The 57,004-nt window shown below is 74.5% G+C and carries 50 protein-coding genes and 1 riboswitch (1 of these 51 cut by a window edge); of the genes, 34 read left to right on the forward strand and 16 right to left on the reverse strand.

Annotated elements, in window-relative coordinates; genetic code table 11:
• Positions 1-154 precede the first annotated feature (154 nt).
• Positions 155-1,147, reverse strand: coding sequence for an adenosine deaminase (gene add / locus GPA02_RS10885; RefSeq protein ID WP_204986580.1), 993 nt, complete (start codon positions 1,145-1,147; stop codon positions 155-157).
• 86 nt (positions 1,148-1,233) lie between these two features.
• On the opposite strand from add, the gene GPA02_RS10890 reads away from it, so the two are divergent.
• The 13 genes from GPA02_RS10890 to GPA02_RS10950 all read left to right on the forward strand — a co-directional run bounded on the left by GPA02_RS10890 (position 1,234) and on the right by GPA02_RS10950 (position 19,556).
• Complete coding sequence (locus GPA02_RS10890) at positions 1,234-1,881, forward strand: GntR family transcriptional regulator (RefSeq protein WP_156199965.1); 648 nt, start codon at positions 1,234-1,236, stop codon at positions 1,879-1,881.
• A complete protein-coding gene (locus GPA02_RS10895) occupies positions 1,878-2,360 on the forward strand; it encodes an OsmC family protein (protein WP_204986581.1) in 483 nt (160 codons plus the stop codon). The genes GPA02_RS10890 and GPA02_RS10895 overlap by 4 nt, the downstream gene beginning before the upstream one ends.
• Before the next feature lie 97 nt (positions 2,361-2,457).
• Entirely contained in the window at positions 2,458-3,336 is an 879-nt protein-coding gene (locus GPA02_RS10900; RefSeq protein WP_156199966.1) for a hypothetical protein, read from the forward strand.
• A 1-nt stretch (position 3,337) separates the two neighbouring features.
• Positions 3,338-4,012 (forward strand): aspartate/glutamate racemase family protein, encoded by a 675-nt coding sequence (locus GPA02_RS10905; protein ID WP_156199967.1) that lies wholly within the window; start codon positions 3,338-3,340, stop codon positions 4,010-4,012.
• Between the two features lie 214 nt (positions 4,013-4,226).
• The gene (locus tag GPA02_RS10910; RefSeq protein ID WP_156199968.1) at positions 4,227-6,017 is read left to right on the forward strand and encodes a hypothetical protein; all 1,791 of its coding nucleotides are present in this window, start codon (positions 4,227-4,229) and stop codon (positions 6,015-6,017) included.
• The gene (locus GPA02_RS10915; protein ID WP_156199969.1) at positions 6,014-7,864 is read left to right on the forward strand and encodes an MBL fold metallo-hydrolase; all 1,851 of its coding nucleotides are present in this window, start codon (positions 6,014-6,016) and stop codon (positions 7,862-7,864) included. The genes GPA02_RS10910 and GPA02_RS10915 overlap by 4 nt, the downstream gene beginning before the upstream one ends.
• Positions 7,861-8,892: a LacI family DNA-binding transcriptional regulator gene (locus tag GPA02_RS10920; RefSeq protein ID WP_156199970.1), complete on the forward strand. Its 1,032-nt coding sequence runs from the start codon at positions 7,861-7,863 to the stop codon at positions 8,890-8,892. The genes GPA02_RS10915 and GPA02_RS10920 overlap by 4 nt, the downstream gene beginning before the upstream one ends.
• Before the next feature lie 219 nt (positions 8,893-9,111).
• Entirely contained in the window at positions 9,112-10,077 is a 966-nt protein-coding gene (locus GPA02_RS10925; protein WP_156199971.1) for an ROK family protein, read from the forward strand.
• Entirely contained in the window at positions 10,064-10,675 is a 612-nt protein-coding gene (locus tag GPA02_RS10930; RefSeq protein WP_240133996.1) for a D-sedoheptulose-7-phosphate isomerase, read from the forward strand. Before GPA02_RS10925 ends, GPA02_RS10930 begins: the two co-directional genes overlap by 14 nt.
• Before the next feature lie 32 nt (positions 10,676-10,707).
• Entirely contained in the window at positions 10,708-13,269 is a 2,562-nt protein-coding gene (locus GPA02_RS10935) for an alpha-mannosidase (RefSeq protein WP_240133997.1), read from the forward strand.
• Positions 13,266-15,104 carry a glycoside hydrolase family protein gene (locus GPA02_RS10940; protein ID WP_156199972.1) on the forward strand — a complete coding sequence of 613 codons (1,839 nt, stop codon included), beginning with the start codon at positions 13,266-13,268 and terminating at the stop codon, positions 15,102-15,104. Before GPA02_RS10935 ends, GPA02_RS10940 begins: the two co-directional genes overlap by 4 nt.
• A 110-nt stretch (positions 15,105-15,214) precedes the next feature.
• On the forward strand, positions 15,215-16,141 hold the full coding sequence (locus GPA02_RS10945; RefSeq protein WP_240133998.1) for an HNH endonuclease family protein: 927 nt from the start codon (positions 15,215-15,217) through the stop codon (positions 16,139-16,141).
• On the forward strand, positions 16,023-19,556 hold the full coding sequence (locus GPA02_RS10950; protein WP_240134007.1) for a TM0106 family RecB-like putative nuclease: 3,534 nt from the start codon (positions 16,023-16,025) through the stop codon (positions 19,554-19,556). The genes GPA02_RS10945 and GPA02_RS10950 overlap by 119 nt, the downstream gene beginning before the upstream one ends.
• 134 nt (positions 19,557-19,690) lie before the next feature.
• Here the strand turns inward: GPA02_RS10950 and GPA02_RS10955 are convergent, their stop codons facing one another.
• Positions 19,691-21,055, reverse strand: coding sequence for an APC family permease (locus tag GPA02_RS10955; RefSeq protein ID WP_156199974.1), 1,365 nt, complete (start codon positions 21,053-21,055; stop codon positions 19,691-19,693).
• Between the two features lie 3 nt (positions 21,056-21,058).
• The gene (locus tag GPA02_RS10960) at positions 21,059-22,381 is read right to left on the reverse strand and encodes an FAD-binding protein (protein WP_156199975.1); all 1,323 of its coding nucleotides are present in this window, start codon (positions 22,379-22,381) and stop codon (positions 21,059-21,061) included.
• Between the two features lie 91 nt (positions 22,382-22,472).
• Between GPA02_RS10960 and GPA02_RS10965 the strand changes: the two genes are divergently transcribed.
• A complete protein-coding gene (locus GPA02_RS10965; RefSeq protein WP_240133999.1) occupies positions 22,473-24,731 on the forward strand; it encodes a beta-galactosidase in 2,259 nt (752 codons plus the stop codon).
• Positions 24,732-24,737: 6 nt separating this feature from the next.
• Here GPA02_RS10965 and GPA02_RS10970 read toward each other — a convergent pair whose 3' ends face one another.
• Positions 24,738-25,049, reverse strand: coding sequence for a YtxH domain-containing protein (locus GPA02_RS10970; protein ID WP_156199976.1), 312 nt, complete (start codon positions 25,047-25,049; stop codon positions 24,738-24,740).
• 57 nt (positions 25,050-25,106) lie between these two features.
• Positions 25,107-26,024, reverse strand: a complete 918-nt coding sequence (locus GPA02_RS10975; protein WP_162457755.1) for a methylenetetrahydrofolate reductase — start codon at positions 26,022-26,024, stop codon at positions 25,107-25,109.
• A gap of 54 nt (positions 26,025-26,078) precedes the next feature.
• Positions 26,079-26,182, reverse strand: a riboswitch (SAM riboswitch).
• A 141-nt stretch (positions 26,183-26,323) separates the two neighbouring features.
• Between GPA02_RS10975 and GPA02_RS10980 the strand changes: the two genes are divergently transcribed.
• Positions 26,324-26,884 carry a protein-L-isoaspartate O-methyltransferase family protein gene (locus GPA02_RS10980; protein ID WP_156199978.1) on the forward strand — a complete coding sequence of 187 codons (561 nt, stop codon included), beginning with the start codon at positions 26,324-26,326 and terminating at the stop codon, positions 26,882-26,884.
• A gap of 4 nt (positions 26,885-26,888) precedes the next feature.
• On the opposite strand, the gene GPA02_RS10985 is transcribed toward GPA02_RS10980, so the two are convergent.
• Together GPA02_RS10985 and GPA02_RS10990 are read right to left on the reverse strand one after the other, a co-directional pair.
• Positions 26,889-28,124 (reverse strand): alpha/beta fold hydrolase, encoded by a 1,236-nt coding sequence (locus tag GPA02_RS10985; protein WP_156199979.1) that lies wholly within the window; start codon positions 28,122-28,124, stop codon positions 26,889-26,891.
• Positions 28,125-28,171: 47 nt separating this feature from the next.
• Complete coding sequence (locus tag GPA02_RS10990) at positions 28,172-28,570, reverse strand: PIN domain-containing protein (protein ID WP_156199980.1); 399 nt, start codon at positions 28,568-28,570, stop codon at positions 28,172-28,174.
• A 139-nt stretch (positions 28,571-28,709) separates the two neighbouring features.
• On the opposite strand from GPA02_RS10990, the gene GPA02_RS10995 reads away from it, so the two are divergent.
• From GPA02_RS10995 to GPA02_RS11005, 3 genes are all read left to right on the forward strand, one after another.
• Complete coding sequence (locus GPA02_RS10995; protein ID WP_156199981.1) at positions 28,710-30,134, forward strand: ricin-type beta-trefoil lectin domain protein; 1,425 nt, start codon at positions 28,710-28,712, stop codon at positions 30,132-30,134.
• Positions 30,135-30,348: 214 nt separating this feature from the next.
• Entirely contained in the window at positions 30,349-31,437 is a 1,089-nt protein-coding gene (locus tag GPA02_RS11000; RefSeq protein WP_156199982.1) for an S-(hydroxymethyl)mycothiol dehydrogenase, read from the forward strand.
• On the forward strand, positions 31,434-32,060 hold the full coding sequence (locus GPA02_RS11005) for an MBL fold metallo-hydrolase (protein ID WP_156199983.1): 627 nt from the start codon (positions 31,434-31,436) through the stop codon (positions 32,058-32,060). Before GPA02_RS11000 ends, GPA02_RS11005 begins: the two co-directional genes overlap by 4 nt.
• 21 nt (positions 32,061-32,081) lie before the next feature.
• Here the strand turns inward: GPA02_RS11005 and sigJ are convergent, their stop codons facing one another.
• Positions 32,082-33,041: an RNA polymerase sigma factor SigJ gene (sigJ, locus tag GPA02_RS11010; RefSeq protein WP_156199984.1), complete on the reverse strand. Its 960-nt coding sequence runs from the start codon at positions 33,039-33,041 to the stop codon at positions 32,082-32,084.
• A 148-nt stretch (positions 33,042-33,189) separates the two neighbouring features.
• Between sigJ and GPA02_RS11015 the strand changes: the two genes are divergently transcribed.
• From GPA02_RS11015 to GPA02_RS11030, 4 genes are all read left to right on the forward strand, one after another.
• A complete protein-coding gene (locus tag GPA02_RS11015; protein WP_156199985.1) occupies positions 33,190-33,573 on the forward strand; it encodes a DoxX family protein in 384 nt (127 codons plus the stop codon).
• Between the two features lie 21 nt (positions 33,574-33,594).
• Positions 33,595-33,753, forward strand: coding sequence for a hypothetical protein (locus GPA02_RS11020; protein ID WP_156199986.1), 159 nt, complete (start codon positions 33,595-33,597; stop codon positions 33,751-33,753).
• Entirely contained in the window at positions 33,753-34,190 is a 438-nt protein-coding gene (locus tag GPA02_RS11025; protein WP_338027521.1) for an MFS transporter, read from the forward strand. The genes GPA02_RS11020 and GPA02_RS11025 overlap by 1 nt, the downstream gene beginning before the upstream one ends.
• A gap of 178 nt (positions 34,191-34,368) precedes the next feature.
• A complete protein-coding gene (locus GPA02_RS11030; protein ID WP_156199988.1) occupies positions 34,369-35,838 on the forward strand; it encodes a lipase maturation factor family protein in 1,470 nt (489 codons plus the stop codon).
• Between the two features lie 28 nt (positions 35,839-35,866).
• On the opposite strand, the gene GPA02_RS11035 is transcribed toward GPA02_RS11030, so the two are convergent.
• From GPA02_RS11035 to GPA02_RS11050, 4 genes are all read right to left on the reverse strand, one after another.
• The gene (locus GPA02_RS11035) at positions 35,867-36,160 is read right to left on the reverse strand and encodes a hypothetical protein (protein ID WP_156199989.1); all 294 of its coding nucleotides are present in this window, start codon (positions 36,158-36,160) and stop codon (positions 35,867-35,869) included.
• 79 nt (positions 36,161-36,239) lie between these two features.
• Positions 36,240-36,983: a DUF429 domain-containing protein gene (locus GPA02_RS11040; protein WP_156199990.1), complete on the reverse strand. Its 744-nt coding sequence runs from the start codon at positions 36,981-36,983 to the stop codon at positions 36,240-36,242.
• A gap of 142 nt (positions 36,984-37,125) precedes the next feature.
• Positions 37,126-38,343 (reverse strand): Gfo/Idh/MocA family protein, encoded by a 1,218-nt coding sequence (locus GPA02_RS11045; RefSeq protein WP_156199991.1) that lies wholly within the window; start codon positions 38,341-38,343, stop codon positions 37,126-37,128.
• Positions 38,344-38,790: 447 nt separating this feature from the next.
• Positions 38,791-39,987: an ATP-binding protein gene (locus tag GPA02_RS11050; protein ID WP_156199992.1), complete on the reverse strand. Its 1,197-nt coding sequence runs from the start codon at positions 39,985-39,987 to the stop codon at positions 38,791-38,793.
• A 215-nt stretch (positions 39,988-40,202) separates the two neighbouring features.
• On the opposite strand from GPA02_RS11050, the gene GPA02_RS11055 reads away from it, so the two are divergent.
• The gene (locus tag GPA02_RS11055) at positions 40,203-40,982 is read left to right on the forward strand and encodes a MerR family transcriptional regulator (protein WP_240134000.1); all 780 of its coding nucleotides are present in this window, start codon (positions 40,203-40,205) and stop codon (positions 40,980-40,982) included.
• A gap of 52 nt (positions 40,983-41,034) precedes the next feature.
• Here the strand turns inward: GPA02_RS11055 and GPA02_RS11060 are convergent, their stop codons facing one another.
• The gene (locus GPA02_RS11060) at positions 41,035-41,334 is read right to left on the reverse strand and encodes a ribosomal protein L7/L12 (protein ID WP_156199994.1); all 300 of its coding nucleotides are present in this window, start codon (positions 41,332-41,334) and stop codon (positions 41,035-41,037) included.
• A 150-nt stretch (positions 41,335-41,484) separates the two neighbouring features.
• On the opposite strand from GPA02_RS11060, the gene hrpA reads away from it, so the two are divergent.
• From hrpA to GPA02_RS11095, 7 genes are all read left to right on the forward strand, one after another.
• Entirely contained in the window at positions 41,485-45,561 is a 4,077-nt protein-coding gene (gene hrpA, locus GPA02_RS11065) for an ATP-dependent RNA helicase HrpA (protein ID WP_156199997.1), read from the forward strand.
• A gap of 126 nt (positions 45,562-45,687) precedes the next feature.
• A complete protein-coding gene (locus GPA02_RS11070; protein WP_162457757.1) occupies positions 45,688-46,530 on the forward strand; it encodes a DeoR/GlpR family DNA-binding transcription regulator in 843 nt (280 codons plus the stop codon).
• On the forward strand, positions 46,527-47,576 hold the full coding sequence (locus GPA02_RS11075; protein ID WP_156199999.1) for an autoinducer 2 ABC transporter substrate-binding protein: 1,050 nt from the start codon (positions 46,527-46,529) through the stop codon (positions 47,574-47,576). The genes GPA02_RS11070 and GPA02_RS11075 overlap by 4 nt, the downstream gene beginning before the upstream one ends.
• 126 nt (positions 47,577-47,702) lie before the next feature.
• On the forward strand, positions 47,703-49,262 hold the full coding sequence (locus GPA02_RS11080) for a sugar ABC transporter ATP-binding protein (protein ID WP_156200001.1): 1,560 nt from the start codon (positions 47,703-47,705) through the stop codon (positions 49,260-49,262).
• Entirely contained in the window at positions 49,259-50,266 is a 1,008-nt protein-coding gene (locus GPA02_RS11085; protein WP_156200003.1) for an ABC transporter permease, read from the forward strand. The genes GPA02_RS11080 and GPA02_RS11085 overlap by 4 nt, the downstream gene beginning before the upstream one ends.
• Positions 50,263-51,393: an ABC transporter permease gene (locus GPA02_RS11090; RefSeq protein ID WP_156200005.1), complete on the forward strand. Its 1,131-nt coding sequence runs from the start codon at positions 50,263-50,265 to the stop codon at positions 51,391-51,393. The genes GPA02_RS11085 and GPA02_RS11090 overlap by 4 nt, the downstream gene beginning before the upstream one ends.
• A gap of 58 nt (positions 51,394-51,451) precedes the next feature.
• Positions 51,452-52,321, forward strand: a complete 870-nt coding sequence (locus tag GPA02_RS11095) for a sugar phosphate isomerase/epimerase family protein (protein WP_156200007.1) — start codon at positions 51,452-51,454, stop codon at positions 52,319-52,321.
• Positions 52,322-52,357: 36 nt separating this feature from the next.
• Here GPA02_RS11095 and GPA02_RS11100 read toward each other — a convergent pair whose 3' ends face one another.
• Positions 52,358-53,860 carry an aminotransferase class III-fold pyridoxal phosphate-dependent enzyme gene (locus GPA02_RS11100; protein WP_156200009.1) on the reverse strand — a complete coding sequence of 501 codons (1,503 nt, stop codon included), beginning with the start codon at positions 53,858-53,860 and terminating at the stop codon, positions 52,358-52,360.
• 158 nt (positions 53,861-54,018) lie between these two features.
• Here GPA02_RS11100 and GPA02_RS11105 point away from each other — a divergent pair, with 158 nt between their 5' ends.
• Complete coding sequence (locus tag GPA02_RS11105; RefSeq protein ID WP_156200011.1) at positions 54,019-54,450, forward strand: Lrp/AsnC family transcriptional regulator; 432 nt, start codon at positions 54,019-54,021, stop codon at positions 54,448-54,450.
• A 248-nt stretch (positions 54,451-54,698) separates the two neighbouring features.
• Here the strand turns inward: GPA02_RS11105 and GPA02_RS11110 are convergent, their stop codons facing one another.
• Positions 54,699-55,061 carry a hypothetical protein gene (locus GPA02_RS11110; protein ID WP_156200014.1) on the reverse strand — a complete coding sequence of 121 codons (363 nt, stop codon included), beginning with the start codon at positions 55,059-55,061 and terminating at the stop codon, positions 54,699-54,701.
• A gap of 88 nt (positions 55,062-55,149) precedes the next feature.
• On the opposite strand from GPA02_RS11110, the gene GPA02_RS11115 reads away from it, so the two are divergent.
• Together GPA02_RS11115 and GPA02_RS11120 are read left to right on the forward strand one after the other, a co-directional pair.
• Positions 55,150-55,605: an OsmC family protein gene (locus tag GPA02_RS11115; protein ID WP_156200015.1), complete on the forward strand. Its 456-nt coding sequence runs from the start codon at positions 55,150-55,152 to the stop codon at positions 55,603-55,605.
• Positions 55,605-56,087, forward strand: coding sequence for a hypothetical protein (locus tag GPA02_RS11120; protein ID WP_156200017.1), 483 nt, complete (start codon positions 55,605-55,607; stop codon positions 56,085-56,087). The genes GPA02_RS11115 and GPA02_RS11120 overlap by 1 nt, the downstream gene beginning before the upstream one ends.
• On the opposite strand, the gene GPA02_RS11125 is transcribed toward GPA02_RS11120, so the two are convergent.
• On the reverse strand, positions 56,023-56,706 hold the full coding sequence (locus GPA02_RS11125) for an ArsR/SmtB family transcription factor (protein ID WP_156200018.1): 684 nt from the start codon (positions 56,704-56,706) through the stop codon (positions 56,023-56,025). The genes GPA02_RS11120 and GPA02_RS11125 overlap by 65 nt on opposite strands.
• 142 nt (positions 56,707-56,848) lie before the next feature.
• Between GPA02_RS11125 and GPA02_RS19280 the strand changes: the two genes are divergently transcribed.
• A protein-coding gene (locus GPA02_RS19280) for a DUF2238 domain-containing protein (RefSeq protein WP_240134002.1) crosses the window boundary here: on the forward strand, positions 56,849-57,004 show its 5' portion. It continues 459 nt past the right edge of the window; only the first 156 of its 615 coding nucleotides appear in the window; its start codon is at positions 56,849-56,851; its stop codon lies beyond the right edge, outside the window.

The raw sequence follows: 57,004 nt of genomic DNA on the forward strand, positions 1-57,004 counted from the left end.
CAGCGCCGGCGCTCGGCCAGCCGGGCGGCCGGCGGGCGGTCGGGGGGCGGCGCCGGCGGCGCTCCGGGCGCGATCGCCGCGAGGCCCGCGGCCTGGAGCGACAGCCCCAGGTCCGCGGCCTCGATCGGGTCGCCGCCCGGCGCGACGCGGTCGATCATGCCGGTGCCGCCGGGTCCTGCGCAGAGGAGGCGTCGGCCGGGGCGAGGGACCGTCCGGCCGGGGTGAACGCCGCGCGAGCAGCCTGCGCCGCGACCCGCTGCAGCACCTCCGGCGCGAGGCCCGCCTCGCGCTCCGCGCGACGGTACTCCTCGCTCAGCCGCGTGCGGCTCGGTGTGGGGTTGTCGGTGCTCAGCGCGACCGGGACCCCGGCCGCGAGCAGGTCGTGGACCTGGTGCGTGCGGAACCCGGTGGCGGCGCGGGTCTGGACGTTGCTGGTGAGCGCCACCTCGAGCGTGACGTCGCGCTCGCGCAGCCGGTCCAGCAGTCGCGGGTCCTCGGCGGCGCGCACGCCGTGCCCGACGCGCTCGGCGCCCAGGAGGTCGACGGCGTCGGCGACGCTGCGCGGGCCTGCGGCCTCGCCCGCGTGCACGGTCACGTGCAGGCCTGCGTCGCGCGCCCGGGCGAAGGTGGGGGCGAACTCGACGCAGGGCACGCCCGCCTCGTCCCCGGCGAGGTCGACGGCGCACCAGACGTCCCTCGTCTCGAGGACGGTGCCGAGCTGCTGCTCGGCGGACGCGGGGCCGAGGTCGCGCACGACGATCGCGATCAGCCCGACCGGCAGCCCGGTCCGCGCGGACGCCGCTGCGACGCCCTCGGCGACGGCGTCGACGACGGCACGCGGGTGCAGCCCGGCCTGCCGGGCGACGAACCACGGGGACAGGCGCAGCTCGACGTAGTCGAGGCCGTCGTCGTAGGCGTCCTCGACCGCGTGCGCACCGGCGCGCTCCCAGTCCTCCGCACGGGTGAGAAGGGCAGTCGCGTGGTCGATGCGGCGCAGGTAGGAGACCAGGCTGTCGACGGTCTCGTCGGCAGCCACGTCGTCACGCAGACGGCGGATCGCCTCGGGGTCGTGCCGGTCGCGCGCGAGCGCCTCGACCAGCTGGCTGGGGCGCAGCGCACCCTCGAGATGGCGATGAAGATCGATCATCGGCGTCATGTGCGGCCCTCCCGACCGGGGCTCGGACGCCCGGTCATTGCATGCAATAGGTGACATTGTATGCAATAGTTCCCCGCGTGACGGTGTACGAGTCGCTGCGGGCGATGGTGATGGGGGGTGACATCCCCGAGCACGAGCGGGTGGCGGAGTCACAGCTCGCCGCCCGGCTCGGCGTCAGCCGCACGCCGGTGCGCGAGGCGTTGCAGCGCCTCGAGGGAGACGGGCTGGTGCGGGCGCAGGGCCGCGGCGTCCGGCTGCGCACCCTCGGCACCGACGAGCTCGCACACCTCCACGCCGCGCGCGCGGGCCTCGAAGGCTGGGCCGCGGCCGAGGCCGCGCGGCGCGTGGCGAGCGGCGAGGTCGCCCCCGCCCGGCTCGCGGGGCTCGAGCAGCTGGCCGAGGAGACGCATCGCCTCACGCTCTCCGGCGACCTCGGCCGCGCCGTCGAGGCCAACCGTGCGTTCCACGAGGCCGTGGCGGCGCTCGCCGACAACCCGGTCATCAGCAGCACGCTGGCCCAGTGGTGGGACCAGATCGTCATCAGCACCCGGCGCAGCCTGCACGCACCCGAGCGGCCGCAGGCCGTGCACGACGAGCACGGCGCGATCCTGCGCGCCGTGGGCAGCGGCGACGCCGACGCGGCACGCGCCGCCGTGGAGACCCATGCGCTCGCGACGCGTGACGCGCTCGACGAGCACCGCACCGAGACGAGGAGGACGCCGTGACCGTGCACACCTACGAGATCGGGCTGAGCTGGACCGGCAACACCGGTGCCGGGACCAGCTCCTACCGGGCCTACACGCGCGACCACGAGGTGACCGCGCCCGGCCGGCCACCGCTGCTCGGGTCGTCGGACCCCACCTTCCGCGGCGAGGCCACCCGGTGGAACCCCGAGCAGCTCTACGTCGCCTCGATCGCGCAGTGCCACATGCTCTGGTACCTCCACCTGGCCGCTCAGGCGGGCGTGACCGTGACCGCGTACGAGGACCGGCCCACCGCCGTCATGGTCGAGGAGGCCGGCGGTGCCGGCCGCTTCGAGAGCGTCACTCTCCGCCCGTCGGTGACGATCGCCCCCGGCAGCGACCCGAAGACGGCGGCAGCGCTGCACGACCAGGTGGGTGACTACTGCTTCATCGCCCGCTCGATCCGGACGCCGATCCACCACGAGGTCGAGATCCGCGTCGAGGATCCCGTCGCGGGCTGACACCTGCGACACCTCGCGCCCCGGTGCCACCCTCTCGCGGCGCCCGCGGTTGAGACCGCGAGGCCGTTGTGGGAACGTTGTCAGCCGGAGGTGCACGATGGCGACACTCGAGGCGATCGCCCGCCCGTCGGGCGGTCTCGCGATGGTGGCGATGGACCAGCGCGAGAGCCTGCGGCACATGTTCGACCAGGTCGGTGCCGGCCGGCCCGCGGACGAGGTGCTGGTCCGCTTCAAGCGCGACGTCGCGGTCGCGCTCGGCGGGCTGGCCTCGGCGTTCCTCGTCGACGCCGACCTCGGCGGGCTCGACATCCTGGCCGACGCCCTGCTGCCGAAGGACTGCGGGTTCATCCTCGCCGTCGACGCGCTCGACCAGCAGCCGGGCGGGCCGGTCGAGGAGACCGGCCTGGACCCTGCTGCGGTCGCGGCGATCCGCGAGGGCGTGGATGCGATCAAGCTGCTGCTGATCTGGCGCCGCGACGCGCGCCGCGAGCAGCGGGTCGCGCTGGCGCAGCGCTTCGTCGAGACCGCCGCCGAGCACGGCGTGCTGTCGGTGCTCGAGCCGGTGGTACGACCGACGCCCGAGGAGGTGACGGCGGGCACGTGGGACCTCGACGCGGCGATCCGGGAGGCTGCCGCCGAGCTGAGCCCGCTCCGACCCTCGCTCACCAAGGTCCAGGTCCCGATGGCCGGGGCCGGCTCCCCGGCGGAGCAGCTGGCCGCGAGCGAGCGGCTCGCCGCCGTCGTCCGCGGGCCCTGGGTGGTGCTGTCGCAGGGCGTGCCGCTGGACCGCTTCGCCGACGCCGTCGAGGCCGCCTGCCGCGCCGGCGCCAGCGGGTTCCTCGCCGGTCGGGCGCTGTGGAGCGATGTCGTGGGCGCGGACGACGTGCCCGCCGCCCTGGCGCAGCGCTCCCGACCCCGGCTGGAGCGGCTCGCCGCGATCGTCGACGCCCACGCCCGCCCCTGGCAGGAGGCCTGACGTGCGGATCGGGTTCGTGCACACGGTGCCGGCGCTCGCCGCGACGTTCGAGGCCGACCTCCAGCAGCGGGTGCCCGGCGCCGCCGCGGTGCACGTGGTCGACGCCGACCTGCTCGCCCGCGCTCGCGCAGGCGGGGTCGACGAGGTGGTGCAGCAGCGCCTCGACGCCCACGTGGCGGCGCTGCGCGCGCGGGGCGTGGACGCCGTCCTCGTCACCTGCTCGACGCTGGGCGACGCGACCGAGCGGGCCGGCATGGGGCCGGGCGCGCCGGTCGTGCGGGTCGACGCGGCGATGGCGGAGGAGGCCGTCGCGCTCGCGCAGCAGCGTGGCAGCGGGGCCCCGCGCGTGACCGTGCTGGCGACCGAGCGGGCCACGGTGGACCCGACCACGGGCGTGCTGCACCGCGCGGCGGCCGCGCGCGAGGTCGCGATGACGGTCGAGGCGATCGTCCTCGACGAGGCGCTGACCGCGCGAGCGGCCGGCGAGCAGGACCGCCACGACGCCCTCGTCGCCGAGGCGGTCGTGACGGCCGCGCGTCATGCCGACGTCGTCGTGCTCGCGCAGGCGTCGATGGCCGCCGCGGCGGCGACCGTCCAGGTCGACGTCCCGGTGCTGTCCTCACCCACGTCGGCGCTGGCACGGGTCGTCGAGGCCGCCCGCGGCACCGGGGGCTGAGGCCGGGACGTCCCGACCGCGACGCGGTCCGGCGTGAGGGGCCGTGGTCGAGGTGCCGGTGTGCGGCACCGCGGCAGCCGTCGAGCGAGGTACCGGGCGGGCACGGCGCGGACGACCTCGTCGGGCTCCACGCGCCGCCCGACACACGCTGCCGCGAGGTGGCGCGCACCCATGAGCGCATGGGATCGTTGTCACAGCAGAGGAGGGTGTCAAGATGGCGGCATCCACCGAGGGGCTCGCTCTGACCTGCCAGGTGGAGCCGGACCTGCAGGTGAACGCGGCCGGCTACCGAGCAGAGGTGGCCGGCGGCGTCGACGCGCTGCGCGCACGGCCCTACGTCGACATCCACGACACCGCGGGGCGTCGCTGGCTGCGCCTGTGCCTGCTCGCGGGCGCCGACAGCGCCGACGTGCGCGACGAGACGTGGCTGGTCGAGACCGCCACCCTCGCGCACGAGGCCGGCGCCGTCCTGCTCCGCGTCGAGCTCGCCAGCACCGCGTGGGAGCACAAGGAGGTCGAGCTGCGTCTGACGCCGACCGGTGTCGAGCTGCAGCTGCACCTCACGGGGACCGGCAGGCTCGGCCGCGTGACCTTGGGCGGAGGCACCGGCGCGCTGCCCACCGGTGCGTCCGGGCTGTTCCGCTCCGGCTACGACGCGGGTGTGCTCGCGGTCCCGGTGCCGACCGAGCCCGTCGCCTTCCTCCGCTCGCCGCACCTGCCCGCGCAGCTCGGCGTCGTCGGCGACGCCGACCCCGGGCGGCTGCACGGCATCTTCTCGCCTCCGCCGCTCGTGCTGACGCTCGGTCGCGGGGAGGTCGCCTCGCCCGTCCAGAGCCCACCCGGGGACTGGCTCGCGCTGCAGCTGCGCGCCGCGCCGACCGACTGCGGCTTCACGCAGGTGCGCTGGTCGCCGATGGACGGCGGGACGCTGCTCGAGCTCGACCACGAGGAGCAGACCGTCGTCGACGGCGCGTGGTCGTCGCCCGTGCTGGTCGTCCGGCCGGTGGCCGGCCCCGCCGCCGCCGTGCGCGACCACGCCGCGGACCTGGTCGCGCACGGCATGGCACCGGCGGGACCGCCGCGACCCGCTCGCGCCTGGTGGCACGAGCCGCTGTTCTGCGGCTGGGGCGCCCAGGTCGAGCAGGGCGACGCCGCGCGACGGTCCGCGCGTTCGACCTACGACACCTGGCTCGCCGCGCTCGCCGACGCCGGGCTGCACCCCGGCACGGTCGTCGTCGACGACCGCTGGGAGGAGACCTACGGGTCGGGTGTGCCCGACCCGGACCGGTGGCCCGACATGCGCGCCTGGGTGGCCGCCCAGCACGACGCCGGCCGGCGCGTGCTGCTGTGGTGGAAGTGCTGGGACCCCTCCGCCGCCCCCGTCGAGGAGTGCATCACGACGCCCGACGGCGCCCCGCTCGCCGTCGACCCCGCGAGCCCCGCCTACCGCGCCCGGCTGCGCACGCTCGTCGCGGCGATGCTCGGCCCGGAGGGCCTCGACGCCGACGGGCTCAAGGTCGACTTCAGCCAGCGTGCCCCCAGCGGTGCGACGCTGCGCCGAGCGCCCGACGCCGACTCGGACGCCTGGGGCGTCGCGGCCCTGCACCTGCTGCTGCGCGAGCTGTACGACGCGGCCGTGGCCGCCAAGCCGGACGCGCTCGTCGTCACGCACGCCGTCCACCCCGGGTTCGGCGACTGCGCCGACATGATCCGCACCAACGATGTCCTCGAGCGGGACCTCCGTGGCCGGCCGGTCCCGGTGGCCGACCAGCTGCGCAGCCGCACCGCGATCGTGCGGGCCGCGCTCCCCCGCCACCTCGTCGACACCGACCAGTGGCCGATGCCGAGCCGTGACGAGTGGCTCGCCTACGCCGACGCGCAGGTCGATCTCGGTGTGCCCGCGCTGTACTACGTCGACACCGTCCAGGGCGAGCCGGTCACGACCGACGACCTGCACGCCGTCGCCGCCGGCTGGCGCCGCTACCGGGAGCGGGTGGCGCGATGATCGAGGTCGCCGAGGGCGTCTACCGGGTGGCCGACACCTGCCACGTGTACCTGATCCGCAGCGACACCGACCCGACGAGCGGCATCTGCATCGACTTCGGCTCCGGCGAGGTGCTCGACCACCTGCCCGAGGTCGGCATCGAGCGCATCACCGACGTGCTCATGACCCACCACCACCGGGACCAGGGTCAGGGGCTGCCGCGCGCCGTCGCCCACGGCGCCCGCGTCCACGTGCCGCCCGTCGAGGTGGAGCTGTTCGCGGCCGTCGAGGAGATGTGGCAGACCCGGCAGCTCGACAACGACTACAACCTGCGGCAGGACTGGTTCTCGCTCACCGCCTCGGTGCCGGTCGCGGGCACGGTGCCCGAGTACCGCACCGCCGACTACGGCGGCGTCGCGGTGACCACGATCCCGACGCCGGGGCACACGGTGGGATCGGTGACCTACCTCGTCGAGCGGGCCGGCCGCCGTCTGGCGTTCTCGGGCGACCTGATCTACGCGCCCGGCAAGGTCTGGTCCCTCGCCGCGACGCAGTGGACCTACACCGGGCGCGAGGGCCCCAGCTATCTCGCGGTCAGCGCGGTGCTGCTCGCCCGCCGCGAGCCCGACCTGCTGCTGCCGTCGCACGGCGAGCCCATCGACGACCCCCAGCCCGCGCTCGCGCTGCTCGCCGTCCGGATGGCGCACTACGCCGACACGCGCAGCGAGCACGCCTTCGACGGTCTCGACCGGCTCGACGACCCGTTCGTCCCCATCACCGAGCACCTGCTGCTCAACCGCTCGTCGTGGATGTCCTCGAGCTATGTGCTGCTCTCGGAGAGCGGTGAGGCGCTGCTGGTCGACTACGGCTACGACATGTTCTTCGGCAGCGCGTGGGGCAACGACCGCGCCTCCCGCCGCCCCTGGCTCGAGTCGCTGCCCGCGCTGCGCGAGAGGTACGGCGTCACGCGGGTCACCGTCGCGGTCCCGACCCACTACCACGACGACCACGTCGCCGGCATGCCGCTGCTGCGCGACGTCGAGGGCACCGAGCTGTGGATCCCCGCCTCGGTCGCCGAGGTGCTCGCCGACCCGTGGGCGCACGACCTCCCGTGCCAGTGGTACGACCCGATCCTCGCCGACCGGGTGCTGCCCGACGACGGCACCTTCACGTGGAACGAGTACACGATCGGCGTCCACCCGCAGCCCGGCCACACGCTCTACGCGGTCGCCTACAGCGTGCAGGTCGACGGCCTGCACGTCGTCTTCACGGGCGACCAGCAGGAAGGCGTCGGCGGCCCCGACGGCGACCGCGGGCCGCACGGCCGCGACGTCCTCAACTACCAGTACCGCAACCGGTTCCGGCTGGGCGACTACCCCGCGTCCGCGCGGCTGTACCGCCGGCTGGCGCCCGGCCTGCTCGCCAGCGGGCACTGGCGGCCCCGGAAGGTGACCACCGCCTACCTGGACTACCTCGCGGAGGAGGGCGATCGGCTCGACACCCTGCACCGCGACCTGCTGCCGCTCGACGACATCGACCTCGGGGCCGACGGCGTCGCCGTCCGCGTCAGCCCGTACCGGGCACGCGTCCGCACCGGTGAACCGCTCTCGATCCGCGCCCGCGTGCGCAACCCGTTCACACGCTGGGCGGCCGTGCTGGTGCGGGTGGTGCCGCCACTAGGATGGCGCGTCGTCGAGGGCGAGCAGAAGCTCGAGCTCGACGGCGGCCAGGAGGGCGACGCGGTCCTCACGGTCATGGGGGAGGTCGCAGGGCGACGGCAACCTCTCGCCGTCGACATCACGATCGGCGAGATCAAGCTGGGTCAGCAGGCCCACGTGGTGGTCGACGTCGAGGAGGGGGTCAGGTGAGCACCACGGAGAGCACCGCGCGGCGCGCCACCATCAAGGAGGTCGCCGAGGCGGCGGGGGTCTCGCGCTCGACGGCGTCGCGCGCGCTCTCGGGCACCGGGTACGTCGCGGAGAACGTCCGCGCCCGGGTGCGCGCCGCGGCGAAGGAGCTGGGCTACGTCGTCGACGCCACCGCGCGCAGCCTCAAGCAGCAGTCGAGCCGGCTGGTCGGTGTCGTCGTCAGCGACCTGCGCAACGCGTTCTACTCGGCGTTCGCCGCGGGCGCCGCGCACGCGTGCCGCACGGCGGGCTACACGATGGTGCTGCTGGACGACCGCGGCCACACCGAGGACGAGACCGCCGCCGCCGAGACGTTCGTGGCGCTGCGGGTGGCCGGCGTGGTGGGGACGCCGGTGTCGGCGTCGCTGTCGGCGTTCCTGGCCCGGCACCGTGTCCCGGTCGTCGAGGCCGACCGCCGGTTCGCCGAGGACAGCGTCTCCGCCGTGGTCGTCGACAACCGCGCCGCCGCGCGTTCCACGACCGAGCACCTGCTCGCGCTGGGGCACCGCCGGATCGCGCTGCTGCTCGACGAGACCGACTGGACGACCGGCCGCGACCGCGCCGCCGGCTACGCCGACGCGCTGCGCGCGGCCGGGCTGCCGGAGGACCCGAGCCTCAAGGTGCCGACGGGCTGGGACGCCGAGGCCGCCCGCGCCGCCGCGGTGTCGCTGCTGCAGCGCCCCGACCGCCCCACCGCGCTGTTCGCCGGCAACAACCTCCTCGCCGAGGGTGCCTGGCGGGCGGCGGCGGACCTCGGCCTGTCGATCCCCGACGACGTCTCGCTCGTCGCGTTCGACGACGCCCCGTGGATGTCGATGGTCACGCCCGGCGTCACCGCCGTCCGGCAGGACCCCGAGGCGATCGGCCGCGCCGCCGTCACCACCCTCGTCGCCGAGCTCGCCGGCGAGCAGCGCGGCCCTTCGACCGTCGTCGTCCCGACGACGATGATCCACCGCGGCTCCACCGCCCGCCCCACTCAGCCCGCCTGACGGCGAGTCCCCTCCCGCTTGACCGCGCACCCCGACCCACGCTGCGCAACACCGGGTTCTCACCACACTTCTTGCCACCCGTCGGCCTCGCCGCGGGCGGCAAGACGGGCGGTTAAGAGCGGGGGGCGGGGGCACGGCGGGCGGTTGACCGGTGTCGGCACGGTCTCTACGATGTGGGAACGATGTCACAGCAGTGTGGCGTGACCTTCGAGAGGCGAGATGGACGACGACACCGCGGTGCTGGGCCTCGACATCGGCGGCACGAAGCTCGCGGCAGGCGTCGTCGACACGCGGGGTGGCGTGCACTCCATGGTGGTCGCCCCCACCGCGCGCGACCAGGGCAAGGACGACGTCATCATGCGGCTGCTGGCGCTCGGCGACCGCGCGGTCGCGGAGGCGGGGCGGCCGGTCCGCGCCGTCGGGATCGCCTCCGGCGGGCCGCTCGACGCCGCCACCGGGGTGCTCCAGCAGCCGCTGCACCTGCCCGGCTGGACCGACGTACCGATCGCGTCGATCGTCGCCGAGCACTACGGCGTGCGCGCCCTCGTTGAGAACGATGCCACCCTCGGGATGCTCGGCGAGCACACCTTCGGCGCCGCCCGGGGTGCGCGCACCGCGCTCTACCTCACCGTCTCGACCGGGGTCGGGGGCGGCGCCGTCGTCCACGGCCGGCTGCACGCCGGTGCCACCGGCAACGGCGGCGAGTTCGGGCACATCACGGTCCGCCCCGGTGGCCGGCCCTGCTCGTGCGGGCGCAGCGGTTGCCTCGAGGCCTACGTCTCCGGCACGTCGATCGCGGAGCGCGCCCGTGAGGCGCTCGGAAGCGAGCCGAGCTCGCTCGACGCGCGGCCCGAGGTCCGCGCCGAGCACGTCGTCGAGCACGCCGCGGCCGGCGACCCGGTGGCGGCGCGGGTCTGGGCGGAGACCGTGGCCGTGCTCGGCCAGGCCGTGACCGACCTCGTCAACGCCTTCGAGCCCGAGGTCGTGGTGCTCGGCGGCGGCGTCACCCGTGCGGGCGCCGCGCTGCTGGACCCCGTCGCGCGCACCGTCGCCGCCGAGGCGATGACGCCGGTGGCCCAGACCTGCCGTGTCGAGCTCGCCGCGCTCGGGGACGCCGTCTGCGTCGTCGGCGCCGCCGCACGTGCCCTGCTCAGCCTGGAGGAGGACGTCCGTGCCGGCACCTGAGACCCCCGTCGACGCACCCGCCTGGATGCGCGACCAGCTCGAGGACCACCGTGAGACCGCCGCCCGCGCGGCAGCCCTGCTGCCGATCGCCTACGAGGTCGGACGGCGGCTCGTCGCCTGCTTCGAGGGCGGCGGCACGCTGTGGACGTTCGGCAACGGCGGCAGCGCCGCCGACGCCCAGCACCTCACCGGCGAGCTGATCGGCCACTACCGCCGCGACCGCCGGCCGCTGCCCGCCGTCACGCTGACCACCGACGCCACGGTGACCAGCTGCATCGCCAACGACTACGCCTGGGACGAGGTGTTCGCCCGGCAGCTGCGTGCGCTCGCCCGCCCGACCGACGTCGTCGCGGCCTTCTCCACCAGCGGCCGCAGCCCGAACGTCGTCGCCGGTCTGCGTGCCGCCCGCGCCAACGGCGCCACCACCGTGCTCTTCGGGGGCGCCGACGGCGGCCCCGCCGCCGGGTACGCCGACCTCGCCCTCGTGGTCCCCTCCGACCGCACGCCCCGGATCCAGGAGGTGCACACCTTCCTGCTGCACGCGATCTCCGAGATGCTGGACGCCTGGGCCGACGTCGACGTCGAGCCGAGTCCCTGACCCCGTCACCCCCGAGCCGCGAGGACGCTGCCTTGACGACGCCCGCTCCCCTGTCGAACGCCCCGTCGGGCCCGCAGCCCGACGGCCTGCCGCGCGACGTGCGCCCGGCGGCGACACCGGACCGCACCCTCCACATGATCGGCAACGCCCACCTCGACCCGGTGTGGCTGTGGCCCTGGCAGGAGGGGTACGCCGAGGCGCGCGCGACGTTCGCCTCCGCGATCGACCGCATGGAGGAGTACCCCGACTTCGTCTTCACGTGCGACCAGATCGTGCTGCTGTCGTGGGTCGAGGAGTCCGACCCCGCGCTGTTCGAGCGCATCCGGGAGCGGGTGGCCGAGGGCCGCTGGGTCAACGTCGGCGGCTGGTGGGTCGAGCCCGACTGCAACATGCCGATGGGCGAGTCGTTCGCGCGCCAGGGTCTCGTCGGGCAGCGCTACCTGGCCTCCCGGTTCGGCCGGATGGCCGACGTCGGGATGAACGTCGACCCGTTCGGGCACCACGCGATGCTGCCGCAGGTGCTGCGGCTGCAGCGCATGGACGCCTACACGTTCATGCGCCCGGGGCCGCACGAGGCCGACGGCTCGGCGCCCACGCTGTTCTGGTGGGAGTCCCCGGACGGCTCGCGCGTGCTGACCTACCGCATCCCGTTCGAGTACTGCAGCCCGCCCGGTGACGTCTCCGGCCAGACCGAGAAGTCGATCGCGCAGCTCGACCGCGGCCTCGGCGAGGCGATGGTCTTCTACGGCGTCGGCAACCACGGCGGCGGCCCCACCAGGGCGAACATCGACTCGATCCACCGGTACGACCGGATGGGGTCCTTCGGGAGGATGGTCATGTCGCACCCGCGTGCGTACTTCGACGAGATGACGGCGCGCGGCGAGCGCTTCCTGGAGTCGCTGCCGGTGCGGCGCGACGACCTGCAGCACCACGCGCCCGGCTGCTACTCGGCGCACTCGGGCATCAAGGCCTGGCAGCGCAAGGCGCAGCAGACGCTGCTGTCCGCGGAGCGCTGGGCGGCCGTCGTCGCGCTCCACGACGACCTGCCGTACCCGCGCGCCGAGCTCGAGCACGCGTGGAAGCAGGTGCTGTTCAACCAGTTCCACGACGTGCTGCCCGGCTCGGCGATCGAGTCCGCCTACGACGACGCGCGCGACCAGCTCGGCGAGGCGATCGCGATCTCCAAGCGGATCATCACGCGCGCCCACAACGTGCTCGCCCGGCAGCTCCCGATCCCGCTGGTCGAGGGCACCCAGCCCGTCGTCGTCTTCAACCCGCACCCGTGGCCGGTGCGCGCCGACATCGAGCTCCAGTACGGGGTGCAGCCCACGGGCGTGCACCTCGTGGCGGAGGGCCCCGAGGATGGAGTCAGCACCCAGGTCGCCTCGCAGACGACCCAGTCGGTCGCGACGACGGCGGACAAGGGCCGCGGCGCCGTCGTCTTCCGCGCCGAGGTGCCCGCGCTGGGCTACCGCACCTACCGGATGCGCTCCGGTCCGGGCACGCCCCCGGCGACCGGGCCGCTGACGGCGACCGAGACGCTGCTCGAGAACGACCACCTGCGCGTCGAGCTCGACCCGACCACCGGTGACGTGGTCTCGCTGCTCGACAAGCGCACCGGTGTCGACGTCGCCGGCCGCGGGCCGCACACGCAGGTGTGCGAGGACCCCACCGACACCTGGGGCCACCGGGTGATCTCCTACGCGTGGGAAGGCGCACCGATGGCGCTCGACCGCGTCGTCGTGCGCGAGCAGGGGCCGCTGCGCGCCCGGGTGCGCGTCGAGCGGACGTGGGGCTCCTCGCGGCTGGTCGAGGAGCTGCTGCTCGGACACGACGCCACCATGCTGCGGGTCGACGTCACGCTGGACTGGCGCGAGCAGGCGCACCTCCTCAAGCTGCGGTTCCCGACCGCGCTCGCCGACCCGCACGCGACCTTCGAGATCCCGTACGGCGAGCTCGAGCGCCCGGTCGACGGCGCCGAGGAACCCGCGCAGACCTGGGTGGACCTCACGGGCACGGTCGACGGCGCACCCGCCGGCCTGACGGTGATCGCGACGAACAAGCACGGCTGGGACGCCTCGCCCGACGGCACGATCGGCATCACCGCCGTCCGCAGCCCGGTGTACTCCTGGCACGACCCGCGCCTGCTGGACGCCGAGGGCCACTACTCCTACCAGGACCAGGGCATCCAGCGGTTCAGCTACCTCATGGCCCCGCACGCGGGTGACCACCACGAGGTGGAGCCGACGCGACGCGGCCTGGAGCTGGGGCACGCGCCGCGCGCGATGCTCGAGTCCTCCCACGACGGCCAGCTGCCGCTGGCGCACTCGTTCGTCGACGACGGCGGTGGCGCCGTCATGGTGACCGCGGTCAAGGGCTCGGAGGACCCCAGCGACGAGAGCGGCACCGGCGGCGCCGACCTGATCGTGCGGGCGGTCGAGACCCGCGGCCTCGCGACCCGGGCGAGCATCGCGCTGCCGCTTCTCGGCCGCACCTTGGAGGCCGACTGGGGCCCCTACCAGCTGCGCACGTTCCGAGTGCCTCGCGACGGCGAGCCCGTCGAGGTCGACCTGCTCGAGCTGCCGCTGCCGTGACCGACCGGCCGGCCCTGCTCGTCGAGGTCCTCGACGCCGATCCCGGCGCGCTGGCGACGTCCCAGCACTGGCGCGAGGTCGCGGGCGGCTGGGCGGTCGAGATCGAGGTGACGGCACGGCGGGCGGTGAGCGCCGCCGTCCGGCTGGCCGTCGAGATGCCTGCGCCCGAGCCGTACGTGCTGGTGCCGGGCGCGTTCTACGGCGAGAACCGCCCCGCGGGCAACGACCGGGTGTTCCCCCGCTTCGAGCCCGGCGCGTCCACGCCGGCGCACCACGCCGCGCTGGTGAGCGACGAGTGGCACCTGCGCGCCGACCGCGCCGCGACGCCCGCGGTGATGGTGTGGGCAGGCCCGGGCCGGGGCGGGTGGGCGCTCGTCGTCGACGAGGTGGGCGCGCTCGGCGAGCAGGCGATCGGGTTCGCGGCGCGCGACGGCGTCGCGCGCCTCTCCCTCACTGCACCGATGCGCGAGCACCCCGTCCGCTACCTGGGCGACGGCGTGCCGCACGAGCCCGAGGTGCGGCGCCACGCGTTCACCGCCGACGAGCGGGCGGTCCTGCACGCGCGGCTGTACCCGCTGGCCGCGGACCGGCACGACTACGACCGCCTGCTGCGGCTGCTGCACGACGGCGTCGAGCCGCCCGAGCCGTGGGCGGACGCCGCGGAGGCGGCGGCGGTCGCCGCCGAGGGTCTCGTGCGGTGGCACTTCGACCCCGACCCTGGGGTGCTGCTGGAGACGGTCGCGTTCGATCGCGGCATCGCCGGGCCCGACGGCCACGCCGTCGACAGGCAGGCGATGCACGTCGGCTGGGTGAGCGGCATCCCGTGGGCCTACGCGCTGCTGGCGCACGCGGCGCGCACCGGTGACGCGGCGGCCGAGCGCGCCGGTCGTGCGGTGATCGACCACTGCTGCGCCGAGCTGTCGCCGTCGGGCACGTTCTGGGGCGTCTGGTACCGCGGCCGCGGCTGGACGCAGAGCTGGACGCGGCTGCGGCACGGGCTGCACGCGCGCACGCTGGGCGAGGCGACCGACTTCCTGCTGCGGGCGCTCGCGCTCCACGACGTGCCGGCCTGGCGTGCGGCGGCGCGCTCCAACCTCGACGCGGTGGTGGCGCGGCAGCGCGCCGACGGCAACCTCGGGCTGGTGCACCACGCCGAGACCGGCGAGGTGCTGTCGTGGGCGGGGTCGGCGGCGCTCGCCTGGGTGCCGGCGCTGCTGGCGGCCCGCGGCTGGGACGACCGCTACCTCGACGCCGCGGTGCGGGCGGGCGAGCACTACGCGTCGTTCGTCGAGCAGGAGGCGCTGCACGGCGCACCGGAGGATGTCGACCTGGCGCCCACGAGCGAGGACGGCTACGTCGCGGTGATGGCCTACACCGCGCTGCACCGGGTCACCGGCGAGCGGCGCTGGCTCGACCTCGCGCGGCGCGCCGCCGAGTGGACGTTCACGTTCCGGTACTCCTACGACGTCGCGTTCGGGGCGCGCACGACGCTGGGCGTGCACGGGTTCCGCAGCACGGGCGCCGACCAGGCCAGCTCGTCCAACCAGCACCTGCACGCCTACGGTCTGATCTGCACCGAGGAGCTCCTCGAGCTCAGCGAGGTGACCGGCGACGACTGGTACCGGCGGCGCGCGCTGGAGTCGTTCGCCTGCTTCCGACAGCTGCTGCCGCTCGCCGACGGCGACCTCAACGCCTACCGCGGGATGATCCCGGAGCGCTACTACCAGACCGACTGCTTCCAGCCGAAGGGCATGGTGCTCGGGCTCTCGCACGCCTGGAGCGCGGGCGTGCTGCTGCTCGCCTGCGAGCAGGCGATCGCACGCGGGCTCAACTGACCGCCCCTTCGTCCACAGGTGCCGCCCGTTGCACCCTCGTCCACAGCAGGGGTGCCCGACGGCGGCGGTCCGGGCCGCGGGCGGGTCACCCTCGGGGCGTGCCGACCCGGGTGAGACGACCGATCGCGCTGCTCGTCGTGCTCGCGCTCGCGACGGCCGTCGCGTGCGTGGTGCCGCTGTGGTGGGCGCGCGTGCGCCCGGTCGCACCCACCCCGGTCGACCCCGGGCGGGTCGAGGCCGCCCGGGCCGCGCTGGCAGCGCTCCGCATCACCGAGCCGCTGCCCGTCGAGGGCTACCGGCGCGAGTTCTTCGGCGAGCCGTGGGCCGACGTCGACGGCAACGGCTGCGACACCCGCAACGACGTGCTCGCGGCCTGGCTCACCGATGTCCGGCTCGACCCCGCGCGCCCCTGCCTGGTGGTCTCCGGCACGCTGCGCGACCCCTACACCGGGCACCTCGTCGAGTTCGTGCGCGGCCCCGACACCAGCGCGGAGGTGCAGATCGACCACGTGGTCGCGCTCGCCGACGCCTGGCGCAAGGGCGCCTCGTCGTGGCCGCCGCACCTGGCGCTGGCCTTCGCCAACGACCCCGCCAACCTCGTCCCGACCAGCGCCGCCACCAACCAGGACAAGGGCGCCGACGACGCCGCGCGCTGGCTGCCGCCCAACGCCGGCTACCACTGCGCCTACGCGGTGCAGCAGGTGCAGGTGAAGGCGGCCTACGACGTCGGGGTCACGAGCGAGGAGCACGCCGCGCTGCGCGAGGCGCTCGCCGGGTGCCGCGGCGCGCGTGGTCGGCCGGTGTCGGGCCCGGCGGTTAGCCTCGCACCAGAGCGAGGACCAGGGCGCAGCCCGGACGGACGAGAGGCGGTGGGTCGTGTTCGCACTCGACGGCACCGTGATCCTCTCGGCGACCGACCTGACCGTCGCTCTCACCTGCGAGTACGCGCTGCTGCGCCGTCTCGACGAGGTGCTGGAGCGGGCGCCCCGGCTGGAGGTCGTCGACCTGGTCCGCGAGCGCGCGGCAGCCCTGGGTGACGCGCACGAGCTCCGCGTGCTCGAGGGCTACCGGGAGCGGTTCGGCGACGCGGTCGTCGAGATCGAGCCCGTCTCCGACTGGACCCGCGACGAGCTCGTCGCCGCCCACGAGCGGACGGTCGCCGCGCTGGCCGCCGGGGCGCCGGTCGTCGCGCAGGCGAGCTTCTTCGACGGGCGCCTGCACGGGCGGGCCGACTTCCTCGTCCGCGAGGGCGAGGTCGACGGCGTGCCGCGCTACGCGGTCGTCGACGCCAAGCTCGCGCGCCGGGCGCGCGCCACCGCGATCCTGCAGCTCGCGGTCTACGCCGACCAGGTCGAGCGTGCCGGGATCGCCGTCGCGCCGACCACGCACCTGCACCTGGGCAACGACGTCGTCACCCGGCACGACACCGCCGACAGCCTGGTCGTCACGCGCGGCATCCGCGCCCACGTGCAGCGCCTCGTCGACCGGCACGTCGACGAGCCGCCGGTCGCGTGGGGCGACGAGCGCATCACCGCGTGCGGCTGGTGCGAGCACTGCCGCGCGGCGATCGAGCCCGCGCGCGACCTGCGGCTGGTGTGGGGGCTGCGCGACCGGCACCGCGAGACGCTGCGCGACGCGGGGATCACGACGATCGACGCGCTCGCCGCCTCCGACGGCGAGATCCGCGGCATGAACCCGCACGCGCTGGAGCGGCTGCGCACCCAGGCACGGCTGCAGCTGCGGCAGGAGCGGGCCGCCGAGGCTGGCCAGACGCCGTCGGTGTTCGCGCAGGTCCACACCCTCGACGCGCTCGACGAGCTGCCGCCACCCGACCCCGGCGACGTGTTCTTCGACTTCGAGGGCGACCCGATGTGGGTCGACGACGACCGGTCCACGTGGGGTCTGGAGTACCTGTTCGGGCTCCTCGAGGCCCCGACGCCGGAGCACCCCGAGGGCCGCTACGTCACCTTCTGGGCGCACGACCGGGCGCAGGAGCGGCGGGCGTTCCTCGACTTCCTCGACTACCTGCGGCAGCGCCGGGCCGAGCACCCCGGCATGCACGTCTACCACTACGCGTTCTACGAGCCCGCGGCGCTGCGCCAGCTCGCCGCGCGGCACGGCGTCGGGCGCGAAGAGGTCGAGGAGCTCCTCGGCGCGGGTGTCTTCGTCGACCTCTACGAGACGGTCAAGCGCGGCGTGCACGTCTCGCAGCGCTCGTACTCGATCAAGAAGCTCGAGCCGCTCTACATGGGCGACCGGCTGCGCGACGCCGACGGCGTCACCGACGGCGGTGCCTCCGTCGTCGCCTACGCGGAGGCCGCAGCGATGCGCGCGGCGGGCGACGAGGCCGGCTGGGCGGAGCGGATGGCGGCGCTCGCCGACTACAACCGCTACGACTGCGAGTCGACGTGGCGGCTGCGCGACTGGCTGCTCGCGCTGCGCGCCGACGCCCACCGCGAGCGTCTCGACGAGGTCGTCGCGCACGCGGCGGCGGCGCTCGGCGCCGAGCCGGTGGCGGAGCTGCAGCCGGAGCTCGTCACGGGGCTGGAGGAGGTCCGCCGCAGCGGCACCCGGGTGCGCGAGCACGAGCTGCTCGTACGCCGGCTGCTCGCCCGCGACGACCCCGACCCGGCGGTGCCGCTGGTCGCGGCCGCGCTCGGCTACCACGACGCCGAGGACGAGGCCTTCTGGTCCAGCCACCGCGCCCGGCTGCAGGCGGCAGCGCCGGACTGGGCCGACGAGAAGGACGTGCTCGACGTCCACCACGCCGAGGCCGAGCCGTGGGGCGAGCCGACCGCGCGGGGACGGATGCGACGCCACCTCGTCGTCGAGGGGCGGCTCGGGCCGGGCAGCACGATCGAGCCGGGGGCGGACGTGTTCTGCGTGTACCGGCCACCGCTGCCGATCGGGATGCAGCCCCGCGCCGGTCAGGTGCGCGGCACCAGCCGCGCGACCGTCCTCGCCCGGACGACGACCACCGACGGCCTCGACCGGCTCGAGCTGCGCGAGCGGCTCGACGAGGGCGTGCAGCCCCACAGCGAGACCCCGATGCTCGTCGCACCCGGCCCGCCGCCGCGCAGCCGCACCCTGGTGTCGGCGATCGGTGAGGTGGCCCGCGGCCTGCTCGGCGACACCGCGCCCGTCGCCGGCGCGGCGCTCGACGTGCTGCGCCGCACCCCGCCGCGGCAGCGGTCCGGGGCGCTGCCGGTGGCGGCCGAGGGCGCGAGCGACGCGCTCGCGACCACCGTGACCGCTGCCCTGCTGGACTCCGACGACTCCTACCTCGCGGTCCAGGGCCCGCCCGGCACCGGCAAGACCTGGCTCAGCGCCGCCGTCGTGGCCCGGCTGGTCCGCGACCACGGCTGGCGGGTGGGCGTCGTCGCGCAGTCGCACGCCGTGGTCGAGCACCTCCTCGACGGCGTCGTCGCCGCGGGTGTGCCGGTCGGCGCGGTCGCCAAGCGCGGCGGCGACGGCGGCTGGCGGCGGCTCGGCGGCGCCGGGCACCACCGCTTCCTCGATCGCGCCGACGGAGGCTGCGTGCTCGGCGGCACGTCCTGGGACTTCGCCAACCGCAACCGCGTCGCGGCGGGCTCGCTCGACCTGCTGGTGGTCGAGGAGGCCGGCCAGCTGTCGCTCGCGAACCTGCTCGCCACCGCGACCGCGGCGCGCCGGCTGCTGCTCGTGGGCGACCCGCAGCAGCTGCCGCAGGTCAGCCAGGCGCGCCACGACGCCCCGGTCGACACGTCCGCGCTGGGGTGGCTGATGCGCGGCCACGACGTGCTGCCGGACGAGCTCGGCTACTTCCTCGACCGCACCTGGCGCATGCACCCGAGCCTGTGCCAAGCCGTCTCCCAGCTCGCCTACGACGACCGGCTCGGCAGCGCCCCACCGGCGGCCGCCCGCCACCTGGAGGGCGTCGAGCCGGGCGTGCACGAGGTGCTGGTCGAGCACCGCCGCAACGTCGCCCGCTCGCCCGAGGAAGCCGCGGAGGTCGTCGCCCAGGTCGAGCGGCTGCTCGGGCGCACGTGGTCCGACGAGCACGGCACCCGGCCGCTGACCGAGGCCGACGTCGTCGTCGTCGCGCCGTACAACGCGCAGGTGCAGGCGATCGACGAGGCGCTCGCCGGCGCGGGGCTCGGCGGGGTGCGCGTGGGCACGGTCGACCGTTTCCAGGGGCAGGAGGCGGTCGTCGCGGTGCTCTCGCTCGCAGCGTCCACGGCACGCGACGCCGCGCGCGGGCTCGGCTTCCTGCTCGACCGTCACCGGATCAACGTCGCGCTGTCACGAGCGCGATGGGCAGCGATCGTCGTGCGCTCCACCGCCCTCACGCGCACGATGCCCACCCGTGCCGACGAGCTCGCCGACCTCGCGGCCTTCCTGCGCGTCTCCGGCCGCGCCCACGAGCACCGGCCGCGGGCGAGCCGACCGGTCGCGGCTGCGGCCGCCGGCTAGGAGCGGACCGGGACGGTCAGGACTCCGAGGCCCGGTCCGTCAGTGCCCGGCTCCCGGTCAGACGCCGACAACCCGGTCGGGAGTCCACCACCCGGCCGGCACTCCGACACCCGGTCAGGACTCCGGCAGCCCGGTCAGGACTCCGAGACCCGCTCGCCGACGTCGTCGCTGCCGACCTCGCCGGAGGCCTGCTCGTAGCCGTTGTGCGACCGGACCCCGCGCATCACCAGGTAGAGCACGGCGCCGATCGCGAGCAGGACACCGCCGAGGAGCCACACCGGCCCCGACTGCTGCGTCGCGAGCACGATGCAGCTGATCACACCCAGCACCGGCACGACCGCGGGGACGTGGAAGTGCTTGTGCTCCACACGGTCCTTGCGCAGCACCAGCGCGGCCGCGTTCGTCGACACGAACACGACGAGCAGGAACAGCACGACGGTCTCGGCCAGCGTCTGCAGGGACCCGATGATCGCGAGCAGGATCGACAGCCCGGTCGTCGCGACGATGGCGACCCACGGTGTGCGCCGCCCCGGCAGCAGCCGGGACAGCACGGTCGGCAGCAGCCGCTGGTCGGCCATGCCGTACGCGAGCCGGGAGCTCATGATCGACGTGAGCAGCGCGCCGTTGGCGATCGCGACGAGCGCGACGAGCGAGAACGCCCAGCCGGGGACCGCGACGCCCGAGGCGCGCACGACGTCGAGCAAGGGGCCGCTCGAGTCCGCGAGCTCCTCCGGCGCCAGCAGCGCCGAGGAGCCGAGCGCGACGAGCAGGTACACCGCTCCGGCCGCGAGGAGGGCGCCGAACAGCGCCCGCGGGTAGACGCGCGAGACGTCCTTGACCTCCTCCGCCACGTTCGCGGAGGTCTCGAAGCCGACGAAGCTGTAGAAGGCGAGCAGCGCGGCACCGAGCAGGGCGAGCACGGGCGCGTCGACCGCCGGCGCCTCCATGACCCGCCCGATGTCGCCGGTGCCGCCGGCCAGCGCGACCGCCGCCACGACCACGACGAGCACGAGGCCGGTGACCTCGATGGCGGTCATGACCAGGTTGGAGCGCACCGACTCCTTGATGCCCCGCAGGTTGAGCGCGGCGACCAGCGCGAGGAACACCGCCGCCACCAGCGATACCGGGAGCGCCACGAAGGTCGCGAGGTAGTCGCCCGCGAAGGCGACCGCCAGGCCCGCGACCGAGACGATGCCGGCGCAGAGCATGCAGTAGCCGACGAGGAACGCCACCACCGGGCTCTTGAACGCCCGCTGCGCGAACACCGCAGCCCCGCCGGCCTTCGGGTACTTCGTGACCAGCTCGGCGTAGGAGCCCGCCGTGAGCAGCGCCATGACGAGCGCCACCAGGATGGGCACCCACGTCATGCCGCCGGCCTCACCCGCCAGCTCTCCCATGAGCGCGTAGACACCCGCGCCCAGCACGTCGCCGAGGATGAAGACGAGCAGCAGCCCGCCTCCGATGCCCCGCTTGAGGGTCGTCGTCGAGTCGGCCGCCACGCCTCAGAGCCTCGTGGCGCGGATCACATCCGCACCCAGTCGGGCCCGGGTCGAGCGAATCAGGTCGATCGCCTCCGCCGAGACCGCGTCCGCGAGGCCCTGGTGCGAGCCCAGGAACGTGGGCGGCAGACCGGGCACCGTCCAGGGCCGGAGGATCTCCAGCGCGTGCGACACCGCGCCCCGCACCGCGACGGGGTCGGCGCCCGGCGGGAGCGGCGCGATGATCGACAGCAGCCAGCGCGCCCCGGAGACGTCGACGACGCTGCCGCGGCGCGGGTCGTCGAGCGCGCCGCCGAGCCGCCGCGCGCCCAGCAGCACCGCCGCCCGACCGGCGTCGCTCGCGTGCCAGGCGAGCAGCTGCTCGATCGCCTCGTCCGGCAGCTCGGTGAGCAGCGCCGAGACGCCGGTGCTCGCGCCCGGCTCGCGCGGGTCGTTGGTCAGGCCCGCGATGCCGCTCGCGTCCATCGGCGCGAACGCGCTCGCCGTCGCGCCGGCCGTCACGCCCGGGTCGAGCGCGGAGAGGTCGCCGTCGACGCTGAGCGCCTGCACGGCGAACCAGTCGCGACCGCGCACCTCCTCGGGGAGGAACGGCACGTCCGGCATCCGCACGGAGCTGACGAAGACGTTGAGGGAGTCCGGCAGCGGGGCGTCGCGCAGCGCACGCCAGGTCGCGGCACCGGCCTCGGCCGGGAAGGTCGCGGTGCCGCCGGTGAGCGCGGGAGCCCGGAGCAGGTCGACCTCGACCGCGGTCACGATCCCCACGACGCCACCGGCGCCGCGCAGCACGCGCATGAGGTCGGGGTCGCTGGTGTCGTCGACCCAGCCGTGCTCGCCGTCGGGCCGCAGCAGCTCGACGCGGCGCACGGTCTGCGCCGACAGGCCCACCTGGCGGGCGATCCAGCCGTGCCCGCCGGCCAGCACGAGCGGCACGAGCGAGACGTCGGGGCTGGTCCCGACGGCGGGCACGAGGTCGGTGCCGGCGAGCCGGGTCGTGAGAGCGCCGGCGGTGACCCCGGCGCCGACGACCGCGGTGGCGGCCGCCTCGTCGACCTCGATGCGGTCGAAGGCGCCGAGACGCACGAGGATCGAGCCCTCGAGGTCCTCGCTGGCGCCGTGCCCGAGCGCCTGCGTGGCGACCGTGAGGCCGCTGGCGCGGGCGGCTGCGAGAACCGCGCGCAGGTCGTCGACCGACGTGGCGTCGACGACGGCGGCGGGGCGCTGCCGCACCGCGAGCTGGTGGGCCTGGCTGTGCTCGTCGTAGCCCGGGTCGGCGGGCAGCAGGACGCGGCCGGCAACGGATGACAGATCGGGGGTCACCTGAGTCATGGCGTCACGCTAGACCTGCCCTCCGACAGGGAGAAGGGGGTGTGTCCGGACGTCTCAGCGACGGTGTGAGGGTGACCTCTACGCTTCCCGGGTGACGACCCACACCCTCACGCCGTCGGGCTGGCCGACGCCGCTGCGCCGACCCGCGATGGCGAACGTCGAGGACCCTCGGCCCGGTCTGGAGCTCACCAACCGCCACCTCGTGCTCGACGGCGCCCCGACCGTCCCCGTGAGCGGCGAGATCCACTACTCGCGGGTGCCGCGAGCACGCTGGCGGGAGCGGCTGGAGCTGATGCGCTCGGGCGGTGTGACGATCGCGTCGACATATGTGATCTGGGCCCACCACGTACCGGTGCGCGGCGAGCCGGACTTCGCCGGCGGTCTGGACGTCGGGGCGTTCGTCGACGCCTGTGCCGACGCCGGCCTCGCGGTCGTGCTGCGCGTCGGACCGTGGTGCCACGGCGAGGTGCGCAACGGCGGCTTCCCCGACTGGGTGCAGCAGGCCGACGTCGGCCACCGCACCGACGACCCTCGCTACCTGGCGCTGGTGCGCGAGTGGTACGCGCAGGTCGCGGCCGCCGTCGCCGACCGCTGCGGCCCGGACGGCCCGGTGCTGGGCATCCAGCTCGACAACGAGCTCTACGACCAGCCCGGCCACCTCGCGACCCTCAAGCGGCTGGCGCGCGAGGCCGGTCTGCACGCGCCGCTGTGGACCGCGACCGCGTGGGGCGGCGCGCAGCTGCCGCTGCCGGAGGTGATGCCGGTCTTCGGCGGCTACGGGGACGGCTTCTGGGTCGACTCCGACGAGGGCTGGCACCCGACGTTCCGCGCCCACTACGCGTTCAGTCGCGCCTGGGACGACCCCGGCATCGGGGCCGACCTGCGCACCGCGCCGCCCGGCTCGGCGGCCGCGAGCGAGCCGGGCACCTGGTTCCCGCCCGCCACGTGCGAGCTGGGCGGCGGCATGGCGACCACCTACCACCGCCGCAACCACCCGACCGCGCTCGACGTGGCCGCCGTCGCGCACACGAAGATCGGCAACGGGTCCGCGTGGCAGGGCTACTACATGTACGTCGGCGGCACGAACCCGCGGCCCGGGCTGCAGGAGTCGCACGCGACCGGCTACCCCAACGACCTGCCGCCGCTGTCCTACGACTTCCACGCACCGGTCGGCGAGGCGGGTCTGCTCGCCCCGAGCCACGCCGAGCTGCGCCGTCAGCACGCGTTCCTCGCGGCGTTCGGGCACCGGCTCGCGACGTGGCCGAGCACGCTGCCCGAGGTGCTGCCGAGCGGTCCGGACGACGTGACGACACCGCGCTGGGCCTACCGCGGCGACGGCCGCGAGGGGGTGCTGCTCGTCGCGTGGCACCAGCCGCACCACCAGCCGCTGCGGTCGACCGAGCCGCTCCGGTTCCGCGTCGCGCACACGGCCGGCGAGGTCGTCCTGCCCTCCCGACCGGTCACGATCCCGCCCGGCACGCTCGCGCGCTGGCCGGTCGGTCTGGACGTCGGCGGCGTCGTGGTCGAGCACGCGACGGCGTCCCTGCTCACCGTCCTCGACGCTCCCGGGCCCGACGGCGTGCCGACCCTCGTGCTGACCGCCGACCCGGGCGTCCCGGTCGAGGTCGCCGTCGGGGGCACCGTGCACGCGCTGGCGCCGGCACGCGTCCCGCACCGGCTGGGCGACGACCGCGCTCTCGACGTGCTCGTGCTCCCCGAGAGCGACCTGCCGCACGTCTGGGTGCGCGAGTCGCCCGGCCGCACGCTGCTCCTCAGCGAGGCGACGTTGCGCTGGGGTGCGGGCGAGGACCTGCTCGCGACCGGTGCGGAGGCGGCGGTGCTGCGCTACGACGTCGCCGCCCGCGGCTTCGTCGAGGTCCCGCTCGTCCCGCGCGGCCCCGGCGCGGTGTCCGCGGCGGTCGCGGCGTCGCGGCTGCGCGACGCCGTCGGGCCCGTGCCGGCGGGGCACGGCCGCTCCGGCGGCCGCGAGTCGGCGCCCGCACGCGCCGTCCTCGACCACCACGCGGCGGTGTGGCGCCTCGAGCTGCCGGCGTGGGCGTCCGAGTCGGCGCGGCTGACGTACCTGCGTGTGGAGTGGGCGGGCGACGTCGGCGAGCTGCGCGTCGACGGCCGCACCGTCGCCGACCGGTTCTGGGACGGCTCGACGTGGTGGGTGAACCTCGCCGACTCCGGCCTCCTCGACGGCGAGCTGACGCTGCACCTGCTGCCCCTGTCGCCGTCCTCGACGGTCGCGCTGCCGCCGGAGGCGCAGGCGCGTCGGGGCGTGGACGACCTGCTCGCGCTCGACGCCGTCACGCTGGTGCGGCACGAGGAGCGCGCCGCACGCTGAGGCGCCTCAGCGCTGCGGGGTGTCCCAGGCGCTGCTCGGGCCGTTCGACGCCTCGTCGGAGCCGCCGGACGGGCGGGAGGAGGAGCCGGTGAACTTCTCCTTGACCATGTTCGCGACCTGGTCGGTGACCTTGGCGCCCTGCTCGCGCACGACGTCGGTGATCGCGCTCTCGGCCTGCGCCACCTTGTCCTTGACGACGGGGTGGTCGAGGGCGGAGCGCGCGCCGGACTTGATCTTCTCGTACTGCTCACGACCCGCGCGGGTGCCGAGCACGTAGCCGAGCGCGGCCCCGGCGATGAATGCGACCTTGCCGTTCATGTGAACCTCCCGGGTCGAGTCTGGCGAGTCGTCAGTCTCGCACGACCGCGACGCAGGTCAGCGGGTGTCGGCGGGGACCGGGCGCAACCCGGCCTCGGCGAGGACGTCGAGCGCGGGGCCCGCGGTGTTGAAGGTGTAGACGTGCAGCCCCGGCGCCCCGGCCGCGAGCACGCCGTGCACGAGGTCGACGCTCGCGGTGAGGCCGCGCCGGTAGCGCTCCTCGGGCGTGGGGGCCTCGTCGAGCGCAGCCAGCAGCGCCGGCGGCACCGGCACCCCGGTGAGGGTCTCCAGCCGGCGCAGCCGCCTGGGATCGGTGAGCGGGATGATCCCCGGCACGATCGGCAGGTGCACACCGGCGGCGCGGGCCGCCGCGACGAACGCCGCGTAGCTCGCCGGGTCGTAGAACACCTGCGTGATCGCGTAGTCGGCGCCCGCCTCCTGCTTGGCGAGCAGCGCCTGCACGGTCGTGGGATCGACGACCGGGACGCCATCGGCGTCGAAGGTGCCGCCGGGGTAGGCGGCGACGGCGATGCTCAGCGGGCGGGGGCCGTCGCCGTCGGGCGTGCCGAACCGCTGCGCCTCGACGCGGCGGAGCAGCTGCACGAGCTCGCTCGCGGTCGTGTAGCCCTGCGGGTGCGGGCGCCAGTCCGGCTCGCCCTCGGGCGGGTCGCCGCGCAGCGCGAGGACGTCGCGCACGCCGATGTCGAGCAGCCGGCGGACGACGCCGTCGAGGTCCCCCTCGGACGCACCGACGCAGGTGAGGTGCGCGATCGCGGGCACGTCGGTGCGGGTGAGGATGTGCTCCAGCAGCGCCCCGGAGCTCTCGCGCGTGCGGCCGCTCGCGCCGTAGGTCACCGAGAAGAAGTCGGGGTCGACGGCGGCCAGCGCCGCGACCGTCCCAGGGAGCTCGCGCTCCCCCTTCGGGGTGCGCGGCGGGTACAGCTCGAACGAGATCGTCGGGCTGTCGGCGGGCACGCTGAAGAGGCTAGCCGTGCTCATCGGAGCCCGCGGGAGGTGGTGGCCATGATCGCTCCATCGACACCTGGCGTGAGCACCCTTCCCTCGGCAGGCCTGCCACTGGGGGGTTGCTGCGGCGTCGTCGAGCCAGGACTCTCGGCCGCTCTGGATGGGTCCCGGCAAGGATAGGAGGGGTTCGAGCGGTGGTCACGCGCTCTCAGCATGTGGGATCCGGAGACGGGGACGAGGCACGCCGTCCCGCTCGGCGCGCCACGCAGCGGCTGCGCGGACGGCGCGGCGGTGCTTGACTCGAGACGATGACCGAGCGCGTCGACGCCGCCTTCGCAGCCGCGCCGCGGGAGTGGTTCCTGCCGCGGGCCGCGCGCCCGCGCGCGGGGCACGACGGGCCGATCCAGATCGGCCGTGGGCAGACGAACTCTCAGCCGCGCACCGTGCGGGACATGCTCGAGCTGCTCGACGTCCGGCCGGGGCAGCGGGTGCTCGACGTCGGCGCGGGGTCGGGGTGGTCGACGGCGCTGCTCGCCGAGCTGGTCGGGCCCGAGGGCACAGTGCACGGCGTCGAGCTCGAGCCCGACCTGGTCGCGTTCGGGTCGGCCAACCTCGCCCAAGGGCCGTGGCGGTGGGCGTCGATCGCGCCCGCCACGCCCGGCGTGCTCGGCGATCCGGCCCACGCGCCCTATGACCGGGTGCTCGTCTCGGCCGAGGCCCGCGAGCTGCCGGCCGAGCTGCTCGCGCAGCTCGCCGACCCCGGTCGCATGGTGATCCCTGTGCGCGGCACGATGACGCTGGTCGAGCGCAGCGACGGCGTCGACCGCGTCACCGAGCACGGCGGCTACCGGTTCGTGCCGCTGCGCTGACGGCTCAGCCCCGCACCATCCCGATCAGCCGGTCGAGCACCTCCTCGCCGGCGACGCGCAGCGCGTTGTGCAGGTGGTCGTTCACCCACAGCCGCGCGTCGGGGAGCAGCGCCGCGGTCTCCTCGGAGAACGTGCGGTCGACGTAGGGGTCGTCGGCGTAGACGGCCGCGGCGACAGGGACGTCGGCGGCGGCGAGCGCATCGGGGTCGTAGAGCCGCGGCCAGGGGTGGTCGGCCAGGATCTGCGCGACCTCGCGGTAGGGGGCGAGGTCGGGGCAGTCGGCGAAGTGCCACGCGAACACGTGCTCGCCGGTGAGCAGCGTCGGGTCGGCGCGAACGTCGTCGGGCATCGTGCGGTCGCCCGCCCAGCGTGTCGCGTGGCCGTCGGCGTAGCTCGACTCGTGGATGACGGCGTAGAGCGGGTTGCGGCCGGAGAACGGCAGCAGGTCGTGCAGGTCGGCGGCGAACGCCGGCGAGGCCGGGTCGCGCTCGAGCAGGTAGTGCAGCGCCAGCGAGCCGCCGTCCATGCCGAGCTGGTAGCCGAGGCCCTGCAGCCGGCGCGGCGCGACCGGGGTGCCGTCGAGCAGCCGCACCTCGCCTCGCTCCGCGCGCTCGACGACGGCGCGCAGCCGGGCGCGGTCGTCGGGGAACGTCGCGTAGTGCCGCTCCACCAGCGTGCGCATGCGCGCGTGTGTGGCGGCGTAGACATCCTCCGGCGGGCGCCCGACCGGCGGCAGGCCGCCGGTCACGTACACCTCGGTGAGGCCGCCCGCCGCGGTCGACAGGTAGTGCAGCGAGCAGAACCCGCCGAAGGACTGGCCCAGCAGGCTCCACCGCTGTACGCCGAGCGCCTCGCGCAGCAGCTCGGCGTCGCGCACGATCGCGTCGGCGCGGAACCGGGTGAGGTAGGCGGCGTCGGCGGCCGGGTCGGTCACGGTGCCGCCGTACGGTGTCGAGCGACCGGTGCCGCGCTGGTCGAGCAGCACGACCCGGTAGTCGCGCAGGGCGCGGTTCAGCCACGCCGGTCCCGACGGCGTCACGCTCGGCCGCGGCGACTCCTGGCCCGGGCCTCCCTGCAGGAAGACGAGGTACGGGCGGTCGCGACCGTCGTCGGCCGCGACCACGCGCGCGAACACCTCGATCGTGCGGCCGTCGGGGTCGTCGTGGTCCCACGGCACGTCGAGGAGATGGTCGGTGAGCTCGAGCCCGTCGAGGTGCCAGGTGGAGGTGCGGTGCGCCATCCGGCCAGGGTAGGAGCCACCCCAGACCACCGGCGACCGGTCGGGGCTCAGCCGCGGACGAGGTCCTCGTAGCCGGCCACCGGCACCACCCCGGCGGCGGTGCGCGCGAGGTCGGCGTCGAGGGTGACGAACGCGTCGGCCTGCAGCCGGGTCACTGCCAGGTACTCCGCGGTCGTGGTGTCCTCCCAGCCGAGCTCCTCGGCGAGCTGCCACGCGACCGCGCGCGAGACCCGGTCGCCGAGCAGCCGGATCTTCGTCGTCGTCACGTGGTCGAGGATCGCGCGCGCCTCCAGACCGGTCATCTCGCCGGCTCGCACCGCGCGGTAGGTGCGCGAGAGCACCTGCGAGCGCAGCAGGTTCGGCGCCACCAGCCGGTGGTGCTCGTCGGGTCGCAGGCCCTCGCGCGCGAACCGGATCGCGACGTCGGCATCGATGACGAACCTCATCGACGCATCGTGGCACCGCCGCCTCGTGCGGTCGAGGGCAACCGGACGATTCGCCTGCCGAACGCCTGCGCGCCACTTATTTCGACCCTTAGAGTAACTCCCGCTGCCTCGCCCTGCTCGACGTGGAACGGAGACACCGATGAGACCGTCCGGAGCCCGGCGAACCCTCGCGCTCGCCGCCCTCGCAGCCCTCGCGCTGACCGCCACCGCGGCGGCCGCACCGCCCGACGCGCTCGCCGAGCCGAACGGCGGCCGCGGCACGAGCGAGTTCCGGGGCGTCAACTGGGCCGACCCACGCGACAACTTCGCCTCCGACGAGGTGGTGCCCTCGGGGTTGAGCACCGACGACGACTACGCCACCACCTACGACGTCGCGACCGGGATCCTGTCCGAGTTCCGCACCGAGCTCGGCGCGAACACGGTCCGGCTGCCGATCAACCCCTGGACCGTCGGCACCGACTGGTGGGAGTCCTACACAGGTGCGATCGACGCCGCGACCGACCTGGGGATGAAGGTGATCCTCAGCTACTGGGAGGCCGACGACGCCAAGGACGGTCGCGTCGACGACATGGCCGCGTTCCACCAGATGTGGACGACCGTGGCCCAGGAGTACGGCCGCAACCGGTTCGTCTACGCCGAGCCGATGAACGAGCCGTTCGGCTACTCGCTCGAGGAGTGGGTGGACCTCACGTCGCAGTTCCTCGCCGACCACCGCCGCGAGATCCCCCGCAGCCGGGTGGTGATCTCCGGGACCGGCTACAACGACGACGTCACCGGCGTCGGCGCCGCGCCCGAGCTGCGCGGCACCCTGCTCTCGCTGCACTTCTACGGGTTCTGGGCCGACCACACGACCGAGGCGGAGTGGCTGGCGAACCTGCTGCCCCGCATCAGCCCGTACGCGCACCGCACGATCGTCGACGAGGCGGGCGCACCGATGACGATCGGGCTGAACTACGGCAACCACGAGGGCAACACCTCGACGGCCTACCTCGGTGCGCTCACCCGGGTCGCCCGCGAGAACGCGATGGGCATCGTCTACTGGCCCGGGCTGCGCAACGGCGACTCCTACTCGCTGACCGAGCTCGTCGGCCCCGGCGACCTCGCCGTCACGAGCGAGAGCGGCCTCGCCCAGCTCCGGTGGGGGTGGGGCCTGCTCGACACCGAGCCGGTCAACGACGACCCGCCGGCCCCGCCGGGCGCCCCCGTGCAGGGGGTCGCGAGCGGTCGCTGCCTCGACGTGCCCGGCTGGTCGACGACGCCCGGCACGGCGCTCGACCTGTGGGACTGCAACGGCGGCGGCAACCAGAGCTGGGACGTGCGCGCCGACGGCACGGTCACCGTCTACGCCGACATGTGCCTGACGGCGTCCGGTGCCGCCGGCAGCGCCGCCGTCATCGCCGACTGCGACTCCTCAGCGGCCCAGCGGTGGACGCTCGCCGGCGACGGCACGATCACGACCGCCACCACGGGGTTGTGCCTGACCGCGGCCGGCACCGGCAACGGCTCCGCCGTGCGGATCGAGCCCTGTGCGGGTACCGACCACCAGCGGTGGCTGGTCGGCTGACCCGCACCCACAGGCCCGACGGCCCGACGGCCTGACTCGTCGTCGAGACCGAGCGTCGGCGTCGAGACCGAGCGGTGCGCCGCTCGTGCTCGACGGCGGGGCTCGGTCTCGCGCGCGGCGCTCCGGAGCCGTCGGGGAGGCATCGATCGCGGCCCACGGACGGGCACCACCACCTAGGGTGTGGCTTGAGACGCCCCACGGAGGAGAGGTACCGATGCCCCAGACCGTCACCGGCGTGATCGCCCGCTCGAAGGACGCCCCGGTCGAGCTCGTCCCGGTCGTGGTCCCCGACCCCGGGCCGGGCGAGGTGGTGGTCGACGTCCAGGCCTGCGGCGTCTGCCACACCGACATGCACTACCGCGACGGCGGCATCAACGACGACTTCCCGTTCCTGCTCGGGCACGAGGCGGCCGGCGTCGTCGAGCAGGTGGGTGAGGGCGTCACCGAGGTCGCGGTCGGCGACTACGTGATCCTCAACTGGCGCGCCGTCTGCGGGCAGTGCCGCGCGTGCCTGCGCGGGCGGCCCTGGTACTGCTTCGCCACCCACAACGCGTCGCAGCGGATGACGCTGGAGGACGGCACCGAGCTCACCGCGGCGCTCGGCATCGGTGCGTTCGTCGAGAAGACGCTCGTGCACGCCGGGCAGTGCACGAAGGTCGACGCGGCCGCGCCGCCGGAGGTGGCCGGGCTGCTGGGCTGCGGCGTCATGGCGGGCATCGGCGCCGCGATCAACACCGGTGGCGTCGGCCGCGGCGACGCGGTCGCGGTGATCGGCTGCGGCGGTGTCGGCGACGCCGCGATCATGGGCTCCCGGCTGGCGGGCGCCGCGCGGATCATCGCGGTCGACGTCGACGACACCAAGCTCGAGTGGGCCACCGGCATGGGCGCGACCCACACGATCAACTCGCGCAGCACCGACCCGGTCGAGGCGATCCGCGAGCTGACCGGCGGCCACGGCGCCGATGTCGTGATCGACGCCGTCGGCACGCCGACGACCTACGAGCAGGCGTTCTACGCGCGCGACCTCGCCGGCACCGTCGTGCTGGTCGGGGTGCCCAACCCGTCGATGCGGATCGAGCTGCCGCTGCTCGACGTGTTCGGCCGCGGGGGCGCCCTGAAGTCGTCCTGGTACGGCGACTGCCTGCCGAGCCGGGACTTCCCGATGCTCATCGACCTGTACCTGCAGGGCAGGCTGGACCTGGAGGCGTTCGTGACCGAGAGGATCGGTCTCGGCGACGTCGAGGCGGCGTTCACCAAGATGCACGAGGGCTCGGTGCTGCGATCGGTGGTGGTGCTCCGATGACGCTGCGGGTGGAACGGGTCGTCACCTCCGGCACCTTCTCGCTCGACGGCGGCACCTGGGAGGTCGACAACAACGTCTGGGTCGTCGGCGACGAGACCGAGTGCGTCGTCATCGACGCCGCGCACGACGCGACGCCGATCCTCGCCGCGGTCGGCGACCGGGACGTCGTCGCGATCCTGCTCACCCACGCCCACGACGACCACATCCGTGTCGCGCCGGAGCTGGCCGAGACGACCGAGGCCGAGGTGTGGCTGCACCCCGACGACCGGGTGCTGTGGGACGCCGTGCACGACCAGGCACCGGACGGCGAGCTCGCCGACGGGCAGCGGTTCGCGGTCGGCGGCGAGGAGCTGGAGGTGCTGCACACCCCGGGCCACAGCCCTGGCGCGGTGTGCTTCCACCTGCCGGCGCTGCGCCGCGTGTTCACCGGCGACACCCTGTTCCAGGGCGGCCCGGGCGCGACCGGGCGCTCCTACTCCGACTTCGGCACGATCATCGACTCGATCACCGACCGGCTGCTGGTGCTGCCGCCCGAGACCGTCGTGCACACCGGGCACGGCGACGACACCTCGATCGGCGCCGAGGCGCCGCACCGCCAGGAGTGGATCGACCGCGGCCACTGACGCCGACCGGCGGGCGGCGCGCTAGTCGTCGTCCGACCGGGCGGCCGCCCGGCGGGCCTCCTGCCAGCGACGTCGCATCGCGTCGAGGTCGCCGACCGGGCCGAGGTGGGCCAGCTTCTCGGGCGAGGTGACCGAGCGGATCCCGACGACCTGGCCGTCGAGGATCTCCAGCGACCAGGTGCCGAGCACGCGGTCCTCGGGGTCGAGGATGACGGCGCCGGGCTGACCGTTGACCTCGCGGCGCTGCAGCGAGGCACCCGCGGCCAGCAGCGTCGGGATGGTCGCGACCAGGATGCGCGCCGCCTGCAGCGCACCGAACGTGCCGCCGGTGCCACCGGCGACGCCGCCGCTGTCGTTGACCGCGTGCACGTCGGCGGCCAGCAGCGACCGGAGCGCGTCGACCTCGCCGCCCGCGAGCGCGGCGAAGAACCGGTCGGCCAGCTCCTCGCGCTTGCGTCTGTCGGCCTCGAACCGGGTGCGCCCCTCGGCCATGTGCCTGCGCGCGCGCGTGCCGAGCTGCCGGCAGGCCGCCTCGGACCGGCCGACCGCGGTCGCGACGTCGGCGTAGGAGAAGCCGAACACCTCGTGCATGACGAACACGGCCCGCTCGAGCGGGCTGAGCCGTTCGAGCAGCAGCAGCGCCGCCATCGAGACCGAGTCGGCGAGCTCGGCCGCGCGCACCGGGTCGCCCTCGAGCACGGCCGGCTCCTCGGCGAGCTCGTCGGTGAGCAGCGGCTCCGGGAACCAGGGGCCGACGTAGGCCTCGCGCCGCGCCCGCGCGGAGCGCAGCACGTCGATCGAGATCCTCGTGACGACGGTCGCCAGCCAGGAGCGCAACGACTCCGGCTCGACGTCGGCCGCCTCGTAGCGCAGCCACGTCTCCTGCACCGCGTCCTCGGCCTCGCTGACGCTGCCCAGGATCCGGTAGGAGATCGAGAACAGGAGCCCCCGGAGCTTCTCGAACGCGTGCGGGTCGGCCATCGCGACCACCTCCTCGGCACCTGGGACGAGACAGCGCTCGCGGATGTGACATCGGGCGGCGATGTCACGTCCGGGTGCCGCTGTCTCGTCCTCGATCACACCACACCCCGCGCAGCCGCCGGGGTGGCGGTCGAACGAAGGAGGTCCTATGAACACCGCCCTGTGGATCGCCACCGTGATCCTCTGCCTGGCGTACGGGGCCGGCGGCGTGGCGATGCTGGTCATGAGCCGCGAGCGGTTCCGGAACATCTCCACCGGCCAGCACTACGTCGACGACCTGCCGCAGCACACCCTCACGGTGCTCGGCGTCATGAAGCTGCTCGCGGTGGCCGGGATGCTGCTGCCCGCGCTGCTCGGTGTGGCGACCTGGCTCGTGCCGCTCGCGGCGCTCGGGCTGGTGCTCCTCATGACCGGCGCCGCGACCATCCGCATGGTGCGGCGCGAGTGGGGGGCGTTCGTCGGCGACGTCGCCTACCTGTCGCTCGCGGCGTTCGTCGCGTGGGGACGGTTCGTCGCGGTGCCGCTGGGCTGATCGGTGCCCCGGCGTGGGACGGTGTCCAGACGCGGGCGGCAGGAGACCGCTAGCCTCCAGGGCGCGCTGTTCAACTTCGCGTTCTACGGCGTGCTGTTCGCGATGAGCCTGCTGCTGCAGCAGGGCCGCGGCCTCAGCGCGGTCACCAGCGGCCTGCTGTTCCTGCCGCTGACCGGCTGATCTCCGTCGGGACGCTCGCCGCCGCGCCTGCTGCTCGGCGATGGGGCCGCCGCGCGGTCCTCGGCGCCGCCCAGGGTGCTCTCGCCCTCACGCTCCTCGGTGCGGCGTGGGCGAGCACGTCCGCGTCGCTGGTGCCCCTCGTCCTCGCGCTCGCCCCGGCCGGGCTGGTCTCAGGTGTGCTGGTCTCGACGATGACCGCCCAGTCGATCGCCACGGTCGAGCCGGGTCTGCACGGCGCCGCCTCCTCGGTGCTCAACACCTCGCGCCAGCTCGGCTCCGCCGTCGGTGTCGCGGTCGTCGGGCCCCTCCTCGGAGCCGCCCACGATCTCGACCGCGGGTTCATCGCCTGCCTCGGCGCTGGTGCCGGCGCCGTGGTGGTCGCGCTGGCTCTCACGCTGCTCGGCCGCCGTCGCGCGGTCCAGGTGCGGCTCGCCTGACCGCGGCCTCCCCAGCGCGCCGCGCTCCCGGCGTGGCCGCTGGTGCCGGAGACGACGACCGCGTCAGGCGCGCTGGACCGCACCCGCGGCTGACCGCCGAGCCACCCCGGCGGCCCGGGCGGTGGCGAGGACCCTGCGGACGTCTCCCCGCGTCGCCCAACCGCGCCACGATGGACTCATGGACGCCGTCGTCACCTGGGTGGCCGGTTGGTTCTGGGCCACCGATCACGAGGTCTCGAGGTTCGTGCTGCAGCGCGGCGTCGCGCTCGTCTACGCGATCGCGTTCGTGGCGGTGCTGCAGCAGTTCCGGCCCCTGCTCGGCGAGCGCGGGCTGCTGCCGGTGCCGCGGTACCTGGAGCGGATGGGCCCCGCCGTCGGGCCGACGCTGTTCCGGTGGCGCTACTCCGACCGGTTGCTGGCGGCGGTGGCGTGGGCCGGGCTGGCGGTGGCGCTCGCCCTGGTCGTGGGGCTGCCGCAGACCGGGCCGCCCTGGCTGCCGATGCTCGCGTTCGCCGCGCTCTACCTGCTGTACCTGTCGGTGGTCAACGTCGGGCAGGTGTTCTACGGCTTCGGCTGGGAGTCGCTGCTGCTGGAGGCCGGCTTCCTCGCGGCGTTCCTGGGCTCCGACGGCGTCGGGGTGCCGACGCTGGTGCTGCTCGCCTTCTGCTGGCTGCTGCTGCGGGTCGAGCTCGGCGCGGGGCTGATCAAGATGCGCGGCGACCCGTGCTGGCGCGACCTCACGTGCCTGTACTACCACCACGAGACCCAGCCGATGCCGGGCCCGTTCTCGGCCTTCTTCCACGCGCTGCCGAAGCCGTTGCACAAGGTGGAGGTCGCCGCGAACCACGTCGTGCAGCTCGTCGTACCGTTCCTGCTCTTCGCACCGCAACCGGTCGCCTCGGTGGCGGCGGGGCTCGTGGTCGTGACGCAGCTGTGGCTGGTCGCGTCGGGCAACTTCGCGTGGCTGAACTGGCTGACGATGCTGCTCGCGTTCGCGGCGGTCTCCGACGACGTGCTGCGTGCGGTGCTGCCGGGCCTGCCGGTGACGCCGCCGAGCGCGTCGGGCCCGGGGTGGTTCGCCGTCGTCGTGGGCGCGGTGACGCTGCTCGTGCTCGCGCTGTCGTACCGGCCGGCGCGCAACCTCGTGTCGCGGCGCCAGAAGATGAACGCCGCCTTCAACCGGTGGCACCTCGTAGGCGCCTACGGCGCGTTCGGCTCGATCACGCGTCGCCGCGACGAGGTCGTCGTCGAGGGCAGCGCGGCCGACGACCCCGGCGACGAGAGCGCCTGGCGGGAGTACGTGTTCAAGGGCAAGCCGGGCCCGGTCGACCGCCGGCCGCGGCAGTGGGCGCCGTACCACCTGCGGCTGGACTGGGGCATGTGGTTCCTCGCGCTCGGCTCGGTCGCGCAGCACGTGTGGTTCGAGCGGTTCCTGCTGCGGCTGCTGGAGGCGGACCCGGCGGTGCTGCGGCTGCTGCACCACGACCCGTTCGACGGCGAGCGACCCCGGTGGGTGCGCGCCCGGGTGTTCCGGTACCGCTACGCGACGCGTGCCGAGCGTCGCCGCGACGGCGTCTGGTGGGTCCGCGACGACCGCGGGCTGCTCGTCGACCCCGAGATGCTCGACCGGGTGGCACGGGCGCGGTAGCCGCGTGCCGAGCGCGCCCCCGGGCCCGTCAGCGCAGCGCGACCGGGAACAGCTCGGTGCGGGCGACGACGCGGTCGCGCGTCTGCGCCTGCGCGAGCCGCCGCGGGTCGGCGAGATAGGCGTCGAGCGCCGCGCGGCCGGGGAACCGGTACAGCTGGACCTCGTGCGGTGCGCCGTCCGCCCCGTCCCCGACGGCGCGGCTCACCACCTCGGCACCGTGCTCCGGCAGCAGCGCGAGCACCTCGTCCTCGTACGCGGTCATCGCCTCCTCCTGCCCCGGCACGGCCCAGAGCAGGCAGCAGAGGGTGAGGGTGTCGGTCATGGCAGCAGTCTCGTGCAGGGCCGCGACCCGGCGCGAGACCCGGTGCGGCGTCCACGCTGTCGCGAGGTCCGGCCTGGCGTCAGTCCGTCGCGACGAGGTCGCGCAGCGGTCCGGCCGGGTAGTGGATCCAGCCCTCGCGCGCGGCCATCCGGGTGCCGGGCGGGGCGGTCCGCCCGAGGGCGACGGCGCGCGCGACGAGCGCGCCGACGACGGCGTCGAGCGCGTGGTCGCTCGCGCGCACGGTGGGCTCGTGGTCGCCGAGGTCGAGCCACGGCGCCGCCTCCTGCAGCGCGGTCACGAGCGCGGCGCGGGCGGCCGTCAGGGCGCGCCCCTTGTACCCGCGGTGCGGCAGCCCCCACTGCTTGAGGGCCGCGGCCGGGTAGACCTCCGCGACCGTGCCCGCGCCGTCGCGCCGCACGTCGACGCCACGCACCCGGGCCTGCGCCAGCACCGTCGCGCACCGCAGCGCGGTGTGGCCGATGAGGTCGGCCGAGACGCTCAGCGGGACCAGCCCGACCTGCTGCCGCACGTGGAGGTCGGTGGCGCGGTTGACCAGCGGCACCTTCCACCTCGGCTGCTCGGCGGCGTCGAACGGCACCTCGTCCTGGTGGTGGGCCGTCACGAACGCGACGAAGTCGCTCGGCCACCCCAGCGGGCTGTCGATGCCGACCTTGGTGGCCGGCCCCCGCAGCACCGCGACCAGCGCGTCGTCGTCGGCGCCGACGACGACGTCGGTCACCACCGCCGGCCCCGCGCGCCAGTCGACGTGCGCGACGGCCGTGCCGCGCGGCGCGGCCGCGAGGTCGATCCCGGCGGTGATCACCGGGTCAGCCTGCCACCGCGGCAGGCTCGCTCACGCCGTCGAGCACGCCCGAGATCGAACGGTGCGACCGGGACCGGACGCTGCGGCGTCCGGTCCCGGGTCACGGAGCCGATCCCGGCTAGCCCCGCTCAGGACCGGCGGCTCACCAGGTGGGCTTGGCTGGGCCCTCGCCCAGGTCGGGGATCGGGAGGCGCGCGCCGCCCTGCTTGGCGGACTCGTACGCGATGACGCCCGGCAGCGTGAAGCGGGCCGCCGTCCAGGCGTTGACCGGCGGCTGGGTGCTCGTCGTCACCGCGCGCACGAAGTCGTCGGCGAGGAAGTGGTGCGAGCCCTCGTGGCCGTTGTGGGCGCCGTCGAACTCCTTCGGCAGCCGGCTGCGGTCGTGGACCTTCGCCAGCCCGGAGCTGAAGCTCTGCATGAGGGCGGGGTCGACGTCGCCGAAGCCCTCGGGCACCTGGCCGGCGTGGGTGTAGAAGAGGTCGCTGATGTCGAGCGTGTCGCCCTTGGCGTAGTCCTCGCCCTCGGTCTTGATGCTCAGCGTCGCGCCGTGGCCGGTCTGCTCCATGACCGCCTCGGTGCCGTAGAACCGGAACCGCGACTCGTGGCCCTTCCAGTAGCCGACGCGACGGAACTCGTTGGTGCGCATCGCGCCGCCGTCGGCCAGCTCGAACAGCGCGGTCATGTTGGAGAACGTGTTGCCCCACCGCGACACCTGGGCGTCGAACACGCCGTCGCCGCGATCGTCGGGGATGCCGATGCAGCTGACGCTGGTCGCGTAGGTGGGCAGCGCGCCGAGCACGCCGCCGATCGCGTGCGTCGGGTAGAGCATGGGCGGGAAGCTCGCGGTCGACTTCCAGTCGTCGCCGCCGCTGTAGCGGTAGGCGGCGTAGAAGCCGTTGTCCATGTCGTGCACGTAGTCGCCCTCGGAGTAGAAGACGCGGCCCAGCTCGCCCGCGGCGACCTTCTCGCGGGCCCACACGACGGCGGGGTTGTAGTAGCTGGTCTCGCCCATCATGTAGATGAGCCCGGTGCGCTCGACCTCGCGCACGATCGCGGTGATCTCCTCGGACGTGATCGCCATCGGGACCGACGAGTAGACGTGCTTGCCGGCTGCGAGCGCCTGCAGCACCAGCTCGCCGTGGGTCCACCGCTGCGTCATCACCGCGACGGCGTCGACGTCGGAGGCGAGCAGCTCCTCCGCCGAGGCGAACGAGCCCGCGAGCCCGTACTTCTCGACGTGCTCGGCGGCCCGCTCCGGGACGAGGTCGGTGACGTAGACCGCCTCGACGTCCGGGTGGAGCTGCCACAGCGAGATGAAGCTGCGCGCGAACTGACCTGTTCCGATGACACCGATCTTCATGCCGACCACGCTACTGGACACAACCGGTTACTCGTGTCACCTCGGCGTTCTCGGCATCTGTTCTCAGGTGGTGAGACCTCCCGGAGGCAGATGCCTACCGCTCGCGTCCCTACCGGACGCCGAACGTCCGCGATCCGCTCTACCGTGCAGCCCAGCGGCTGCCCGATCACCGCATCACCTGCATCCTGGTCGAGCGCGGCCTGCGCCGCGGCGGCCTGGCCGCGGCGGCCCTCCACGGCGCCGTCGAGCTGATCGCCCAGGCCGGCGGCGGCCTGGTCGAGGGTTACCCGCACGACACCGGCGGCGTCCGCAAGAAGAACTCCTCGTTCCTCTACAACGGCACGCGCGCCATGTACGAGCGCGAGGGCTTCACCTACGACAGGCCCAAGGGCCTCGGCAACTGCGTGATGGTGCGCGAGGTGGCCGCGAGCGCGCCTGCGCACCCGCTCACGCGCTCGCGCGCAGGTAGCGACCGAAGTGCGGCACCGTGAACGCGATCTTGCCGCGCTCGCCGGAGTAGATCAGACCCTTCTTGAGCAGCGCGTCCCGCGCCGGCGACAGCGACTGCGGCGTGCGGTCGAGCAGCCGGGCGACGGCGGCCGTCGGGACCGCGTCGACCTCGCCGTCACCTCCACCGGCCTCGAGCGCGACGTCGGCCATCGCCCGCAGGTACTCGCGCTCGGCCGGTGTCGCCCGCTCGTAGCGGGACCCGAAGAACCCGACCGCGAGCTCGGCCTCCGCCTCGGGTGCGGCGACCGTGACGTCGTCGGCCGTGATCGGCGAGCGCGGCGCGACGTCCCAGGCGACCTTGCCGTACGCCTGCACGAAGTACGGGTAGCCGGCGGTGCGCTCGTAGAGCGCGGCGAGCGCGTCGTCGTCGAACTCGGCACCCTCCTCCGCCGCCGGCACCGTGAGCGCGAGGTCGGCGGCGGCGCGGTCGAGCCGGTCGATGCGGGTGTAGCGGAACAGCCGCTCGCTGTAGGACTTCGAGGCCGAGAGCACCGCGGGCAGGTGCGGCAGCCCGGCGCCGACGACGATGAGCGGCAGCCCCGACTGCGAGATCTCGTGGCACGCCGCGCACAGCGCGGAGACGTCCTCGGGCAGCAGGTCCTGCATCTCGTCGATGAACACCGCCACCCCGCTGCCCGCGTCCGCGGCCAGCCCGCCGACATCGGTGAGCAGCTCGACGAGGTCGATCTCGATGTCGCCGGAGTCGGCCCGCCCCGTCGTCGCCGGGACGTCGATGCCCGGGCTCCAGCGGTCCCGCATGCTCGCCTTCGCGGGCGCCGCCCGCAGCGCGAACGCCTTGATCGTGCCGAGGACTGCGTCGGCGTCCCCGGGGCGCCCCAGCTCACGCACCGCGGTGTGCAGGGCGGCCGACAGCGGACGCCGCAGCGACTGGTCGGGCCGTGCCTCGAGCTTGCCGGTCCCCCACCCCGCCCGCACCGCGGCCGACCGCAGCGCGTTGAGCAGCACGGTCTTGCCGACCCCGCGCAGCCCGGTGAGCACGATCGAGCGCTCGGGCCGCCCGCGCGCCACCCGTTCGAGCACGACGTCGAAGGTGTCGAGCTCGCTGTCGCGGCCGGCGAGCTCGGGCGGGCGCTGCCCCGCGCCGGGCGCGTACGGGTTCCTGATCGGGTCCACGCTCGGACAGTATCCGCATGTCTAGCGAGAACCGCAGATTGGCCCAGACAGCGCAATGGTGTGTCGGCGCACGGCTCGATGTGGTTGTCTCGTGCTGTCTAGCGAGAGCCCTAGACCCACGCAGACTCTCCACGACACCTCCCGTCCACCCGCGGGGCGCCTCCCCGCACATCCGGCTTGACCCTCACGCGACGTGAGGCCCGATGCTCGAGGACATGACTGCCATGACCACCGAGAACGACGTGTCGCTGACCGTCGGACAGGCGGCGGAGCAGACCGGCGTCACGGTCCGGACCCTGCACCACTACGACGAGATCGGCCTGCTCCGGCCGAGCGGGCGCACCGCGTCCGGCTACCGGCTGTACACGGCGGCCGACCTGGAGCGCATGCAGCAGATCGTCGTCTACCGCCGGCTGGGGTTCTCGCTGGAGGAGGTGGCCGAGCTGCTCGCGGACAGCGACGCGGTCGCCCACCTGCAGCGTCAGCGGCAGACCGTGATGGCCCGGATGGCCGAGCTCGGCGACCTCGTCGAGTCCATCGATCGTGCACTGGAGGCCGAGATGAGCGGAACCACCCTGACCGCGGCCGAGCGCCGCGAGCTCTTCGGAGAGAGCTTCGACGAGGAGCAGCGCGAGGCCCAGGAGCGCTGGGGCGACACCGCGCAGTGGAAGCAGTCCGCCGCGCGCACCAAGCGCTACACCAAGGAGGACTGGGAGCGGCTGAAGGCCGAGCAGCGGGGCATCTTCGACCGGATCGTCGCGACCTTCCGCAGCGGCGCCGCACCGGAGCGGACCGAGGCGATGGACGCCGTCGAGGAGCACCGGGTGTTCATCGACCGGTGGTTCTACGACTGCCCGCGCGAGTTCCAGGTGAAGCTCGGCGAGCTGTACGTCGCCGACCCGCGCTACGGCGAGGGGATCGCCGGCGAGGCGCTCGAGGGCCTCGGCAACTGGATCCGCGACGCGATCGTCGCCAACGCCGCACGCGAGGGCTGACGCCCGCCGCGCCGAGAAGGATCGGCTGCGGGCGAGGTCGGGCGGTGGCCGCTCAGCGCAGCCGCCGCTCGACCTCCTCGACGACGTCCTTCGCCTCCTTCAGACCGGAGCCGGTCTGCTCCCGGTGCACCTTGATCGCCTCGATCTTCTTGCCCCGGCGCAGCAGGTCGACGATCTGCGGCCACGGCGGCACCGACCACGGGTCGACGGCGTCGCCCGCGCCGGCGGCGGGCTGGGCCGCCTGCGCGGCGGCGCCCTCGAGCGCCGCCACCCGGCGCTGCAGATCGGCGATCGTGCGCTCGGCGGCGGCGAGACGCGCCTCGAGGGATGACTGGTCCGGTTGCCACTGCATCCACCCATCGTGGCGCACGGCGCCGCGGCGGCGGGCGACCGCGGCCGGCGTGCGGCCGTGACGGCGGTTCGCCCGCACCGTCCCATCGCGCCTGGGCCGAGCACGAAATCCGTGCCGAGGCCGCCGCGTGTCCAGGGACAATGGTGCGTCGTGACCGACAACGCCCGAACCCCGCAGGCCGAGACCGGCCCGCGGTCGGGCGACCCCGGACGGCGGTCGGGCCGCCGTCGTCGCGGTGGTGGGCGCCGCCCGGGCGGGCCGCGCCGCGACACCTGGACGCCGCCGTCGCCGGAGCTGCTCGAGCGCCGCCGTGCCGCGGTCCCGGCCATCCGCTACCCCGAGGAGCTGCCGGTCTCCGCCCGCCGCGACGACATCGCGGCGGCGATCCGCGACCACCAGGTCGTCGTCGTCGCCGGCGAGACCGGCTCCGGCAAGACCACCCAGATCCCCAAGATCTGCCTCGAGCTCGGCTACGGCGTCGAGGGCACGATCGGGCACACCCAGCCGCGGCGGATCGCCGCGCGCACGGTCGCCGAGCGCATCGCCGAGGAGCTGGAGGTCCCGCTCGGCTCGGCCGTCGGCTACCAGGTGCGGTTCACCGACGTCGTCAGCGACACCACGCTCGTCAAGCTGATGACCGACGGCATCCTGCTCGCCGAGATCCAGCGCGACCCGCTGCTGCGCCGCTACCAGGTGATCGTCGTCGACGAGGCGCACGAGCGCTCCCTCAACATCGACTTCATCCTCGGCTACCTCAAGCGGCTGCTGCCGCAGCGGCCGGACCTCAAGGTCGTCATCACCTCCGCGACGATCGACAGCGAGCGGTTCGCCGAGCACTTCGGGTCCGACGGCGCACCCGCCCCGGTCATCGAGGTCACCGGCCGCACCTACCCCGTCGAGATCCGCTACCGCCCGCTGGTGCCGGACCTGCCCGACTCCGACACCGACGCCGGCCCCGACGACCTCGAGACCGACGCCCCGCGCCGCGAGGCGATCGACCAGCCCACCGGCATCGTGCTCGCGTGCGAGGAGCTGATGCGGGAGGGCTCGGGCGACATCCTCGTGTTCTGCTCCGGCGAGCGCGAGATCAGGGACGCCGCGGAGGCCCTCGCCGACCACCTCGGGCCGCGCTACACGCGGCCGGGCGAGCGCACCACGGTGCCGGGCGCCGTCGAGGTGCTGCCGCTGTACGCGCGGCTGTCCGCCGCCGAGCAGCACCGGGTGTTCGAGCCGCACCAGCACCGCCGCATCGTGCTCGCGACCAACGTCGCCGAGACGTCGCTGACGGTGCCGGGCATCCGGTACGTCGTCGACCCGGGCACCGCGCGCATCTCGCGCTACTCCAACCGCACCAAGGTGCAGCGGCTGCCGATCGAGGCGATCTCGCAGGCGAGCGCCAACCAGCGCGCCGGGCGCTGCGGCCGCGTGGCCGAGGGCATCTGCATCCGGCTCTACTCCGAGCGCGACTTCGAGGCCCGCCCGGAGTACACCGAACCGGAGATCCTGCGCACCTCGCTCGCGAGCGTCATCCTGCAGATGACCGCTCTGGGGCTGGGCGACGTCGGCGCGTTCCCGTTCGTCGACCCGCCGGACGGCCGCGCGGTGCGCGACGGCATGCAGCTGCTCACCGAGCTGCACGCGCTGGAGACGACGGCCGCCGCCCGCCGCGGCGGCGACGCCTCCGGCAACCGGCTCACCGACATCGGCCGCAAGCTGGCGCAGCTGCCGATCGACCCGAGGCTGGGGCGGATGCTGCTCGAGGCCGACCGGCTCGGCTGCGTGCGCGAGGTGATGGTGATCGTGGCCGCGCTCAGCGTGCAGGACGTGCGCGAGCGGCCCGCGGACGCCCAGCAGCAGGCCGATGAGAAGCATCGACGGTTCGTCGACCCGACCAGCGACTTCCTCACGCTGCTCAACCTGTGGGAGTACCTGCGCGAGCAGCAGAACGAGCTCTCCGGCAACGCGTTCCGACGGCTCTGCAAGGCGGAGTACCTCCACTACCTGCGGGTGCGCGAGTGGCAGGACGTGCACGCCCAGCTGCGCCAGCTCGCCAAGCCGCTCGGGCTGCGGGTGCGCCCGCGCGACGGCGCCGCCACCGACCCGGACGCCGTCCACCAGGCGCTGCTCGCGGGCCTGCTGAGCCACATCGGCACCTACGACGAGCGCAAGCGCGACTACCTCGGGGCGCGCGGCACCCGGTTCGTCATCTTCCCCGGCAGCGGGCTCGCCAGGAAGAACCCGGCGTGGGTGATGGCCGCCGAGCTGGTGGAGACCTCACGGCTGTTCGCACGGACCGTCGCACGGATCCAGCCCGAGTGGGTGGAGCCGCTCGCGGGGCACCTCGTCAAGCGCACCTACTCCGAGCCGCACTGGTCGGCCAAGCAGGGCGCGGCGATGGTCCGCGAGAAGGTGCTGCTCTACGGCATGCCGGTCGTGGCCGAGCGCACAGTGCCGTACACGCGGGTCGACCCCGTCGACGCCCGCGACCTGTTCATCCGGCACGCCCTCGTCGAGGGCGACTGGCGCACGCACCACCGGTTCGTCAAGGACAACGAGAAGGTCCGCGCCGAGGCCGAGGAGCTCGAGGCGCGAACGCGCCGGCGCGACCTCGTGGTCGACGACGAGGCGCTCGTCGCGTTCTACGACGCGCGCATCCCGGCGTCGGTCACCGGCGCCCGCGCCTTCGACGCGTGGTGGAAGACCGCGCGTCACGAGACGCCCGACCTGCTCACGCTGACGCTGGCCGACCTCGTCCCCGACGCCGGCAGCGCCACCGACCCGACCCAGTTCCCCGACACCTGGCGGCAGGGGGACCTCGAGCTGCCGCTCACCTACCAGTTCGCGCCCGGCGACGACGCCGACGGCGTGACCGTGCACGTGCCGATCGCGGTGCTGCCGCGGCTGCGCCCGGACGGCTTCGACTGGTTGGTGCCCGGGCTGGCCGACGAGCTCGCGGTCGCCACCATCCGGGCACTGCCCAAGCCGGTACGGGTGCAGCTCGTGCCGGCGCCCGACGTCGCCGCCGCGATCCGGGACCGGCTGCCCGCCTGGGCGAGCGTCGCCCCGGCGCCGGAGGGCGCGCCGTCCTACGCCGAGGCGTTCGCCGACGCCGCGCGGCGGCTGCGCGGCGTCGAGATCCCCGCCGACGCCTGGGACCCCGAGCGCCTGCCGCCGCACCTGCGCATGACGTTCCGCGTGCACGGCGAGCGCGGTGCGGTGCTCGGCGAGGGCAAGGACCTCGTCGAGCTGCAGCGTCGGCTCGCCCGGCACTCCGGCGAGGCCGTGCAGCAGGCGGTGCGCGCGGCGGTACGACGCGCGGGCAAGGGCTCCGGCCGTGCGGGCGCGCAGCAGGCCGCGGCCCCGCAGGACGGTCGGCCGCTCACCGGCGACTGGGTCGTCGAGACCGAGGTGGCGGGCAGCTCCCAGGGCCTGGACGTCGTCGGCTACCCCGCGCTCGTCGCCGAGCGCGAGCGCGTCACGATCCAGGTGCTCGCGACCGCCGACGAGCAGGCCGACAGGCACCCCGAGGGCGTGCGCCAGCTGCTCGCCGACGCGCTCGCGCTCCCGGTGGGACGGGTCACCAGCCGGTGGTCGACGGCGGAGACGCTCGCGCTGGCGGCGAGCCCGTACCGCAGCACCGAGGCGCTCGTGGCCGACCTCCAGCTCGCGGCCGTGGCATCGCTGACGGCGTCGCGCGACCTCACCACGGTGCGCTCGCGCGCCGACGTCGAGGCGCTGGCCCGCGCGCTGCGGGAGCGGTTCGAGGACGAGGTGCTGCAGGTGGCGCGCCGGGTCGCGGCCACGCTCACCGCGTCCCGCGAGGTCGACGCCGAGGTGCGGCGCGCGACGTCGATGGCGCTGCTCGCGACGCTGGAGGACGTCCGCGCGCACCAGGGATCGCTGGTCGGCGAGGGGTTCGTGTCGCGGACGCCGCCCGACCAGCTGGTGCACCTGCCCCGCTACCTGCGCGCCGACGTCGTGCGGATCGGCAAGGCCGAGGAGAACCCGGCGCGCGACGACCGGCTCGCGTGGCAGGTCCGCGAGCTCACCGACGCGTGGTGGGCCGCGACCTCGGCGGCCGAGCACGCGCCGCTGGCGCGGCGGCGCAACCTCGCCCGGGTGCGCTGGCTGCTCGAGGAGCTGCGCGTGAGCCTGTTCGCGCAGCAGCTGGGCACCGCGGTCACCGTCAGCGAGAAGCGCATCCGCAAGGCACTCGCGGAGGCCTGACCGCCGCCGTCGCAGCCGGCCTCGCTTTCGTACGCAACCGCGACGGTTGCGATTCGGTCACGACCACTTGCGGAACCACTTTCGAATCCGTACTGTCCGGTGCCATCAGCGGACGAAGGAGACGCTGTGGCCAGTCGTGAGGCTTGGATTCTCGCCACTCTCGGGGCTCGAGGCTCCGTGCAGGTGGCCGAGCTCGCCCGCGAGCTGTCCGTGTCCGAGGTGACGATCCGCAAGGACCTGGACGCGCTCGCGCGGCGCCAGCTGCTGCGGCGCACGCGCGGCGGCGCGGTGGCGTCGGACCGCGGCGGCGAGGGCGCCTTCGCCGACCGGCTGCAGCGTGCGGCCGCCGCCAAGCAGGCGATCGCCGCCGCGGCAGCGGAGCTGGTGTCCGACGGCGACGTCGTCGCGCTCGACACCTCGAGCACCGCGCACCACCTCGCGCTCGACCTCGTGCACCGGCACGGGCTCGTCGTCATCACCTCGTCGCTGCCGACCGCGACCGTGCTCATGGAGCGCTCCGACGCGCGGATCATCATGCCGGGCGGCACCGTGCGCCGGGAGAGCTCCGGGCTGGTCGGCCCGGTCTCGGGCTCGCTGCTCGCGAGCGGCCGGATCCACAAGGCGTTCGTCGGGCTGGCAGGGCTCGCGCCGCAGCGAGGGCTGCTCGAGCTCGCCACCGACGAGGCGGTGTCGAAGACCGCGCTCGTCGCCGCGAGCGACGAGGTGCACGGGCTCTTCGACTCCAGCAAGGTCGACGGGCTCGCGCTGCACGCGTTCGCGACACCCGAGCAGGTGACGAGCCTCATCACGGACGCGGGCGCGTCCGACGACATGGTCGAGGAGTGGGCGGCCGTCGGCGTGCCCGTCACGCGCGTGCCGCTCCCCGACACCCAGACGACCGGCAGCACGCCGGTTCCGGCGCGGGCTGACACCGCATCCCGTCGCCTCTCCCGGAAGGAGCATCGATGACAATCCGACGCACGCTCAGGGGCGTGCTGGCGCTGTCGGCGGCCGCGGCCGTCGCCCTCGCCGGCTGCACCTCGCGCAACGACCCGGGCCAGGACCCCGAGCCCGGCGACGACACCGGCGGCGCCGCCGTCGAGGACCTCACGATCGCGTTCGTGCCCAAGCTGCAGGGCATCCCCTACTTCGAGGCCATGAACACCGGCGGTCAGCAGGCCGCCGAGGAGCTGGGCTTCGAGTGGCTCTACCAGGGCCCGACGACCGCCGACGCGGCCGCCCAGGCCGACATCGTGCGCTCGTTCATCCAGCAGGGCGTCGACGTGCTGTTCGTCGCGCCGAACGACCCGAACTCGATGGCACCGCTGCTGGAGGAGGCCCAGAACGCGGGCGTCCACGTCGCGACGACCGACACCGACGCACCGGACTCGGTGCGCGAGGTGTTCGTCAACCAGGCCTCGGTCGAGGGCATCGGGCAGGCGCTCACCGACGCGCTCATGGAGGCCATGGGCGGGTCGGGCCAGTACGCGATCGTCTCCTGCGGCGAGACCGCGGCCAACCTCAACGCCTGGATCGAGGTGCAGGAGGCCTACACCGCCTCCGAGTACCCCGAGGCCGAGATCGTCGACATCGTCTACGCCGGCGAGGACCAGGCGATGGCGACGCAGATGGCCACCGACCTCATGAACAGCCACCCCGACCTCACCGGTCTGGTCGGCGAGTGCACCTCGAGCGCGCCGGGCGTCGCCCAGGCCGTCGAGGACGCCGGCCGCATCGGCGAGGTGTTCACGGTCGGCCTCGGCACGCCGCAGTCGATGCTGCCGTACCTGGAGTCCGGGGCGTCGAGCGGCTCGATCCTGTGGGACGTCGAGGCGCTGGGCTACCTGACCGGCTGGGCGGGCGTGCAGCTCGCCACCGGCGGCGACCTCGGCGACACGAGCAGCCTCACCGACGACTCGCTCTCCGAGGTCTCCTACGACGAGGCGTCGGGCGAGCTGCTGCTGGGCCCGCCGACGATCTTCACCGCCGAGAACGCGGGCGACTACGACTACTGACCGCCCGGCCGGTGCGGTGCCGGGTCCGTCACGGGTCCGGCGCCGCACCGGCGCACCTCCTCGCCCCACCCCGACCGCCCCACGGTGTCGCGGCGCCACGGCGTCCCGGCACCGACGAGGAGCACCATGACCGACACCGCCGAGCAGGCTCGCCCGACCCCCGGCCCCGGCGCCACGCCCCGGCTCCAGATGCGCGACATCTCCAAGCGCTACGGCGGCGTGCGCGCGATCCGGCACGCCGACCTCACCGTCGCGCCCGGCACCGTGCACGCCCTCGTCGGCGAGAACGGGGCCGGCAAGTCGACGCTCATCAAGATCCTCTCCGGCGCCGAGCAGGCGGACACCGGCACCATCGCGATCGACGGCCGGGTCGTCACGATCGGCTCGACGTCGGACGCGATCGCGCTCGGCGTCCAGACCGTGTACCAGGAGCCGCAACTGTTCGCCGAGCTCACGGTCGCGGAGAACTTCTTCGTCGGGCGCGAGATCACGCGCGGACCCGTCGTCGACTGGCGGGCGCAGGCGCCGCGGATGCTCGCGCTGCTCGACACCGTCGGGCTGGACCGCGGCGTCGCGGCGCGGCCGCTCGGCTCGCTCTCGATCGCCCAGCAGCAGCAGGTCTCGATCGCCAAGGCGCTGCTGGAGCAGGCGAGCATCCTCATCCTCGACGAGCCGAGCGCGATCCTCACCGACGCCGAGATCGACGTGTTGTTCGACGTCGTGCGGCGGCTCGCGTCCGAGGGCGTCTCGATCGTCTACATCAGCCACAGGCTCGACGAGCTGTTCCGGATCGCCGACGAGGTGACGATCATGCGCGACGGCGAGACGGTCTCGTCGCAGCCGATCGGCGAGCTCACGGTCCGCGAGATCGCCGAGCGCATGGTCGGCGGCGCCATCGCGGAGGGCCACCGCGCACCCGCCGAGCACGGCGACGTCGTCCTCGAGCTCGACGGCCTCACGCTCGCCGGCGCGTTCGAGGACGTCTCGTTCGAGCTGCGGGCCGGCGAGGTCCTCGGTCTCTACGGCCTGGTCGGCGCGGGCGCGGCCGAGGTGGGCGAGGTCGTCTACGGCATGCGCCGCGCCACCGGCGGGCGGATGCGGCTCGTGGGCAGCGACCGGCCGGTCGCCAGCCCGTCCGACGCCAAGCGTCGCGGCGTCCGGATGGTGCCCGCCAACCGTTCGACGCAGGGATCGTTCTCGTTCCAGAGCATCGCCTTCAACATCACGATCGGCTCGCTCGGGCTGCTGGGCCGGCTGCCCGCCTGGGTGTCGCCGCCGACCGAGCGCCGCATCGCCGACGACCTCATCCGGCGGCTGGCGGTGAAGACGCCGTCCGCGCGGCAGCCGCTGGCCGCGATGTCGGGCGGCAACGCCCAGAAGGTCGTGCTCGCACGCCAGCTGGTCGAGCGGCCCGAGCTGCTCGTGCTCGCCGAGCCGACGCAGGGCGTCGACGTCGGCGCGAAGGAGGAGATCCACAGGATCGTCGCCGACCTCGCGGCCGCCGGGACGGCGGTGCTCGTGGTCACGACCGATCTCGCCGAGGTGCAGCGCATCGCCGACCGCATCCTCGTCTTCCGCGCCGGACGCGTCGCCCGGGAGCTGCCGCCCACGGCGAGCCAGGCCGAGCTGCTCGCGGCGGCCGCTGGCGCCGAGGACGAGCCCGTCAGGCAGGAGGAGGACCGATGACCGTCACGGACGCACGCGCCCCGGAGGAGGTGAGCCTGCGCCGGATCCTCCCGCCGGTCGTCACCGGGCAGGAGGTCGTGCTGCTCGCCGTCCTCGCGGTGCTGTGGGTGCTGCTGGGGATCTTCACGCCCGCGTTCCTCACGGCCGGCTCGATCGGCCCGCTGCTCGTGCAGGTCGCGCCGATCGCGCTCATCGGCGTCGGCATGACCTTCGTCATCATCACCGCCGGCATCGACGTCTCGGTCGCCGGGATGATCATGGTCTGCGCCGTCGTCACCGCCCGCACCCTGGTGGGCGCCGACGTCCCCGCGGTCGTGGCGGTCGCGCTCGCGGTCGCGCTCGGCGCGGTGCTCGGCTCGGTCAACGGCCTGCTGATCGCCTACGGCCGCGTGCACCCGATCATCATCACGTTCGGCACCGCGAACGTCTTCACGTGGCTGGGCCTGAGGGTGTTCGACTCCTCGACGGTCAACAACATCCCGGGCACGCTGTCGTTCCTCGGGCGCGGTGCGGCGGGCTCGACGCTCGGGGTGCCGCACTCGTTCGCGCTCACGCTGGTGGCGGTCGCCGTCGCCTGGTGGTTCCTGCGCTACACCCGCGCCGGGCGCAACCTGTACGCGATCGGCGGCAACCAGAACGCCGCGCGGCTCGCGGGCATCAAGGTCCAGCCGCGGCTGGTCTCCGTCTACCTCGTCACGGGGGCGCTCGCCGGCCTCGCCGCGTGCATGATCATCGCGACCGGCACCTCGACGCTCGACCAGTCGGTCGGCGCCGGCAAGGAGCTGCAGGTGATCGCCGCCGTCGTCATCGGCGGCACCTCGATCCTCGGCGGCCGCGGCAGCGTCGTCGGCACCCTGCTGGGGGCGCTGCTGGTGCAGACGGTCGTCTCCGGCGTCACCCAGCTGGGGTGGCCCACGCAGCTCGGCTTCCTGTTCGTCGGCGTCTTCATCCTGGTCGCCGTCGGCACCGACCTCATCCGCGAGCGAGCGAGGAGGCGCGCATGACCGCCACCACCAACCCCGCCGGCGAGCGCGGCCCGCAGCCCTGCTCGCGCCGCCCCGCGTGGCTCACGCCCGGACTGCTGCGCGACCGCACGGTGCTGCTGCTCGTGCTCGTCGTCGTGCTGGTCGTCGTCGTCACCGTCCTCGACGCGGTGGGGCTGACCAGCGGCCGGTTCACGACCGACTACCTCGCGGCGGCGCTCATCGGGTACGTGCCGCTCGCGCTGCTGGCCCTCGCCGAGCTGTTCGTCATCACCTCGGGGCGCGGCGGCATCGACCTCTCGGTGGGGTCGATGGTGTCGCTGACCGGCGTCGTCTTCGGGATGCTGTTCCAGCAGCAGGGCCTGCCGCTGGTCGTCTCGATCGTCCTCGCGGTCGCGTTCGGCGCGCTGCTCGGCGCCGTCAACGGCGTCATCACGGCGTACTTCGGCTTCCCCGCGCTCATCACGACGCTCGCGACCTACTACGCCTACCGCTCGATCGCGCTCGTCATCAGCGACCAGAAGCCGATCTCCGGTCCGGAGATCTCGGAGTTCTACGGCGCCGCGAAGTCGGTCGAGCTGCCGCTGATCGGCCACCTCGTGCCGCTCGTGCCGCTCGGGGTGTTCACGTTCCTGCTGCCGGTCGCCGTGCTCGCGTGGTTCGTGCTCAACCGCACCACCTACGGCCGCAAGCTGTACGCGATCGGCACCAACGACACCGCCGCGCTGTGGTCGGGCATCGAGACCCGCCGCACCCGCATGCTCGCCTACGTCACCGCCGGCGCGGTCTCCGGGCTGGTCGGGGTCTACACGGTCGCGCAGTTCGCCTCGGCGCGGCCCGACGCCGGCACGAGCGGCAGCGGCATGGCGCTGCCCGCGATCACGATCGCGGTGCTCGGCGGCGTCGCGATCACCGGCGGCATCGGACGGCTGAGCGGGATCCTGCTGTCGGCGCTGCTCATCGTCTGGCTGAACGCCTCGATCCTGCTGGTGGTGCCCGGCAACGAGGGCGCGCAGGCGCAGCTGCTGGCGCTCGGCGTGGTGCTGCTGGGCGCCTCGCTGCTGTCCAACGCGACGATCCGACGGCGACAGGCCGGCGGCTCCGGACGTCGCGAGGTCCCCGGATCGGTGTCGGGGACCGCCACCTGAGCCACCATGACGGCGGGACCGGCCCGCCGTCGTCCGCCCGACGAGAAGGGAGCAGCGCATGCAGATCGGTGTGCACGGCCTGGTCTTCACCGGGACGTTCGACGAGTCAGGCCTCCGGACGGCGATCGCCGGCACCAAGGAGGCGGGCTTCGACCTGCTCGAGCTGCCGCTCATGGACCCGTTCGCCGTCGACGGCGCGCTCGTGCGGCGCATGCTCGACGACCACGGCCTCACGATGACCGCGAGCCTCGGGCTGGACGCCGCCCACGACCTCTCGAGCGAGGACCCGGCGACGAGCCGCGCCGGCGAGACGCTGCTGGAGCGCGCCGTCGACGTCGTCGCCGAGGCCGGCGGGCGGCACCTGTGCGGGGTCATCTACTCGGCGATGCAGAAGTACGCCGCGCCCGCGACACCCGCCGGCCGGGCGGCGTCCGCGGCGGCGCTGCGCCGGCTCGCCGACCGTGCGGCGGCGGCCGGCGTCACGCTCTCGCTGGAGGTCGTCAACCGCTACGAGACCAACGTGATCAACACCGCGCGGGCGGGGCTGCGCTTCCTCGAGGAGGTCGGCCACGACAACGTGCACCTGCACCTCGACACCTACCACATGAACATCGAGGAGTCCGGGATGCTCGAGCCGGTCCTCGACGCCGGCGACCGGCTCCGGTACGTGCACATCGGCGAGAGCCACCGCGGCTACCTCGGCACCGGGTCGGTGGACTTCGGCTCGTTCTTCCGCGGTCTCGCCCGCATCGGCTACGACGGCCCGGTGGTGTTCGAGTCGTTCTCCAGCGCGGTCGTCTCGGCGTCGCTGTCGAACACCCTCGGCATCTGGCGCAACCTGTGGGACGACTCCGCGGGCCTCGCCGCGCACGCCAACCGCTTCATCCGCGACCGGCTGCGCGCCGTCGAGACGATCGCGCTGCACTGACCTCCGGACGGTCGGCGCGGCGGGGACGCGAGCGGCTCAGCGCTCCTGCCACGCCAGCAGCGCGCGGCGCACGAGCGAGACGATCAGGTCGACCTCGGCGGCGTCCAGCGCGAACCGCGGCGTGAACCGCAGCGAGTTCTCGCCGCCGTGGATGACGCCGAGCCCGTGCTCGCGCAGCCACTCCTCGACCGACCCGGCGCCGTAGGCCTTGATGCCGTCGGCGAGCGCGCACGAGAACAGCAGCCCGGTGCCCTGCACGTGGGTGATCGCACCGCCGAGCTCGTCCTGCAGCCGCCGCAGCGACTCCACGGCGTAGGCGCCCTGGGTACGGATGTTCTCCCGCAGCTGCGGGGTGAGCTGTCCGAGGACGGCGCACGCGACGTCGAGCGCGCGGGGGTTCGCCGTCATCGTGTTGCCGTAGGTGCCGCGGCGGTAGATCGCGGCGGCGCGCTCGGTCAGCGCGAGCACCGAGAGCGGGTACTGGCCGGCGTTGAGCGCCTTGGAGTAGGTCTCCATGTCGGGGGCCTGCTGCCCCTCGAAGCCCGGGTAGTCGACGATCGAGAGCGTGCCGGTGGCCCGCAGCCCCGCCTGGATCGAGTCGACCAGCAGCAGCGAGCCGTGCTCGGCCGTGAGCTCGCGCGCGACCGCGTAGTACTCCGGCGGCACGCTGCGGCCGGGGTCGCCCTCGCCCATGACCGGCTCGAGGAACATCGCCTCGACGAACCAGCCGTGCCGCTCGGCGTCGGCGAAGACCTGGCGCAGCGCGTCGGCGTCGTAGGGCTCGACGGCGATGACCGAGTCCTCGTGCCGGTAGCTGGCGAGCGTCTGCTCGTAGGTGGCGCGCGTCGAGTCGGAGTACAGCGCCGGGCGCTCCGTGCGGCCGTGGAAGCTGCCCTTGACGACGAGCCGCTTGATCTCGCGACCCTCGTAGCGGGCACCGGGGTCGGTCAGCGTCTTCGCGTGGGTGTCGACGATGCGCGCGGCGAGCGAGACCGACTCCGAGCCGGAGTTGAGGAACATGAAGCTCGCGTAGGGGCACGCGCCGCGGGTGTGGCCGATCTCGGCGCGCATCGCCCGCTGCACCCGCAGCTGCGACACGCTGGGGGTCATGACGTTGGCCATCGCCTGCGGCTTCGCCATCGCGTCGAGCACCGCCTGCGGGGCGTGGCCGAGGCCGAGCATCCCGTAGCCGCCGGTGTCGTAGAGCACCGCACCGCCGAGCGTGACCACCCAGGGGCCGCGCGCCGTGAGCGCGACGTAGGGGTTGACGCCGTCCTGCGGGTAGAAGTTGACGATCCCGGCCTGGACCGCCGCGACCTGCTCGTCCTCGTCGAGGTCCAGCAGGTCGGCGAGCGCGGTGCGCACCTCGGCGTACTCGGTCACCGCGGCCTCGACAGCCGCCTCCAGCTCGGGGTGGGTGGCGGCGAACCGCAGCAGGGTCTCGTCGTCGAGGCCCTGGGTGCGCCGACGGCCGCCGTGCGCGCGCAGCGGCGCCAGCTTCTCGACGACGGTGGCCGTCGTGACATCGGTGCGGGTCATCGCACTCCTCCTCGTCCGTGCCTCCCCAGCAGACGTCGGGGCTGTGCGTCCCATGATGCGGGACGGGTTCGGCGGTTGGTACGGTCGATCTGCGCAATTTCGCGCGCGATTTCGGCAGATCGCCGAGAATCGGCTGGCCGAGCCAGAAGGAGCGTGACGTGCGACTCACCCCGACCGACGAGCAGCTGCTGTCGATCCTGCGCGAGGACGCCCGCACGCCCACCGCCGAGATCGCGCGACGGCTGCGGCTGTCCCGCACGACCGTGCAGAGCCGCATCCGGCGCCTGGAGCGCGAGGGCGTGATCCGCGGCTACACCGTGCGTGTCGGCGAGGACGTCGAGCAGGACCGCATCCGCGCCCACATCCTCATCACCGTGACCACGCGGCGCACGAGCGCCGTGGTGCGCGCGCTGCACGAGATGCCGGAGGTGCGCAGCCTGCACTCGGTGAGCGGCAACCACGACCTGGTCGCGATCGTCGTGGCCGACGGCGTCCAGGCGATCGACCTGCTCACCGACCGCATCGGTGACCTGGAGGGTGTCGAGCGGACGACGACGTCGATCATCCTGTCGACGAAGTTCGAGCGCTGACCGCCGCGTCGGCGACCGCCGTCCGCCCGCCCGCCTGCCCTGCCCGCGGCGAGCTCGTACGCCCGCGCCCACCTCGTACGGTGCACCGTACGAGCTCGGCACGCCGCTACGAGTTGGCGGGCGCTCCGGGCGGGAGGGCTCGACGCCCGGTGGGATCCGCCGCGCAGCGCCGGGCGTGTCACCTCCCGCGCCGATTTCGTACATCCGCGCCCACCTCGTACGGTGCACCGTACGAGGTCGGTACGGCGCTACGAGCTCGCGGGGTCGTCCGGGCGCGGCTGGTCGCGGAAGCGCTGGCTGTCGTCCAGCCGGCGGGGCGGCTCCGTCTGCTCGGGCTGGGCCTGCGCGCCCGGCGACGCCTCGGGGCCGGGCTCGGGCTGCAGACCCTCGACACCCTCGCTCATCGACGCGGAGGCGGCGGGCGGCGGCGCGGCGGGGTAGCCGGGCGCGTCCGCGCCGTACGGCCCGCGGTCGGCGGGCGGGCGCGGCTGCCCGGTCGGCTCCGCCCAGTCGTGGCGACGTCGGCCCACCAGCAGCGCGATCACGACGCCCGCGCCGACGAGCACCGCGAGCGCCACGACCAGGATCGTGCCTGTCACCACCATCGACATGAGCCACTCCTCACCGAGCCGGTCCGGCCATCGTAGGCAGCCCGACCCTTCGTCGGGCGCCGAAGCGTCCCGCTGCCACGCTGCCGCCATGACGACGCACCACTACCGCACCGAGATCACCTGGACCGGTTCCACCGCGACCGGCTACCGCGGCTACGACCGCACCCACACCGCGATCGTGGGCACGGCGACACCGCTCCCGCTGAGCGCCGACCCCGTCTTCGGCGGCGACCCCGAGATCGCCAACCCCGAGCAGCTGCTCGCGGTGGCGGCGTCCTCGTGCCAGCTGCTGTCCTTCCTCGCGGCCGCGGCGCGTCGCGGCATCGACGTGCGCGACTACGCCGACACCGCGACCGCCACGATGGACGACGCCGCGACCCCCGCCCGGGTCGACGCCGTCGCGCTCGCCCCGGTCATCGGCGTGACCGCCGGCACCGACCACGCGGCGGTCCTCGACGCCGTCGCCGCCGCGCACGAGCGGTGCTTCGTCGCGGCATCGCTCGTCGCCGAGGTCACCGTCGACGCCCGGGTGGAGGACCGCTGATGCTCGGCGACATCGAGGTCGGGCTGCCGTCCGCGACCGAGGGCCTGGCCGCGCTCGCGTCGGCGACCGGTCGTGCCGGCGTGAGCCTGGAGGGCGGCGGCATGAGCGTGGTCGACGGCGTGCCGCTCGCCCACTTCCTGGTCGACGACGCCGCGGCCGCGTGCGCGGCGCTCAGCGCGGCCGGTCTCGGCTGCCGCGTCAACGAGGTCGCGATGCTGCACCTCGCCCAGGACGTGCCGGGCCAGCTCGCCGCGTGCCTCGCCGCCGTCGCGGGCGCGGGCGTGACGCTCCGCGCGCAGTACAGCGACCACGCGGGCGCCCTGGTGCTGGTGCCGGAGCCGGAGCACCTGCACGCCGCCCGCGAGGTCGCTCGTCGCTGGGAGCAGGAGCGCGCCGGCGCGGCGGCGCGCAGCACGGTCAGCCGAGCACCTCGGCCGGCACACCCCACACGTCGGCGAAGCCGTCGCGCCCCGCTGGTGTGAGCCGCAGCGCGCGCGACCCGGGCCGCCGGGTCACCCAGCCCGCCTCGAGCGCGCAGGTGGCGACCGCGGCACCCAGCGCGCCCGCGAGGTGCGGGCGCCGCTGGGTCCAGTCGAGGCACGAACGCACCAGCGGCCGCCTGCCCGTCAGCCCCGCCACGTCGAGCCCGCGCTCGCTCAGCGCGGCGTGCCCGGCGTCGGTGAGGGTCGGGGTGCGCAGGTCGAGCCAGCCCCGCTCGGTCATGCTCTCGGCGACCGCGACGCCGAGCCGGCCGGCCAGGTGGTCGTAGCAGAGCCGGGCGTGCTCGAGCGCGGCCGCCTCGCGAGACTGCCGGTAGGAGCGCACCGGGGTCACGGGGCACAGCCTGCCCAGGCGCTCGAGCGCGTCGGCCACGCCGTCGTCGGCGATGCGGTAGTAGCGGTGCCGGCCGTGCGCGGCGACCTCGAGGAGCCCGCTGCCGACGAGCACCGCCAGGTGCTCGCTCGCGGTCGAGGGCCGCACCCCGGCGGCCGCGGCCAGCTCGCTCGCCGGCCGGGACGAGCCGTCCATGAGCGCCGAGAGCATCGCCGACCGGGCCGGCGCCGCGAGCGCCGCCCCGACGGCGGAGAAGTCGATCGCCATCCCCCGAGGGTGGCACGGACACGCTTCGGTGGCGGCCGAAACATGCCGGCGGCCGGTACGCCCCGAGCGCCACGACGGCCGGGTGACCGGCGTCGCACCCCGCCGGCCCCTCGAGCGGCGCGCGGTGCCGGAGAATGGGTGGATGGTCGAGGTCGGGAGCGGGCGCAGCACGCTCGGCGACCTCGCGCGCGCGTCGCTCGAGGTCCGCGGACCGCGGTGGGCGCGACGGCTCGCCGACGCCGCCACCGGGCTGGCCGTGCTCAGCCTCGCCGCCGGCCTGTGGTGGGGACCGGTCGCG

This window comes from Actinotalea caeni, from assembly GCF_009733795.1.
GTDB classification, from domain to species: domain Bacteria; phylum Actinomycetota; class Actinomycetes; order Actinomycetales; family Beutenbergiaceae; genus Pseudactinotalea; species Pseudactinotalea caeni.

What these genes read in the sequence shown, in the direction of transcription:
- GPA02_RS11115 (WP_156200015.1), top strand. Translation starts at nt 55,150, where the DNA reads ATGACGACGCACCACTACCGCACCGAGATCACCTGGACCGGTTCCACC.
- GPA02_RS10980 (WP_156199978.1), top strand. Translation starts at nt 26,324, where the DNA reads ATGACCGAGCGCGTCGACGCCGCCTTCGCAGCCGCGCCGCGGGAGTGG.
- GPA02_RS11055 (WP_240134000.1), top strand. Translation starts at nt 40,203, where the DNA reads ATGACTGCCATGACCACCGAGAACGACGTGTCGCTGACCGTCGGACAG.
- GPA02_RS11060 (WP_156199994.1), bottom strand. Translation starts at nt 41,334, where the DNA reads ATGCAGTGGCAACCGGACCAGTCATCCCTCGAGGCGCGTCTCGCCGCC.
- GPA02_RS11080 (WP_156200001.1), top strand. Translation starts at nt 47,703, where the DNA reads ATGACCGACACCGCCGAGCAGGCTCGCCCGACCCCCGGCCCCGGCGCC.
- GPA02_RS11045 (WP_156199991.1), bottom strand. Translation starts at nt 38,343, where the DNA reads ATGAAGATCGGTGTCATCGGAACAGGTCAGTTCGCGCGCAGCTTCATC.
- GPA02_RS11030 (WP_156199988.1), top strand. Translation starts at nt 34,369, where the DNA reads ATGGACGCCGTCGTCACCTGGGTGGCCGGTTGGTTCTGGGCCACCGAT.
- GPA02_RS10925 (WP_156199971.1), top strand. Translation starts at nt 9,112, where the DNA reads ATGGACGACGACACCGCGGTGCTGGGCCTCGACATCGGCGGCACGAAG.
- GPA02_RS11095 (WP_156200007.1), top strand. Translation starts at nt 51,452, where the DNA reads ATGCAGATCGGTGTGCACGGCCTGGTCTTCACCGGGACGTTCGACGAG.
- GPA02_RS11035 (WP_156199989.1), bottom strand. Translation starts at nt 36,160, where the DNA reads ATGACCGACACCCTCACCCTCTGCTGCCTGCTCTGGGCCGTGCCGGGG.
- GPA02_RS10900 (WP_156199966.1), top strand. Translation starts at nt 2,458, where the DNA reads ATGGCGACACTCGAGGCGATCGCCCGCCCGTCGGGCGGTCTCGCGATG.
- GPA02_RS11000 (WP_156199982.1), top strand. Translation starts at nt 30,349, where the DNA reads ATGCCCCAGACCGTCACCGGCGTGATCGCCCGCTCGAAGGACGCCCCG.
- GPA02_RS11090 (WP_156200005.1), top strand. Translation starts at nt 50,263, where the DNA reads ATGACCGCCACCACCAACCCCGCCGGCGAGCGCGGCCCGCAGCCCTGC.
- GPA02_RS10970 (WP_156199976.1), bottom strand. Translation starts at nt 25,049, where the DNA reads ATGAACGGCAAGGTCGCATTCATCGCCGGGGCCGCGCTCGGCTACGTG.
- GPA02_RS10985 (WP_156199979.1), bottom strand. Translation starts at nt 28,124, where the DNA reads ATGGCGCACCGCACCTCCACCTGGCACCTCGACGGGCTCGAGCTCACC.
- GPA02_RS11100 (WP_156200009.1), bottom strand. Translation starts at nt 53,860, where the DNA reads ATGACCCGCACCGATGTCACGACGGCCACCGTCGTCGAGAAGCTGGCG.
- sigJ (WP_156199984.1), bottom strand. Translation starts at nt 33,041, where the DNA reads ATGGCCGACCCGCACGCGTTCGAGAAGCTCCGGGGGCTCCTGTTCTCG.
- add (WP_204986580.1), bottom strand. Translation starts at nt 1,147, where the DNA reads ATGATCGATCTTCATCGCCATCTCGAGGGTGCGCTGCGCCCCAGCCAG.
- GPA02_RS11120 (WP_156200017.1), top strand. Translation starts at nt 55,605, where the DNA reads ATGCTCGGCGACATCGAGGTCGGGCTGCCGTCCGCGACCGAGGGCCTG.
- GPA02_RS10910 (WP_156199968.1), top strand. Translation starts at nt 4,227, where the DNA reads ATGGCGGCATCCACCGAGGGGCTCGCTCTGACCTGCCAGGTGGAGCCG.
- GPA02_RS10995 (WP_156199981.1), top strand. Translation starts at nt 28,710, where the DNA reads ATGAGACCGTCCGGAGCCCGGCGAACCCTCGCGCTCGCCGCCCTCGCA.
- GPA02_RS11015 (WP_156199985.1), top strand. Translation starts at nt 33,190, where the DNA reads ATGAACACCGCCCTGTGGATCGCCACCGTGATCCTCTGCCTGGCGTAC.
- GPA02_RS10960 (WP_156199975.1), bottom strand. Translation starts at nt 22,381, where the DNA reads ATGACTCAGGTGACCCCCGATCTGTCATCCGTTGCCGGCCGCGTCCTG.
- GPA02_RS11110 (WP_156200014.1), bottom strand. Translation starts at nt 55,061, where the DNA reads ATGTCGATGGTGGTGACAGGCACGATCCTGGTCGTGGCGCTCGCGGTG.
- GPA02_RS11125 (WP_156200018.1), bottom strand. Translation starts at nt 56,706, where the DNA reads ATGGCGATCGACTTCTCCGCCGTCGGGGCGGCGCTCGCGGCGCCGGCC.
- GPA02_RS11075 (WP_156199999.1), top strand. Translation starts at nt 46,527, where the DNA reads ATGACAATCCGACGCACGCTCAGGGGCGTGCTGGCGCTGTCGGCGGCC.
- GPA02_RS10915 (WP_156199969.1), top strand. Translation starts at nt 6,014, where the DNA reads ATGATCGAGGTCGCCGAGGGCGTCTACCGGGTGGCCGACACCTGCCAC.
- GPA02_RS10990 (WP_156199980.1), bottom strand. Translation starts at nt 28,570, where the DNA reads ATGAGGTTCGTCATCGATGCCGACGTCGCGATCCGGTTCGCGCGCGAG.
- GPA02_RS11005 (WP_156199983.1), top strand. Translation starts at nt 31,434, where the DNA reads ATGACGCTGCGGGTGGAACGGGTCGTCACCTCCGGCACCTTCTCGCTC.
- GPA02_RS11085 (WP_156200003.1), top strand. Translation starts at nt 49,259, where the DNA reads ATGACCGTCACGGACGCACGCGCCCCGGAGGAGGTGAGCCTGCGCCGG.